Source organism: Halomonas halophila (assembly GCF_030406665.1).
Classification (GTDB): Bacteria; Pseudomonadota; Gammaproteobacteria; order Pseudomonadales; family Halomonadaceae; genus Halomonas; species Halomonas halophila.
On sequence record NZ_CP129121.1, the window covers coordinates 3249066 to 3305278 of the forward strand.

Annotated in this window: 57 protein-coding genes, 6 tRNA genes and 3 rRNA genes (1 of these 66 only partly in view); 8 read left to right on the forward strand and 58 right to left on the reverse strand. The window is 64.1% G+C overall.

Features of this window, described 5'->3' with window-relative positions; translation table 11 throughout:
• The 4 genes in view from QWG60_RS15235 to QWG60_RS15250 are tightly spaced (each overlapping or abutting the next) and all read left to right on the forward strand, a layout consistent with a single transcriptional unit that may run on beyond the window.
• Positions 1-261, forward strand: partial view of an NAD(P)/FAD-dependent oxidoreductase gene (locus QWG60_RS15235; RefSeq protein WP_146910105.1) — the final stretch only. 1074 nt of this gene lie to the left of the window's left edge; 261 of the gene's 1335 nt are visible here — the last part of the coding sequence; its start codon lies off the left edge, out of view; its stop codon occupies positions 259-261.
• Complete coding sequence (locus tag QWG60_RS15240; protein WP_146910102.1) at positions 258-1022, forward strand: DUF1365 domain-containing protein; 765 nt, start codon at positions 258-260, stop codon at positions 1020-1022. The genes QWG60_RS15235 and QWG60_RS15240 overlap by 4 nt, the downstream gene beginning before the upstream one ends.
• Positions 1019-2284: an SAM-dependent methyltransferase gene (locus QWG60_RS15245; RefSeq protein WP_146910100.1), complete on the forward strand. Its 1266-nt coding sequence runs from the start codon at positions 1019-1021 to the stop codon at positions 2282-2284. The genes QWG60_RS15240 and QWG60_RS15245 overlap by 4 nt, the downstream gene beginning before the upstream one ends.
• Positions 2281-2817 carry a DUF2878 domain-containing protein gene (locus QWG60_RS15250; protein ID WP_146910098.1) on the forward strand — a complete coding sequence of 179 codons (537 nt, stop codon included), beginning with the start codon at positions 2281-2283 and terminating at the stop codon, positions 2815-2817. Before QWG60_RS15245 ends, QWG60_RS15250 begins: the two co-directional genes overlap by 4 nt.
• On the opposite strand, the gene QWG60_RS15255 is transcribed toward QWG60_RS15250, so the two are convergent.
• Entirely contained in the window at positions 2770-4635 is a 1866-nt protein-coding gene (locus QWG60_RS15255) for a putative bifunctional diguanylate cyclase/phosphodiesterase (protein ID WP_146910096.1), read from the reverse strand. The genes QWG60_RS15250 and QWG60_RS15255 overlap by 48 nt on opposite strands.
• A 233-nt stretch (positions 4636-4868) precedes the next feature.
• Here QWG60_RS15255 and fabA point away from each other — a divergent pair, with 233 nt between their 5' ends.
• Together fabA and fabB are read left to right on the forward strand one after the other, a co-directional pair.
• Entirely contained in the window at positions 4869-5384 is a 516-nt protein-coding gene (gene fabA, locus QWG60_RS15260) for a 3-hydroxyacyl-[acyl-carrier-protein] dehydratase FabA (protein ID WP_035596409.1), read from the forward strand.
• 13 nt (positions 5385-5397) lie between these two features.
• On the forward strand, positions 5398-6612 hold the full coding sequence (fabB, locus tag QWG60_RS15265; RefSeq protein WP_046077800.1) for a beta-ketoacyl-ACP synthase I: 1215 nt from the start codon (positions 5398-5400) through the stop codon (positions 6610-6612).
• A gap of 131 nt (positions 6613-6743) precedes the next feature.
• Here the strand turns inward: fabB and QWG60_RS15270 are convergent, their stop codons facing one another.
• From QWG60_RS15270 to QWG60_RS15290, 5 genes are all read right to left on the reverse strand, one after another.
• Positions 6744-7511 carry a lysophospholipid acyltransferase family protein gene (locus QWG60_RS15270; protein WP_107182443.1) on the reverse strand — a complete coding sequence of 256 codons (768 nt, stop codon included), beginning with the start codon at positions 7509-7511 and terminating at the stop codon, positions 6744-6746.
• Entirely contained in the window at positions 7508-8401 is an 894-nt protein-coding gene (locus QWG60_RS15275; RefSeq protein ID WP_146909602.1) for a sugar nucleotide-binding protein, read from the reverse strand. The genes QWG60_RS15270 and QWG60_RS15275 overlap by 4 nt, the downstream gene beginning before the upstream one ends.
• Positions 8402-8723: 322 nt before the next feature.
• Positions 8724-10292, reverse strand: coding sequence for a phospholipase D family protein (locus QWG60_RS15280; protein ID WP_202020709.1), 1569 nt, complete (start codon positions 10290-10292; stop codon positions 8724-8726).
• 143 nt (positions 10293-10435) lie between these two features.
• Positions 10436-11065, reverse strand: a complete 630-nt coding sequence (gene ssb / locus QWG60_RS15285; protein WP_146909600.1) for a single-stranded DNA-binding protein — start codon at positions 11063-11065, stop codon at positions 10436-10438.
• 184 nt (positions 11066-11249) lie between these two features.
• The gene (locus QWG60_RS15290; protein ID WP_046077805.1) at positions 11250-12623 is read right to left on the reverse strand and encodes an MFS transporter; all 1374 of its coding nucleotides are present in this window, start codon (positions 12621-12623) and stop codon (positions 11250-11252) included.
• A 161-nt stretch (positions 12624-12784) separates the two neighbouring features.
• Between QWG60_RS15290 and uvrA the strand changes: the two genes are divergently transcribed.
• Both uvrA and QWG60_RS15300 read left to right on the forward strand, forming a co-directional pair.
• The gene (gene uvrA, locus QWG60_RS15295; protein ID WP_146909598.1) at positions 12785-15643 is read left to right on the forward strand and encodes an excinuclease ABC subunit UvrA; all 2859 of its coding nucleotides are present in this window, start codon (positions 12785-12787) and stop codon (positions 15641-15643) included.
• 105 nt (positions 15644-15748) lie between these two features.
• Positions 15749-16525: a hypothetical protein gene (locus QWG60_RS15300; protein ID WP_107182446.1), complete on the forward strand. Its 777-nt coding sequence runs from the start codon at positions 15749-15751 to the stop codon at positions 16523-16525.
• A gap of 100 nt (positions 16526-16625) precedes the next feature.
• Here the strand turns inward: QWG60_RS15300 and rplQ are convergent, their stop codons facing one another.
• From rplQ to QWG60_RS15560, 52 genes are all read right to left on the reverse strand, one after another.
• Positions 16626-17009, reverse strand: a complete 384-nt coding sequence (gene rplQ, locus QWG60_RS15305) for a 50S ribosomal protein L17 (RefSeq protein WP_035596388.1) — start codon at positions 17007-17009, stop codon at positions 16626-16628.
• A gap of 39 nt (positions 17010-17048) precedes the next feature.
• Positions 17049-18047, reverse strand: coding sequence for a DNA-directed RNA polymerase subunit alpha (locus QWG60_RS15310; protein ID WP_035596385.1), 999 nt, complete (start codon positions 18045-18047; stop codon positions 17049-17051).
• Between the two features lie 84 nt (positions 18048-18131).
• Positions 18132-18752: a 30S ribosomal protein S4 gene (gene rpsD / locus QWG60_RS15315; RefSeq protein ID WP_016856398.1), complete on the reverse strand. Its 621-nt coding sequence runs from the start codon at positions 18750-18752 to the stop codon at positions 18132-18134.
• 12 nt (positions 18753-18764) lie between these two features.
• On the reverse strand, positions 18765-19151 hold the full coding sequence (gene rpsK, locus QWG60_RS15320) for a 30S ribosomal protein S11 (protein WP_013331014.1): 387 nt from the start codon (positions 19149-19151) through the stop codon (positions 18765-18767).
• Positions 19152-19189: 38 nt separating this feature from the next.
• A complete protein-coding gene (rpsM, locus tag QWG60_RS15325; protein ID WP_016856399.1) occupies positions 19190-19546 on the reverse strand; it encodes a 30S ribosomal protein S13 in 357 nt (118 codons plus the stop codon).
• Between the two features lie 124 nt (positions 19547-19670).
• On the reverse strand, positions 19671-19784 hold the full coding sequence (gene rpmJ, locus QWG60_RS15330; protein WP_008959154.1) for a 50S ribosomal protein L36: 114 nt from the start codon (positions 19782-19784) through the stop codon (positions 19671-19673).
• Positions 19785-19859: 75 nt separating this feature from the next.
• Positions 19860-21191 carry a preprotein translocase subunit SecY gene (secY, locus tag QWG60_RS15335; RefSeq protein WP_035596383.1) on the reverse strand — a complete coding sequence of 444 codons (1332 nt, stop codon included), beginning with the start codon at positions 21189-21191 and terminating at the stop codon, positions 19860-19862.
• Positions 21192-21626 (reverse strand): 50S ribosomal protein L15, encoded by a 435-nt coding sequence (gene rplO, locus QWG60_RS15340; protein WP_016856402.1) that lies wholly within the window; start codon positions 21624-21626, stop codon positions 21192-21194.
• Positions 21627-21629: 3 nt separating this feature from the next.
• Entirely contained in the window at positions 21630-21812 is a 183-nt protein-coding gene (rpmD, locus tag QWG60_RS15345) for a 50S ribosomal protein L30 (protein WP_016419098.1), read from the reverse strand.
• 5 nt (positions 21813-21817) lie between these two features.
• Complete coding sequence (gene rpsE / locus QWG60_RS15350) at positions 21818-22318, reverse strand: 30S ribosomal protein S5 (protein ID WP_035596380.1); 501 nt, start codon at positions 22316-22318, stop codon at positions 21818-21820.
• Positions 22319-22329: 11 nt separating this feature from the next.
• Positions 22330-22680, reverse strand: a complete 351-nt coding sequence (rplR, locus tag QWG60_RS15355; RefSeq protein WP_016856404.1) for a 50S ribosomal protein L18 — start codon at positions 22678-22680, stop codon at positions 22330-22332.
• Between the two features lie 9 nt (positions 22681-22689).
• A complete protein-coding gene (rplF, locus tag QWG60_RS15360) occupies positions 22690-23220 on the reverse strand; it encodes a 50S ribosomal protein L6 (protein WP_035596377.1) in 531 nt (176 codons plus the stop codon).
• A gap of 9 nt (positions 23221-23229) precedes the next feature.
• The gene (gene rpsH / locus QWG60_RS15365) at positions 23230-23622 is read right to left on the reverse strand and encodes a 30S ribosomal protein S8 (protein WP_035596374.1); all 393 of its coding nucleotides are present in this window, start codon (positions 23620-23622) and stop codon (positions 23230-23232) included.
• A 32-nt stretch (positions 23623-23654) separates the two neighbouring features.
• Positions 23655-23960 (reverse strand): 30S ribosomal protein S14, encoded by a 306-nt coding sequence (gene rpsN / locus QWG60_RS15370; protein WP_046077808.1) that lies wholly within the window; start codon positions 23958-23960, stop codon positions 23655-23657.
• 10 nt (positions 23961-23970) lie between these two features.
• Positions 23971-24510: a 50S ribosomal protein L5 gene (gene rplE / locus QWG60_RS15375; RefSeq protein ID WP_035596369.1), complete on the reverse strand. Its 540-nt coding sequence runs from the start codon at positions 24508-24510 to the stop codon at positions 23971-23973.
• Between the two features lie 18 nt (positions 24511-24528).
• Entirely contained in the window at positions 24529-24846 is a 318-nt protein-coding gene (gene rplX, locus QWG60_RS15380; RefSeq protein ID WP_035596367.1) for a 50S ribosomal protein L24, read from the reverse strand.
• A 14-nt stretch (positions 24847-24860) separates the two neighbouring features.
• Entirely contained in the window at positions 24861-25232 is a 372-nt protein-coding gene (gene rplN / locus QWG60_RS15385; protein WP_016856410.1) for a 50S ribosomal protein L14, read from the reverse strand.
• Positions 25233-25284: 52 nt separating this feature from the next.
• Entirely contained in the window at positions 25285-25545 is a 261-nt protein-coding gene (rpsQ, locus tag QWG60_RS15390) for a 30S ribosomal protein S17 (protein WP_035596363.1), read from the reverse strand.
• 1 nt (position 25546) lies between these two features.
• Complete coding sequence (gene rpmC, locus QWG60_RS15395; RefSeq protein ID WP_035596360.1) at positions 25547-25738, reverse strand: 50S ribosomal protein L29; 192 nt, start codon at positions 25736-25738, stop codon at positions 25547-25549.
• Positions 25738-26151, reverse strand: a complete 414-nt coding sequence (rplP, locus tag QWG60_RS15400; protein ID WP_035596358.1) for a 50S ribosomal protein L16 — start codon at positions 26149-26151, stop codon at positions 25738-25740. The genes rpmC and rplP overlap by 1 nt, the downstream gene beginning before the upstream one ends.
• Positions 26152-26166: 15 nt before the next feature.
• Entirely contained in the window at positions 26167-26865 is a 699-nt protein-coding gene (gene rpsC / locus QWG60_RS15405) for a 30S ribosomal protein S3 (protein WP_016856414.1), read from the reverse strand.
• An 11-nt stretch (positions 26866-26876) separates the two neighbouring features.
• Entirely contained in the window at positions 26877-27209 is a 333-nt protein-coding gene (gene rplV / locus QWG60_RS15410) for a 50S ribosomal protein L22 (protein WP_035596356.1), read from the reverse strand.
• A 17-nt stretch (positions 27210-27226) separates the two neighbouring features.
• Positions 27227-27502, reverse strand: coding sequence for a 30S ribosomal protein S19 (gene rpsS, locus QWG60_RS15415; protein ID WP_026068605.1), 276 nt, complete (start codon positions 27500-27502; stop codon positions 27227-27229).
• Between the two features lie 33 nt (positions 27503-27535).
• Positions 27536-28366 (reverse strand): 50S ribosomal protein L2, encoded by an 831-nt coding sequence (gene rplB / locus QWG60_RS15420; RefSeq protein ID WP_035596353.1) that lies wholly within the window; start codon positions 28364-28366, stop codon positions 27536-27538.
• Positions 28367-28383: 17 nt separating this feature from the next.
• Positions 28384-28680: a 50S ribosomal protein L23 gene (rplW, locus tag QWG60_RS15425; protein ID WP_046077809.1), complete on the reverse strand. Its 297-nt coding sequence runs from the start codon at positions 28678-28680 to the stop codon at positions 28384-28386.
• Complete coding sequence (rplD, locus tag QWG60_RS15430; protein WP_035596347.1) at positions 28677-29285, reverse strand: 50S ribosomal protein L4; 609 nt, start codon at positions 29283-29285, stop codon at positions 28677-28679. Before rplD ends, rplW begins: the two co-directional genes overlap by 4 nt.
• 14 nt (positions 29286-29299) lie before the next feature.
• On the reverse strand, positions 29300-29938 hold the full coding sequence (gene rplC, locus QWG60_RS15435) for a 50S ribosomal protein L3 (RefSeq protein WP_035596344.1): 639 nt from the start codon (positions 29936-29938) through the stop codon (positions 29300-29302).
• 154 nt (positions 29939-30092) lie between these two features.
• Entirely contained in the window at positions 30093-30404 is a 312-nt protein-coding gene (gene rpsJ, locus QWG60_RS15440) for a 30S ribosomal protein S10 (protein ID WP_010626466.1), read from the reverse strand.
• 164 nt (positions 30405-30568) lie between these two features.
• Positions 30569-31762 carry an elongation factor Tu gene (gene tuf / locus QWG60_RS15445; protein ID WP_035596342.1) on the reverse strand — a complete coding sequence of 398 codons (1194 nt, stop codon included), beginning with the start codon at positions 31760-31762 and terminating at the stop codon, positions 30569-30571.
• 29 nt (positions 31763-31791) lie between these two features.
• The gene (fusA, locus tag QWG60_RS15450) at positions 31792-33912 is read right to left on the reverse strand and encodes an elongation factor G (RefSeq protein WP_046077810.1); all 2121 of its coding nucleotides are present in this window, start codon (positions 33910-33912) and stop codon (positions 31792-31794) included.
• A 30-nt stretch (positions 33913-33942) separates the two neighbouring features.
• Positions 33943-34413: a 30S ribosomal protein S7 gene (rpsG, locus tag QWG60_RS15455; protein WP_016856423.1), complete on the reverse strand. Its 471-nt coding sequence runs from the start codon at positions 34411-34413 to the stop codon at positions 33943-33945.
• Positions 34414-34544: 131 nt separating this feature from the next.
• A complete protein-coding gene (rpsL, locus tag QWG60_RS15460) occupies positions 34545-34919 on the reverse strand; it encodes a 30S ribosomal protein S12 (protein ID WP_016856424.1) in 375 nt (124 codons plus the stop codon).
• A gap of 183 nt (positions 34920-35102) precedes the next feature.
• Positions 35103-39320, reverse strand: a complete 4218-nt coding sequence (rpoC, locus tag QWG60_RS15465) for a DNA-directed RNA polymerase subunit beta' (protein WP_035596338.1) — start codon at positions 39318-39320, stop codon at positions 35103-35105.
• 87 nt (positions 39321-39407) lie between these two features.
• Complete coding sequence (rpoB, locus tag QWG60_RS15470) at positions 39408-43487, reverse strand: DNA-directed RNA polymerase subunit beta (protein WP_146909596.1); 4080 nt, start codon at positions 43485-43487, stop codon at positions 39408-39410.
• A gap of 233 nt (positions 43488-43720) precedes the next feature.
• Positions 43721-44092, reverse strand: coding sequence for a 50S ribosomal protein L7/L12 (rplL, locus tag QWG60_RS15475; RefSeq protein ID WP_016856427.1), 372 nt, complete (start codon positions 44090-44092; stop codon positions 43721-43723).
• Between the two features lie 89 nt (positions 44093-44181).
• On the reverse strand, positions 44182-44685 hold the full coding sequence (rplJ, locus tag QWG60_RS15480) for a 50S ribosomal protein L10 (protein ID WP_035596334.1): 504 nt from the start codon (positions 44683-44685) through the stop codon (positions 44182-44184).
• Positions 44686-44955: 270 nt separating this feature from the next.
• Positions 44956-45648: a 50S ribosomal protein L1 gene (gene rplA, locus QWG60_RS15485; RefSeq protein ID WP_035596332.1), complete on the reverse strand. Its 693-nt coding sequence runs from the start codon at positions 45646-45648 to the stop codon at positions 44956-44958.
• A 2-nt stretch (positions 45649-45650) separates the two neighbouring features.
• Positions 45651-46082 (reverse strand): 50S ribosomal protein L11, encoded by a 432-nt coding sequence (gene rplK / locus QWG60_RS15490; protein ID WP_046077812.1) that lies wholly within the window; start codon positions 46080-46082, stop codon positions 45651-45653.
• 95 nt (positions 46083-46177) lie between these two features.
• Entirely contained in the window at positions 46178-46711 is a 534-nt protein-coding gene (gene nusG / locus QWG60_RS15495; RefSeq protein ID WP_035596328.1) for a transcription termination/antitermination protein NusG, read from the reverse strand.
• Positions 46712-46719: 8 nt separating this feature from the next.
• The gene (gene secE / locus QWG60_RS15500; RefSeq protein WP_035596326.1) at positions 46720-47088 is read right to left on the reverse strand and encodes a preprotein translocase subunit SecE; all 369 of its coding nucleotides are present in this window, start codon (positions 47086-47088) and stop codon (positions 46720-46722) included.
• Positions 47089-47161: 73 nt separating this feature from the next.
• Positions 47162-47237 (reverse strand) — tRNA-Trp (locus tag QWG60_RS15505).
• A 148-nt stretch (positions 47238-47385) separates the two neighbouring features.
• A tRNA-Thr gene (locus tag QWG60_RS15510) sits at positions 47386-47460 on the reverse strand.
• Positions 47461-47472: 12 nt separating this feature from the next.
• Positions 47473-47546: transfer RNA gene (locus tag QWG60_RS15515), tRNA-Gly, on the reverse strand.
• A gap of 49 nt (positions 47547-47595) precedes the next feature.
• Positions 47596-47679 (reverse strand) — tRNA-Tyr (locus QWG60_RS15520).
• A gap of 119 nt (positions 47680-47798) precedes the next feature.
• Positions 47799-48638, reverse strand: coding sequence for a type III pantothenate kinase (locus tag QWG60_RS15525; protein WP_035596323.1), 840 nt, complete (start codon positions 48636-48638; stop codon positions 47799-47801).
• The gene (locus QWG60_RS15530; RefSeq protein WP_035596318.1) at positions 48638-49618 is read right to left on the reverse strand and encodes a biotin--[acetyl-CoA-carboxylase] ligase; all 981 of its coding nucleotides are present in this window, start codon (positions 49616-49618) and stop codon (positions 48638-48640) included. Before QWG60_RS15530 ends, QWG60_RS15525 begins: the two co-directional genes overlap by 1 nt.
• Before the next feature lie 149 nt (positions 49619-49767).
• On the reverse strand, positions 49768-50007 hold the full coding sequence (locus QWG60_RS15535; RefSeq protein ID WP_052052490.1) for a hypothetical protein: 240 nt from the start codon (positions 50005-50007) through the stop codon (positions 49768-49770).
• A 583-nt stretch (positions 50008-50590) separates the two neighbouring features.
• Positions 50591-50705: ribosomal RNA gene (gene rrf, locus QWG60_RS15540) — 5S ribosomal RNA — on the reverse strand.
• 89 nt (positions 50706-50794) lie between these two features.
• Positions 50795-53681: ribosomal RNA gene (locus QWG60_RS15545) — 23S ribosomal RNA — on the reverse strand.
• A gap of 226 nt (positions 53682-53907) precedes the next feature.
• A tRNA-Ala gene (locus QWG60_RS15550) sits at positions 53908-53983 on the reverse strand.
• 107 nt (positions 53984-54090) lie between these two features.
• A tRNA-Ile gene (locus QWG60_RS15555) sits at positions 54091-54167 on the reverse strand.
• A gap of 96 nt (positions 54168-54263) precedes the next feature.
• Positions 54264-55801 (reverse strand): 16S ribosomal RNA (locus tag QWG60_RS15560).
• Together the 16S, 23S and 5S rRNA genes with 2 tRNA genes alongside form the textbook arrangement of a ribosomal RNA operon.
• Positions 55802-56213: the final 412 nt, after the last annotated feature.

The following is a 56213-nucleotide window of genomic DNA, read 5'->3' on the forward strand; positions in this document are numbered from 1 at the left end:
GACGGCGACAGCATCGACCCGGCCAAGGTGCTCGGGCGCTACACCTACGCCCATCCGCAGTTCAGCCTCGCCGGCATGAACGCCCAGGCCCGCCACGCCGAGATCTCGGGGCCGGGCCGGCGCACCCACTTCTGCGGCGCCTACTGGCGCAACGGCTTCCACGAGGACGGCGTGTGGAGCGCGCTACGGGTGGCCCGGGCGCTGGGCTGCGATCCCGACGCGCCGGCCGGTGCCCGGGCGGCCACGGAGGTGCCGGCATGATCTCCACCCCGCGCTCGCGCATCTATCGCGGCTGGCTGCGTCATCGTCGCTTCATGCCCCGTGCCCACGCCTTCCGCTACCGGCTGTGGATGGCCTGGCTCGACCTCGACGAGCTGCCGGAGCTGTTCGACGGCGTGCCCGGCTTCAGCGCCCGGCGCCCGGCCCTGGCGCGCTTCCGCCGCGAGGACTACCTGGCGCCCCACGACCGGCCGCTCAAGGACGCCGTGCGCGCCGAGCTGACGCGGCTGCTGGGCGACGCCCCGGACGGCCGCATCTGCCTGCTCACCCAGCTGCGCACCCTCGGCGTGGGCTTCAATCCGGTGTCGCTGTACTACGCCTACGACGCCCGCGGCGAGCTGCGGGCCCTGCTCGGCGAGGTCAGCAACACGCCCTGGGGCGAGCGCACCACCTACGCCTGCCGGGTCGAGCCGCGGCGCCACGGCCATCGCGCCGAGTTCGACAAGGCCATGCACGTCTCGCCGTTCAACCCCATGGACATGCGCTACCGCTGGCGCTTCGACAGCCCCGGCGAACGCCTGAACCTGAACATGGAGACCTGGCGCGGCGACGAGCGCCACTTCGACGCCAGCCTGTGCCTGGAAGCCCGCCCGGCGACCCGTCGCGTGCTGCTGGCCACCCTGGCCCGTCACCCGGCGATGGCGTTGAAGACCGTCGCCGGCATCCACTTCGAGGCCCTGCGCATGTGGCTCAAGCGCGTCCCCGTCCACGACCATCCCCGCCATCAGGAGAGTTCGCCGTGAATACACGCACCGCCAACGCCCGTCCACTGCCGGCCCAGGGCGATCGCCTGACGCGCTGGCTCAAGGCTCGCCTGCTGCCCCAGCTGGATCGGCTGGAAGGCGGCGAGATCACCCTGATCGAGGGCCATCAGCGCCACCGCCTGGGCCGCGGCGGCCCGCTCTCGGTAACCCTGGTGGTGCGCGACTCGCGGGCCTGGCGACGCATGGCGCTGGGCGGCACCGTGGGCGCCGGCGAGGCCTACATGGACGGCGACTGGGACGCCGACGACCCGGTGGCGCTGGTGCGGCTGTTCGCTGCCAACCTGGAACGGGTCAACGGCGAGATGGAGGGCGGCCTGGCCGGCGCCGGTCGCTGGCTGCTCGGCGCCCTCTACCGGCTGCAGCGCAACAGCCTGAGCGGCTCGCGGCGCAACATCGCCGCCCACTACGACATCGGCAATGACCTGTTCGCGACCTTCCTCGACCGCCGCCACTGGATGTACTCCAGCGCCGTCTTCCCCCGCACGGGCGCCAGCCTCGAGGAGGCCTCGACCCACAAGCTCGACCTGATGCTCGAGCGCCTCGACGTGCGCCCGCATCACCACCTGCTGGAGATCGGCACCGGCTGGGGCGGGCTCGCCATCCACGCCGCCCGCACTCGCGGGTGCCGGGTCACCACCACCACCATATCCGACGAGCAGTACGCCCACACCGCCCGGCGGCTGGCAGAGGAAGGGCTGGAGGACCGCGTCACCCTGCTCAAGCGCGACTACCGCGAGCTGGAGGGCCGCTTCGACCGGCTGATCTCGGTGGAAATGATCGAGGCGGTCGGCCACCAGTACCTGGAGACCTACCTGACCACCCTGGACCGGCTGCTGACCGACGACGGCATGGCCATGCTGCAGGCCATCACCATTCGCGATCAGCGCTACGAGGCCGCCAAGCGCGAGATGGACTTCATCAAGCGCTACATCTTCCCCGGCGGCTTCCTGCCCTCCCAGAGCGTCATTCTCGACGGTCTGACCCGTCACACCTCGCTGAACCTGGTGGGCCTGGAGGAGATCGGCCAGCACTATGCGCGCACCCTGCGCGAGTGGCGCCATCGCTTCGAGGCCAACCTGGAGACCGTGCGCCGGCTGGGCTACGACGAGCGCTTCATCCGTATGTGGCGCTACTACCTGTGCTACTGCGAGGGCGGCTTCCTGGAGCGCACCATCGGCACCAGCCAGCTGCTGCTGGCCAAGCCGGGCGCGCGGCCGGCGCCGCTGACGGGGGCGGCATGACACCCGGGCTTTGGCGGGCGCTGGCCAACCTGGCCGGCTTCCAGCTGGGCTGGCTGGCCTGCGTGCTGGGCGGCAGCCTCGTGGGGGGCATCGTGGCGGGCGGGGTGATCGCGGCGCACCTGCGTTGGCAGGCGCGGCCGGGGGAATGGCGCTGGCTGGCAGGCTTCGCGGGGCTGGGGCTCGTCATCGACGGCGGCCTGGCGATGGCCGGCGGCTTTCGCTTCCCGCCGGAGACCTTCCTGATCGGCCCGCTACCGGCCTGGACAGGGCCGTTACCGCTATGGCTATGGCTGCTGTGGCCGCTGTTCGCCACCCTGCTGCACCATTCCCTGGCCTGGCTGTGGCGGCATCCCTGGCTGGCGGCGGCCGGCGGCGCCACCAGCGGGCCGCTGTCCTACTATGCCGGCGCCGAACTCGCCGGTGTCACCCTCGCTCCCTGGCTGCTGGCCGCCGAGGCGCTGTGCTGGGCCATGCTGTGCCTGTGGCTATGCCATCGACTCGGCCGGCCCGGCGGCTTCGCTCGTGCCGGCTGAGGCCTGCGTGCGCCAGCGGGCGTCCAGGGCCTGAACGGTCAGCGGCCGATCGTAGAGGAAGCCCTGGACCAGCTCGCAGCCCACCGAGCGCAGGAAGTCCCGCTGGGCGCGGGTCTCCACGCCTTCGGCCACGACTTCCAGCGAAAGCCCCCGGGCCATGGCCAGCACCGCACCGACGATGGCGGCATCGGCGCGGTCGTCCGGCAGGGCCCGTATGAAGGCCCGGTCGAGCTTGAGCTTGTCCAGCGGCAGATGCTTGAGGTAGCCGAGCGACGAGTAGCCGGTGCCGAAGTCGTCGATGGCCACCGGGTGGCCGCGGTCGCGCAGGGCCTCCAGCCGCGGTGCCACGTCGCCGGCGCGCTCGTCGAGCAGTACCGATTCGGTGAGTTCCAGCCCCAGCAGCCGCGCCGGTACCTTGTGACGCGACAGGCCGGCGGCCAGCGCGGACTCCAGGTCGCCCTGGAACAGCTGCATGGCCGAGATGTTGATCCACACCGGCACCTCGGGCATCCCCTGGCGACGCCAGTGGGCGATCTGTGCCAGGGCGTGGTCGATCACCCAGTTGCCCAGCAGTGCCATCAGGCCATGGCGCTCGGCCAGGGGAATGAACTCGCCCGGCGAGATCATGCCGTCGCGGGGATGGCGCCAGCGCAGCAGCGCCTCGAGCCCGGCCAGGCCGTCGTCGATCAGCCGATACTGGGGCTGATAGTGCAGCTCCAGCTGGCCGCCGGTGGCCAGGGCATTGCGCAGCTCGTTGACCAGCGCCAACTTCGGCCCCTCCTGCACGTCCAGCGAGGGGCGGAAGCGCAGGCAATGATTGCGGCCGTGGCGCTTGGCGGCATAGAGCGCGGACTCCAGGCGCTGGAAGAGCACGCTCGCGTCGCGACCGTCCTCCGGCGCACGGCAGCTGCCCAGCGTCAGCCCCAGGCGCAGGGTGTTGCCATCCAGCTCGAAGGGCTCGCCCAGGTGCGCCTGCAGGCCGGCCACCCACTGCTCGTGGTCGTCGAAGGTGGTGGTGCGGATGACCATGAACTCGTCGCCGCCGAGCCGGCCCACCACGCCGCCGGCCACCTGGCGCGCCAGCCGCTCGCCGACCCGTGCCAGCAGGCGGTCGCCGAGCTCGACGCCGAGGCCGTCGTTGACTTCCTTGAAGGCGTCGATGTCGATCATCGCCATGTCCAGGCTCTCACCGGCCTGGAGATGGCGCAGCCGCGAGGTCAGCAGGTCGTGCAGGCGGCGCCGGTTGGGCAGCCCGGTCAGGGGGTCCTCGAAGCCGATGCGGCGCAGGTCGCGCTCGCGGGCCTTGCGCAGCGAGATGTCCGAGAACAGGCACACGTAGTGGCGCACCCGTCCCCGATCGTCGCTGACGGCGCGGACCTTGAGCCACTCGGGATATTCGTCGCCCTGCTTGCGGCGGTTCCAGATCTCGCCTTCCCAGCGGCCGGTGCTGTGCAGCGTCTGCCAGTAGCGCTCGAAGAAGGCCGCATCGTGCCGCGGCGCCGCCAGGGAGGCGACGTTCAGCCCCTTGACCTCTGCCGGGTCGTAGCCGGTGATCTGGGTGAAGGCGGGATTGACCACCAGGATGCGATAGTCGGCATCGGTGACGATCACGCCTTCCTCGGTCATGGTCAGCGCTTCCTGGCCCAGCCGCGAACGCAGGCGTTCCAGCCGCACCTGGCGCCAGGCATCCCACAGCCCGGTGGCGGCGATCAGCACGGCGGCGACGCGGAGCCCCGCATCGGGCAGCCAGACGCCGGCCGACACCGCGGCCAGGGCGACCCACAGCAGCGGGCGATTGAGGGAAAGTACGGGCCACATGGCTTCGGCCTCGACTCGTCGACATGAATGAGACTCTGCCCTTTCGGGAGAGCGCTAACCTTCCCCTATCGGCCGACGCGAACATAACTGTACCCTGGACGACGACGAAATCCCCCCGGCCCCCTGGCCGGCGTGCATTCGCGGGACACGAACAGTAGACTAGGCGGGGCCGCCAGGGCGGCCCATGCCGTTTCGATACGGCATACCACCATCTCGACACTCGGAACGATTCAGTGACCAAGCAACATTCCTTTGATCGCGAAGCACTGCTGGCATGCAGCCGTGGCGAGCTGTTCGGCCCCGGCAACGCCCAACTGCCGGCACCCAACATGCTGATGCTCGACCGCATCGCGCACATCCATGAAGAGGGTGGCGAACACGGCAAGGGCGAACTGATCGCCGAGCTGGATATCCACCCGGACCTGTGGTTCTTCGACTGCCACTTCCCCGGCGATCCGGTGATGCCGGGCTGCCTGGGCCTCGATGCCATGTGGCAGCTGGTCGGCTTCTATCTGGGCTGGCTGGGTCACCCGGGCCGCGGGCGCGCCCTGGGCTGCGGCGAGGTCAAGTTCAGCGGCCAGATCCTGCCGGATGCCGAGAAGGTGACCTACCGCATCAACATCAAGCGCATCATCACCCGGCGCCTGATTCTGGGCATCGCCGACGGCACCGTGTCCGTCGACGGCCGCGACATCTATCAGGCCAACGACCTGCGGGTCGGCCTGTTCACCTCCACCGCGAATTTCTGATCAGGAGGCTCCCATGCGACGAGTGGTAGTCACCGGCCTGGGCATCGTGTCCTGCCTGGGCAACGACGCAACACAGGTTCTCGACGCCCTGCGCACCGGGCGCTCAGGCATTCGCTTCAAGGATGAATACGCCGAGCTCGGCTTCCGCAGCCAGGTCGCCGGCGTCGTCGATATCGATCTCGACGCCCTGGTCGATCGCAAGCTGCGCCGCTTCATGGGCGACGCCGCGGCCTATGCCTATGTGAGCATGGCCCAGGCGGTCGAGGATTCCGGCCTCTCTCCGGAGCAGGTCTCCAACGAGCGCACCGGCCTGATCGCCGGCTCCGGCGGCGCCTCCAGCGCCAACCAGGTCGAGGCCGCCGACGTCATGCGCCAGAAGGGCCTGCGCCGCGTGGGCCCGTATCGGGTCACCCGCACCATGGGCAGCACCGTGTCGGCCTGCCTGGCGACGCCATTCAAGATCAAGGGCGTGAACTACTCCATCTCCTCCGCCTGCGCCACCTCGGCGCACTGCATCGGCAGCGCCATGGAGCAGATCCAGCTGGGCAAGCAGGACGTGGTCTTCGCCGGCGGCGGCGAGGAGGAACACTGGACGCTGTCCTGCCTGTTCGACGCCATGGGCGCGCTCTCGACCCACTACAACGAGACGCCGGACAAGGCCTCCCGACCCTATGACCAGGCCCGCGATGGCTTCGTCATCGCCGGCGGCGGCGGCATGCTGGTGCTCGAGGAGCTGGAACACGCCAAGGCCCGCGGCGCCAAGATATACGCCGAGCTGGTCGGCTACGGCGCCACCTCCGACGGCCACGACATGGTCGCCCCGTCCGGCGAGGGCGCGGTGCGCTGCATGCGCCAGGCCATGGCCACCGTCGACGGCGACATCGACTACATCAATACTCACGGCACCTCCACGCCGGTCGGCGACGTCGCCGAGCTGAAAGCGGTGCGCGAGGTGTTCGGCGATTCCACGCCGGCGATGAGCTCGACCAAGTCGCTGACCGGCCACTCGCTGGGCGCCACCGGCGTGCAGGAAGCGATCTACTCGCTGCTGATGATGGAGAACGACTTCATCGCCGCCTCCGCCAACGTCGAGGACCTCGACGAGCAGGCCGACGGCTTCGACATCGTCACCGAGCGCCGCGAGGCCAAGGTCGAGCGCGTGCTGTCCAACAGCTTCGGCTTCGGCGGCACCAACGCCTGCCTGGTGCTGGAGAAGTATCGCGGCTGACGGGGCCATCCCTGCCCGCGACGAAGGCACGACTGAAATGAAGAGAGGCGCCCCGCGGGGCGCCTCTCTTTTTTGCCTCATGCCTGTCGACTCGCCGCCTCGCCGGGCGATCGCGCCGGCAACGAACGGGCTCAGCTCGCCGCCGTCTCCCGGGCGCCGGCCTCGGCGCTGTCGTCGCGGGGCCGAGGCACCTCCGAGATCTCCGCCAGCTGCGCCTCGATCCAGGCCTCGGTCTCGGCCAGCACCTCTTCCGGGCTGCGGCCGACGGTCTCGATCGGCTCGCCCACCACCAGCGTCAGTCGCCCCGGGTGCTTGACCCAGTGGCGGCCCGGCCAGCGCTCGCCGGCATTGTGCGCCACCGGCACCACCGGCTTGCCGGCGCGGCAGGCGATCACCGCTCCGCTCTTGTTGTAGCGGCGGCGCTGGCCCGGCTCGACCCGGGTGCCCTCGGGAAAGATCAGCACCGAGAGCCCTTCCTCGAGCCGGGTCTTGCCCTGGGTCAGCACCTGCTTCATGGCCCGGGCCGGCTTGGAGCGGTCCAGGGCGATGGGATGCAGCAGCCGGAGCCCCCAGCCGAAGATCGGGATGTTGAGCAGCTCCTTCTTGAGCACCGTGCACACCGGCGGCTTGAGCAGCTGCAGGTAGACGGTCTCCCATTCGCACTGATGATTGGACAGCAGCACGCAGGGGCCGTCGGGCAGCCGCTCGCGGCCGCGGATCTCGTAGCGAACCCCGCAGGCGATCCGGAACCAGGCGATGATGAAGTGGTTGTAGAGGTTGAGCAGGCGATAGCGCGAGCGCAGCGGCAGCAGCGGCGCCGGCGGCAGGAACAGCACGCCGCAGACCAGCATGGCCATCAGGTAACCGATATAGAAGATGATGCTGCGGATCACGCTCATGTCTCGCGGGTCTCCTCGACGGGTCGGGCATCGTCGCCGCGCGCCAGGCACCAGACATCGAGCATGCGCCCCACCTCGAGCCGCCAGGGCTTCTGGTGGACACCGAAGACATCGAGGACTCGCCGGCAGTTCAGCACCCGGCGCAGCGGCTGATCGTGGTGGTGGCTGAGCGCCTTGACGCCCCCCAGGGCGAGGGTCTCACCGCGCCCCTCGAGGCGCGTGGCCAGCTGGGTACGCACCATCGACACGAAGGTGTAGGCGCTGACCGGCTCGGTGCCGGCCAGATGATAGCTGCCCCAGGCATCGGCGCCGCAGCCCTGCTGCTGGAGCATGCCGATCAGCGCCATGGCCACCGAGTCGGCGGAGGTCGGGCAGAAGATGACGTCGTCCTCGGCGCGCAGCTCGTTGCCGCCGACCAGGGTGTCGAGCAGCTCGCCCAGCCAGGCGTGGGTGCCTTCCAGGGCGAACAGCGGCCCCAGGCGCACGATCAGGTGACGCGGCAGCTCGGCGCGGATGCGCTCGCCGGTGGCGACCAGGCGCCGCAGCCCTTCGTCGCGGGGGGCGGGCACGACATGCTCGTCGATGGGCTCCTCGAGCCCGTCCTCGTAGAGCTGGTCGGACACGCACCAGATCATCGGCACCTCGCGCTCGCGGCAGGCCGTCAGGCAGGCCTCCACCGCTTCGGCGTGGGCGGTCACGGCGGCCGGCGCATCGGTGATCGGCCGCGACAGCGGCGGGATCAGCAGCGCATCGGGGCGCAGCGCGTCGAGCCGCTCCGCCGACAGCGACAGGCCGGGCTCGATGACCAGCTCCACGTCGGTGCGGCGATTGGCCTCGCGTGCCATGGCGAGGCTCAGACAGTGTCCGGCGTCCAGGATCAGCAGCTTCACGATGACTCCTAGGGGCTGGGCGTCGGGATCGCAGCGACCACGACTCACCAGACGGCGACAATCTTGGGAACCACGACGCGAGGGGCATCCTGAAACAGGACGCCCCTCGCGTCGGCCATCGTGCCACTATACCATTACCGCCCGCCGTCATGGCAGCCGCGGCCGTGTCGCCAGCGGAAGATCGTCGCCGAGGCGACAGCCGAGTCGCGTTGCCGGGCATGCCCTTATGCGGCCGGCTCCCCTGGAAGATTCGAATGGCCCCGTCCGAGGACCGCGGCCAGGTTGCGCCGCAAGCGGAAACCGGCCGTCGCGGCGCCGCCCCTCACAGCAGCCAGTCGATCGGCAGCACCGAGATGAACCGCACCCAGGCCCGCCGCAACGCCCCGACGTTGGGCTCGCTGTCGTGACGGATCATGCCCGCGTCGGTGCGTTCCAGCCACACCAGGTCGCCGCCCTCGTCGAGACGCACCTCGTAGGCATTGGCGGGGATGTCGTCGCGGAAGAACGCCGTCATCTCGCGAGCGAGCTCGGGGCTCTCGATGACGAAGCCGAGCTCGGTATTCAGGTCCGCGGAGCGCGGGTCGAAGTTGAAGGAGCCGACGAACAGCCGCTCCTCGTCCACCGCGAAGGTCTTGGCGTGCAGGCTCGCGCCCTTGCTGCCGAAGGGCCCCGCCGCCTGGCTGCGCCCCGGGGCCCCGGGCTGGCGTTTGAGTTCGAACAGCCGTACCCCGGCCTCCAGCAGCTCGCGCCGATGCTTGGCATAGCCGGCGTGCACTGCGCCCACGTCGGTGGCCTCCAGGGCGTTGGTGAGGATGGTGACATCGACGCCGCTCGCCTCCAGGCCGGTGAACAGTCCGGTCCCGCGGTCCTCGGGCACGAAGTAGGGCGAGACCAGGTAGACCTCGTCCTCCGGCGGCCCCAGCAGGCCTCGGATGCGCCCGATCAGCAGCTCGTCGGCCCCGGCCTCGCCCAGCCCCTTGGCCGGATCGTCGCTGACCATCGTCGCCTCGGCCCAGACCAGGGGGAGCCGCCGCTCCCGCAGGCGCAGGATCAGCGGCTCCTCCTCCAGGGCCGCCAGGTAGTCCTGGGCCTCGGGCTCCGCCAGCAGCGCATCGAGCTCGTCCTCCAGCCGCGCAGTGCCCTCGCGCCCCACCGAGTCGATGAGGCGACTGACCGGATAGGCGGAGCGGCTGGCCCAGTAACGGTCGAAGTCCCCCGAGACGTCCTGCACCACCGGGCCGATGGCGAGCACGTCCAGGTCGGAGAAGGCCACGTCCGTCGCCGCGCCGAAGTACTCGTCGCCGATGTTGCGACCGCCGATGATGGTGGCCTGGTTGTCCACGGTGAAGGACTTGTTGTGCATGCGCCGGTTGGCACGGGAGAAGTCGGTGATATAGCCCACGAAACGCGGCGAACGAATCACGAAGGGGTTGAACAGCCGGACCTCGATGTTGGCATGCGCGTCGAGCGCGGCCAGCGTGTCGTCCAGCCCGGCGGTGTTGGTGTCATCCAGCAGCATGCGCACCCGTACGCCGCGATCGGCCGCATCGAGCAGGGCCCGATGCAGCAGCGAGCCGGTGATGTCGTCGTGCCAGATGTAGTACTGCACGTCGAGGGTCTGCTCCGCCGAGCGCGCCAGCAACAGCCGGGCGGCGAAGGCATCACGGGCGTTGCGCAGGGCGTGGAAGCCGTTGGTATCGTCATGCTGCGCCACCAGCGGCGACACCATCTCGCCCAGCGAGGTGTCTCGGGCCTGCGCCACCGGCAGCTGCTGCGTCTCGCTTCGCCCCTCGAGGGGCGGCAGCGGGCTGCAGCCCGCCAGCCACAGCAGCATCGCCATGGCCAGCCAGAGACCGGACCGGCTTCGACGTCCCGGGAAAGATCGTGTCATGGGAAGGACTCCTGTCGTCACCTCTTCCCACCATAGCGGGTATCGACGGAGGCGGAATGCCCTGCGTCAACGCGCAGCTCCAACGCAGAAACGACGACGCCCTGCCGAGGCAGGGCGTCGTGAAGCAGCGTCGAGGCGCGTCCTTAGAACGGGATCTCGTCGTCGAAGTCGTCGAAGCTGCCCGGATCCGGGGCGCCGAAGTTGCCGCCCTGCTGCTGACCGCCGCCCTGGTTGGGCGCCGGCTGAGGAGCGGGACGCTGACCGCCCTGCTGCTGCCCGCCGAAGCCGCCGCCCTGCTGGGGCTGACCGCCCTGAGGCTGACCGTAGTTGCCACCCTGCTGCGGGCCGCCGAAGCCACCGCCCTGCTGCTGACCGCCCTGGGGCTGGCCGTAGTTGCCGCCCTGCTGACGGGGCTGGCCGCCGCCCATCTCGCCGCCACGCGAATCGAGCATCTGCATGTCGTTGGCGACGATCTCGGTGGAGTACTTGTCCTGGCCGTTCTGGTCCTGCCACTTGCGCGTCTGCAGGCGGCCCTCGATGTAGACCTTGCTGCCCTTGCGCAGGTACTGCTGGGCGATCTCGGCGGTCTTGTTGAACATCACCACCCGGTGCCACTCGGTGCGTTCCTGACGCTGGCCGCTCTGGCGATCCATCCAGGTATCGGTGGTGGCGAGGTTGAGGTTGGCCACGGCGGTGCCGGACGGGGTGAAGCGCACCTCGGGATCTTGTCCGAGGTTGCCGATGAGAATGACCTTGTTGACGCCACGGGCCATGGTTGACTCCTTGATTCTGTCGGAAGACGGGGCGCCGGACGACCCCGGGCGAAGGCCCCGGCCTTCCGGAACGCTCGAATGCATGTAGATTGACGCGCGGGCCACACCCGGCACGTGAAAGTCCGATCCCGATACTATACGCGACTTCCCGCCGCGACGCCGCCGGCGGGTCAGCGTGACCCGGTCAACGTGACCCGGTCAGCCGCGACAGGGCCTCGGTGTCCAGCCGCTCGCGGTCGACCTTGAGATAGGCCAGGCGCTCCTCGGGCACCACCAGCACGTCCTCGACCCCGGCGACCGCGGCGAAGCGCGCCATCAGGGCATCGAGGGCATCGTCCTGCTGCTCTTCGGCCAGCGCCACCACCTCGCTGGACAGGTGGCGCGGCGGGGTCATGCCGAGCATGAACACGAACCAGGCCAGGCCGATCACGGCCACGCCGAGGAACACCGCCGTCAGGCCGAAGTGCTGCGACAGGAAGCCGCCCAGCACGCCGCCAAGGAAGGCCCCGAGGAACTGGCTGGTGGAATACAGCCCCATGGCGGTGCCCTTGGCGCCGGCCGGCGCCAGCTTGCTGATCATCGACGGCAGCGTCGCCTCGAGCAGATTGAACGCCGTGAAGAAGGCGAACAGCCAACCCAGCAGCGGCGCCAGGCCGTGCCCCTCGAGGCCCAGCCCCAGCAGGCTGGCGACGATGGCGGCGATCGCCCCGAGGCACATCAGCTTCATCTTGCGCCGCTTCTCGGCGACGATGACCAGCGGCACCATGGCCACGAAGGACAGCCCCATCACGCCGAGATACACCAGGCCGTGCTGCGGCTCGGCGATGCCGGCCTCGATCAACCGGAACGGCACGGCGACGAAGATCGCCATCAGCACCAGGTGCAGGCCGAAGATGGAGGCGTTGAGCCGCCACAGGTCGAGGCGGCCGACGAGGCCCTTCAGCTGGCGGCGGTCCAGGCCCACGTCATGATGGCCGCGGCGCTGCGGCGCCCGGGGCACCAGCTTCCACAGCACGCCGAGCCCCAGCACCGCCAGGGCGGCGGTGAACCAGAACACACCGGACAGGCCGAAGTGTGCCGAGACCAGCGGCCCCAGCACCATGGCCACGCCGAAGGCCACGCCGATCGACAGGCCGATGGTGGCCATGGCCGCGGTGCGCACCTGCTCGCGGGTCTGGTCCGCCAGCAGCGCCATGATGGCGGCGGCCACGGCGCCGCTGCCCTGCAGACAACGCCCGAGTATGACCCCGGCGATGTCGTCGGCCTGGGCCGCCACCACGCTGCCGATCAGGAACAGCAGCAGCCCGCCGGCGATCACCGGCTTGCGGCCGATGCGGTCTGACAGCACGCCGAAAGGGATCTGCAGTACCGCCTGGGTAAGGCCATAGATGCCGAGCGCGAAGCCGACCAGCAGCGGCGTGGCGCCGATCAGTTCCTCGGCCTTCAGGGCCAGGACGGGCAGCACCATGAACAGGCCGAGCATGCGCGTGGCATAGAGCCCGGCCAGGCCGACGATGGCCCGCCGCTCGGCGGCTAACAGCAAGCTGGCCTTGGACATAGCGATTCCAGTACTTCCAGAGGGAGGGCGCGGGGCCCGGATGGACCGCGTATTCTACCGCGTCGCCTCGGTACACGAAACGCCGCCTCCCCCCGGCGACTTTGCCGCGCTCCGGGCCGGGCCCGTATAATCGATCTTTTGCCGCGGCCCGCGAGGTAGGAATGGACAGGATTCTGGTCAGGGGTGCCCGTACCCACAACCTCAAGCAGATCGACGTCGAGCTGCCCCGGGACAAGCTGATCGTGGTCACCGGGTTGTCGGGCTCCGGCAAGTCGTCGCTGGCCTTCGACACCCTCTACGCCGAGGGCCAACGGCGCTACGTGGAATCGCTCTCCACCTACGCCCGGCAGTTCCTGTCGATGATGGAGAAGCCCGATGTCGACCACATCGAGGGCCTGTCGCCGGCGATCTCCATCGAGCAGAAGTCGACCTCCCACAACCCGCGCTCCACCGTGGGCACCATCACCGAGATCTACGACTACCTGCGCCTGCTGTTCGCCCGCGCCGGCACGCCCCGCTGCCCGGAGCACGGCGAGGACCTCGAGGCCCAGACCATCTCGCAGATGGTCGACCAGGTGACGGCACTGCCGGAAGGCAGCAAGCTGATGCTGCTGGCCCCGGTGGTCAGCGGCCGCAAGGGCGAGCACCTGCAGCTGCTGGCCGAACTGCGCGCCCAGGGCTTCGTGCGCGCCATGGTCGACGGCCAGGTGCTCGAACTCGACGACATCGCCCCGCTCGACAAGAACAAGAAACACGACATCAGCGTGGTGGTGGACCGCATCAAGGTCCGCGAGGGCCTGGAACAGCGCCTGGCCGAGTCCTTCGAGACCGCCCTGGGGCTGGCCGACGGCACCGCGCTGATCCACTTCATGGACGGCGAGCGCGACGACATCGCCTTCTCGTCGCGCTTCGCCTGCCCGGTGTGCGGCTACTCGATCTCCGAGCTCGAGCCGCGGATGTTCTCGTTCAACAACCCGGCCGGCGCCTGCTCGAGCTGCGACGGCCTGGGCGTGCAGCAGTACTTCGATCCGGACAAGCTGATCAGCCATCCCGAGCTGTCGCTGGCCGAGGGAGTGATCAAGGGCTGGGACCGGCGCAGCGTCTACTACTTCAACCAGCTGCAGGCGGTGGCGGACCATTACCGCTTCACCCTGGAGACGCCCTGGCAGGACCTCGCCCGCCACGAGCGCGAGGTCATCCTGCACGGCAGCGGCAGCGACGACATCGCCTTCCACTACGTCAACGACCGTGGCCGCAAGGTCACCCGCGAGCACCCCTTCGAAGGCGTGCTGCCCAACATGCAGCGCCGCTATCGCGAGACCGAATCCAGCTCGGTGCGCGAGGAGCTGGCCCGTCACATCGCCGTGCAGCCCTGCCCGAGCTGCCACGGCTCGCGGCTGCGCAAGGAATCGCGCCACGTCTACATCGACGACCGGACCCTGCCCGACGTGGTGCGCCTGCCGATCGGCGAGGGACTGTCCTACTTCCAGGCCCTGACGCTGCCGGGCCGCAAGGGCGAGATCGCCGAGAAGATCCTCAACGAGATCCGCGCGCGCCTCGAGTTCCTGGTCAACGTCGGGCTCGACTACCTCAACCTCGAGCGTAGCGCCGAGACCCTGTCCGGCGGCGAGGCCCAGCGCATCCGCCTGGCCAGCCAGATCGGGGCCGGCCTGGTCGGGGTGATGTATATCCTCGACGAGCCCTCCATCGGCCTGCACCAGCGCGACAACGACCGCCTGCTCCATACCCTCGAGCACCTGCGCGACCTGGGCAACACCGTGATCGTGGTCGAGCACGACGAGGACGCCATCCGCGCCGCCGACCACGTGCTCGACATCGGCCCCGGCGCCGGCGTCCACGGCGGCCGGGTGGTGGCCGAGGGCACGCCGGAGCAGGTCATGGCCACGCCGGACTCGCTGACCGGCCAGTACCTGTCCGGCGAGAGGCGCATCGAGGTGCCGCCCTGGCGCATCCCCGGCAACCCGGAGAAGCAGGTGGTCCTGCACGGCGCCCGGGGCAACAACCTGCAGGACGTGACCCTGAGTCTGCCGCTGGGGCTGTTCGTGTGCGTGACCGGGGTCTCCGGTTCCGGCAAGTCGACGCTGATCAACACGACGCTGATGCCGATCGCCGCCCGCGAGCTGAATCGCGCCACGGCGCTGAGCCCGGCGGCCCACGACCGCATCGAGGGCCTCGAGCACCTGGACAAGGTGATCGATATCGACCAGAGCCCGATCGGGCGTACGCCGCGCTCCAATCCGGCCACCTACACCGGCATCTTCACGCCGATCCGCGAGCTGTTCGCCGGCACCCAGGAGGCACGCTCCCGCGGCTACAAGCCCGGGCGCTTCTCGTTCAACGTCAAGGGCGGGCGCTGCGAGGCCTGCCAGGGCGAGGGCATGATCAAGGTGGAGATGCACTTCCTGCCGGACATCTACGTGCCCTGCGACGTGTGCAAGGGCAAGCGCTACAACCGCGAAACCCTCGAGGTGCAGTACAAGGGCAAGAGCATCGACGAGGTGCTGGAGATGACCGTGGAGGAGGCGCTGGAGTTCTTCAGCCCGGTGCCGGCCATCGCCCGCCGCCTGCAGACGCTGATGGACGTGGGCCTGTCCTACATCCGCCTGGGCCAGAGCGCCACCACGCTGTCCGGTGGCGAGGCCCAGCGCGTCAAGCTGGCCCGGGAGCTGGCCAAGCGTGACACCGGCAAGACGCTCTACATCCTCGACGAGCCCACCACTGGCCTGCACTTCGAGGACATCCGCCAGCTGCTGACGGTGCTCCACCGGCTGCGTGACCACGGCAACACCATCGTGGTCATCGAGCACAACCTCGACGTGATCAAGACCGCCGACTGGCTGATCGACCTCGGCCCCGAGGGCGGCTCCGGCGGCGGGCGCATCATCGCCGAGGGCACCCCGGAACAGGTCGCGCGCCAGGAGATCTCCCACACCGGGCGCTTCCTCCAGCCGCTGCTGGAGCGGGCGGCGGCCACCTCGCGAGACACCACTCCCGCCTGATCCCCACCGTTCGCCGCCGGTCGGAACGATCGGCGGCGAACGAGGCAGAATCTGCTAGCTTTTCCAGAGACGAACCTCGTCCCCTTCCGCCTCTGGAGACCGCCCATGCCTCTCGCCACCTCCCGCATACCCGCCTCGACCACCACATGCCTGCTGGGCGGCACGGTGCTATGCCTGGCGCTGGCGACGCCTCAGGCCCAGGCCGACGAGACCACGGCCTCGCTCTACCTGTGGGGCACCGACGTCGACCAGACGCTGGAGGGCGGCACGCGCCTCGAGACCAGCCGCCAGACGGTGATGGAGAACCTGGAGTTCGGCCTGATGGGCACCCTGGTGCATCGCCGCGGCCCCTGGCTCTACGGCTTCGACGGCCTCTACGCCGATATCGGCAAGGACGGCGACGTCGACGTGCCGGTGGAAAGCGAGGAACCCGACGGACCGGACGCCATCGAAGCGGCGCTGGACTTCACCACCAGGACGACCATGGCTCACGCCTTCGTCGGCCATGAGTGGTACCGCGACGCCAACTGGTCCGTCTACGGCACAGGCGGCATCCGCTACACGCGCTTCGATACCGACCTGACCGTGGAAACCGACGATGGGGCCCGGCGCTTCGATACCGAGGACAACCTGACCGACGCTACTTTCGGCCTGCGCGGGCACTACAGCTTCACGCCCCGCTGGTCCACGCCCTTCATCGTGGACGTCGGTACCGGCAGCACCGAGATCAGCCTGCAGGCCTTCACCGCCGCCGAGTACGCCTGGGGAGCCAGCAGCGTGACCGCAGGCTATCGCTACATGAAGTGGCGGCTCGACGACAGCGACTTCCTCGAGGAAGTCATCTACGAGGGACCGGTGGTGGCCTACAGCTATCGCTTCTGATCCGCCGGCGACACCACGCCACCCCGCACGGGGCGACATAAAAAAACCGGCTCCCTGAGGGAGCCGGTTTCGTGTCGGACCTGGAGGTCGCGCGCGAGGATCACTCCTCGGCGGCGTCCTCGACGACCGGACGGTCGACCAGTTCGACGTAGGCCATGGGGGCGTTGTCGCCAGTGCGGAAACCGCACTTGAGCACACGGACGTAACCGCCCGGGCGATTGGCGTAACGCGGACCCAGCTCGTTGAAGAGCTTGCCGACCGCTTCCTTGGAGCGGGTGCGGCTGAAGGCCAGACGACGGTTGGCGACGCTGTCCTGCTTGGCCAGGGTGATGAGCGGCTCGATGTGACGACGCAGCTCTTTGGCCTTGGGCAGGGTTGTCTTGATCACCTCGTGCTCGACCAGCGACACGCTCATGTTCTTGAACATGGCCTGGCGGTGCGAGCTGGTGCGATTCAGATGACGACCACTCTTACGATGACGCATGGTTGTGATTCCTTACCAAACTGGGACTCGAGTCGACGCTCACGCGGAGGCCTTGTCGTCCTTCAGGCTAGCGGGCGGCCAATTTTCCAGCCGCATACCCAGGGACAGACCACGGGCGGCCAACACGTCCTTGATCTCGTTCAGGGACTTCTTGCCGAGATTCGGGGTCTTCAGCAGCTCCACCTCGGTGCGCTGGATCAGGTCCCCGATGTAGTAGATGTTCTCGGCCTTCAGGCAGTTGGCGCTGCGGACGGTCAACTCGAGATCGTCTACGGGGCGCAGCAGGATCGGATCGATGTGATCCTCTTCCTCTTCCACTTCCTGTTCCTTGTCGGCTTCCAGGTCGACGAACGCGGCCAGCTGCTCTTGCAGGATAGTCGCGCTGCGACGGATCGCCTCTTCAGGATCCAGGGTGCCGTCGGTTTCCAGATTGAGAATCAGCTTGTCGAGGTCGGTGCGCTGTTCGACACGCGCGGCCTCGACGGTGTAGGAAACCCGACGCACGGGGCTGAAGGTCGCATCCAGCTGCAGACGGCCGATGGCACGAGACTCGTCGTCGGCTTCGCCACGGACGTCCGCCGGCTCGTAGCCGCGGCCGCGGGCCACCTTGAGCTGCATCTTCAGCTCGGCGCCCTCGTTGACGTGTGCGATGACGTGCTCGGGGTTGACGATCTCGACGTCGTGGTCGAGAGCGATGTCACCCGCGGTCACGATGGCCGGGCCCTGCTTGTTCAGCGAGAGCACCGCCTCGTCGCGGCTGTGCATCTTGATCGCCACGTCCTTGAGGTTCAGGAGGATTTCGATGACATCTTCCTGGACGCCCTCGATCGCGCTGTACTCGTGATCGACACCGGCGATCTCGGCCTCCACCACGGCACAGCCGGGCATGGACGAGAGCAGGATACGACGCAGAGCGTTGCCCAGAGTGTGGCCGAAGCCACGCTCGAAGGGTTCGAGCACGATCTTTGCGTGGTGCGCGTTGATCTCTTCGACCTTGATGTCGCGAGGACGGAGAAACTCTGTCACTGAACGCTGCATGATGAATACCTTTCAGGCTGCCAAACGGATACTCGGTACTGAAGGCCGCCCACCCCGCGGGGAGGGCGGCGCGGCGATCGCCGCTTACTTCGAGTACAGCTCGACGATCAGTTGCTCATTGATGTCGGCAGACAGGTCACCGCGTTCAGGCAGAGCCTTGAAAGTGCCTTCCATCTTCTTGGCATCGACCTCGACCCAGGCGACATCGCCACGGTTGGCGGCGATGCTCAGGGCGTTCTGGATACGCGCCTGGTTCTTGGCCTTCTCGCGGACGGAGACCACGTCACCGGGCTTGACCTGGTAGGACGCCACGTTGACGGTCTTGCCGTTGACGGCGATCGCCTTGTGGCTCACCAGCTGGCGGGCCTCGGAGCGAGTGGCGCCGTAGCCCATGCGGTAGACGACGTTGTCCAGTCGGGATTCGAGAAGCTGCAGCAACAGCTCACCGGTCGCGCCCTTCAGACGGGCCGCTTCCTTGTAGTAGTTGCGGAACTGCTTCTCGAGCACGCCGTACATGCGGCGTACTTTCTGCTTCTCGCGAAGCTGCAAGCCGTAGTCGGAAATCCGCTGACGACGCTGGCCGTGCACACCCGGGATCTGCTCGGATTTGCACTTCTTCTCGAAGGGAGTGACACCGCTCTTCAGGAAGAGGTCGGTGCCTTCACGACGAGACAGTTTGCACTTCGGTCCAATATAACGAGCCATGAATCTGTCTCCTTAAACGCGGCGTTTCTTCGGCGGACGGCAGCCATTGTGCGGAATGGGCGTCGCGTCGGTGATGCTCTGCACGCGGAAGCCGGCGGCATTCAGTGCACGCACGGCGGATTCACGGCCCGGACCGGGGCCTTTGACCAGCACGTCGACGTTTTTCACACCATACTCGGCTGCAGCGGTCGCTGCACGTTCGCTTGCCACTTGAGCAGCGAACGGGGTGCTCTTGCGAGAACCACGAAAACCCGAACCACCGGCAGTCGCCCAGGAGAGGGCGTTGCCCTGGCGGTCTGTGATCGTAATGATCGTGTTGTTAAAAGAGGCGTGGATATGCGCGACGGCATCCACTACCTGCTTTTTAACCTTTTTACGGTTGCTACGCGGGTTAGCCATGTTGATGTCAATTCCTGTCGTTACGCAGAACGTGCGTGTTATTTGCGAATCGGCTTACGCGGACCCTTGCGGGTGCGCGCATTGGTCTTGGTCCGCTGACCCTTCAGCGGGAGACCACGACGATGACGCAGACCACGATAGCAACCCAGGTCCATGAGACGCTTGATGTTCAGCGTCACATCACGACGAAGATCGCCTTCAACGGTGTACTTACCGACTTCGGAACGCAGGGTGTCGACTTCGTCAGAAGACAGCTCCTGGATCTTGGTGGTCGGCGCAATGCCGGCCGCGACACAGATTTCCTGAGCGCGAGTGCGGCCAATCCCGAAGATATAGGTCAGCGAGATCGCCGCATGCTTGTTGTCCGGGATATTGACGCCTGCAATACGGGCCATCAGCTTACTCCGAAATTTGAGCGGCTTGCTCGATTAGTCATCTACAAAAGGCGCAACAGCATACCCCTTCACCCTGCAAAGGGCAAGGGGCATGCCGGCACCCGGTTTAGTGCAGTATCAGGGATCAGCCCTGACGCTGCTTGTGCCGCGGCTCGCTGCAGATGACGCGCACGGCGCCATTGCGACGAATGATCTTGCAGTTACGGCACATTTTCTTCACGGAAGCTCGAACTTTCATCGTTCCTCTCCATTGTTGGCCCGCGTCGCGAGCCAACAATTCAGCTCGCGGCGCGCCAATTCACCAGCGGCGCACTCAGCGCGTGATGCCGCCGCTGCCGTAGCCTTTCAGGTTGGACTTCTTCATCACCGAATCGTACTGATGCGACATGAGATGCGACTGCACCTGGGCCATGAAGTCCATGATGACCACCACCACGATCAGCAACGAAGTACCGCCGAAGAAGAACGGTACGTTCCAGGCCACGATCAGGAACTGGGGCATCAGGGAAACAGCAGTGATGTAGAGGGCACCGAACAGGGTCAGACGGGTCATGACCTTGTCGACGTAGCGAGCGGTCTGCTCGCCGGGGCGGATGCCCGGAAGGAAGGCCCCCGACTTCTTGAGGTTGTCGGCGACGTCCTTGGGATTGAAGACCAGCGCTGTGTAAAAGAAGCAGAAGAATACCACCGCTGCCGCGAAAAGCAAGATGTACAGCGGCTGACCCGGGCCAAGAGCCTGGGATGCACGCTGCAGCCACTCCATGCCGTCCCCGGCACCGACCCACTGACCCAGCGAAGCCGGGAACAGCAGGATGCTCGAGGCGAAGATCGCCGGAATCACGCCCGCCATGTTGACCTTGAGCGGCAGGTAGCTGCTCTGGCCGGCGTACATCTTGTTGCCGACCTGGCGACGCGGATAGTTCACCGTGATGCGGCGTTGGCCGCGCTCGATGAACACCACGAAGGCCACGGTGGCGATGCCCAGAAGGGACAAGGCCAGCAGCGGCAGCACGTTCCATGCGCCTTCATTACGGGCCAGTTCGAAGGCCTGGCCCACGGCCCCCGGCAGACCGGCGACGATCCCCGCGAAGATCAGCAGCGAGATGCCGTTGCCGATGCCCTTCTCGGTGATCTGCTCGCCCAGCCACATCATGAACACCGCACCGCACACAAAGGTGACGACGGCGGTGAAATAGAAGCTGAAGTCGGCCGTGTAGGCGATACCCTGGCTCGCCAGGCCCACGGACATGCCGATGGCCTGGACCAGAGCCAGCAGTACGGTGCCGTAGCGGGTGTACTGGCTGATCTTGCGACGACCGGCCTCGCCTTCCTTCTTCAGCTGCTCCAGCTGAGGCGAGACGGCGGTCAGCAGCTGCATGATGATCGACGCGGAGATGTACGGCATGATGCCGAGCGCGAAGATGCTCATGCGTTCCAGGGCACCGCCCGAGAACATGTTGAACATGCCCAGGATGGTGCCCTGCTGCTCCCTGAACAAGGCAGCAAGCTGGTCAGGATTGATACCGGGAACGGGAATGTGGGCACCGATACGGTAGACCACGATGGCGAGGAGCACGAAGCGCAGACGCGCCCAGAGTTCACTCAGACCGCTGCCCATCGCCGGCATGTTTCCTGACTTGGCCATTTAGTCCTCTACCTTACCGCCGGCGGCTTCGATCGCGGCACGGGCACCCTTGGTGACCTTGAGGCCGCGGACGGTAACCGCCTTGTTCAGTTCGCCGGAAAGGATCACCTTGGCATACTGGGTGGCATCCTTCAGCACGTTGGCCTGCTTCAGGGTGTCCAGAGTGACTTCGTCACCCTCGACCCGGCCGAGTTCGGCCAGGCGGACTTCCTGGGAGACCAGCGACTTCGCGGAAGTGAAACCGAACTTCGGCAGACGACGCTGCAGCGGCATCTGACCGCCTTCGAAGCCGGGCTTCACGCTGCCGCCGCTGCGCGACTTCAGGCCCTTGTGGCCACGACCGCCGGTCTTGCCCAGACCGGAGCCGATGCCACGACCGACGCGCTTTTCGGCGTGCTTGGAGCCCGGTGCCGGGCTCAGGCTATTGAGTTTCATGGATTACTCTCCCTCAACACGCACAAGGTAGTTGACCTTGTGGATCATGCCGCGAACGGCAGGGGTGTCTTCCAGTTCGACCGTGTGACCGATGCGACGCAGGCCGAGGCCCTTCATGGTGGCCTTGTGCTTGGCCAGCACGCCGATGGTGCTGCGGGTCTGGGTAACCTTGATCGTAGCTGCCATGGTACTCACCCCGTGATCGCTTCGACAGACAGACCGCGCTTGGCGGCCACGTCTTCCGGAGAGCGCTGGGCGGTCAGACCGTTGACGGTCGCACGCACCACGTTCACCGGATTGGTGGAGCCGTAGCACTTGGCCAGGACGTCATGGACGCCGGCCAGCTCGAGCACGGAGCGCATGGCGCCGCCGGCGATGATACCGGTACCTTCGGAAGCCGGCTGCATGTACACCTTGGAGGCACCGTGACGGGCCTTGACGGCGTACTGCAGAGTGCCACCTTTCAGGTTGACCTTGACCATGTTGCGACGCGCCTGGTCCATGGCCTTCTGGATCGCGACCGGCACTTCACGCGCCTTGCCACGACCGAAGCCAACACGACCGTTACCGTCGCCGACGACGGTCAGGGCGGTGAAGCCGAAGATCCGGCCACCCTTGACCACCTTGGCGACACGGTTGACCTGCACGAGCTTTTCCTGCAGATCGCCGCTTTGCTGTTCGTTCTTCGCCATCGTAAAACCCTTTAGAATTCCAGGCCGCCTTCACGAGCGGCGTCGGCCAGGGCCTTGACACGACCGTGGTACTTGAAACCGGCACGGTCGAAGGCCACCTGGGTGATGCCTGCCTGTTTGGCCCGTTCGGCAATCAGCGCGCCGACCTTGGTGGCGGCGTCGACGTTACCGGTCGCACCCTCGCGCAGGGCCTTGTCCAGCGTGGAAGCGCTGGCCAGGACCTTGCCACCATCCGGCGAGATGATCTGCGCGTAGATGTGGCGCGGGGTACGGTTGACGCACAGGCGATACACGCCCAGCTCGCGGATCTTGGCGCGAGCGCGGCGGGCACGACGGAGACGAGATTCTTTCTTCGCGTTCATAACCCTGCCTTACTTCTTCTTGGCTTCTTTGCGGCGGACTTGTTCGTCGCCGTACCGGATACCCTTGCCCTTATAGGGCTCGGGCGGACGGTAAGCGCGAATTTCCGCGGCAACCTGGCCGAGCTTCTGCTTGTCCGCGCTCTTCAGCACGATAGTGGTGTTCTTCGGCGTTTCCGCCACGACACCTTCAGGCAGTTCGTAGTCGACCGGGTGTGAGAAGCCCAGTGTCAGGTTCAGCGTCTGGCCCTTGGCCTGGGCACGATAACCGACGCCATTAATTTCGAGGGTCTTGGTGAAGCCCTCGGAAACACCGGTGACCAGGTTCTGAACCAGGGCACGGGTGGTGCCGACCATCGCCCAGCTCTTGGCGGACTCGCTCGGCTGGAAGGTCACCTGACCTTCCTCATGAGCGATCGCCACGTCGGGGTGAACGGTCATGGACAGCGCGCCCTGGCTGCCCTTGACGGACAGCTGGTCGCCGTCGAGCTTGAGCTCGACGCCGGCGGGCACTTTAACCGGATATTTGGCTACGCGTGACATTCCAAACTCCTAGAATACGGTGCAGATGACTTCACCACCGACACCGGCCTGACGGGCCGCGCGGTCGGTCATCACACCATTGGAGGTGGTGACGATCGCGATACCCAGGCCATCGGCAACCTTGGGCAGGGAGTCCTTGCCCTTGTAGCTGCGCAGAGACGGCTTGGAAGCCCGTTGCAGATGTTCGATGACCGGCTTGCCTTCGAAGTACTTGAGGGTCACGGTCAGCGACGGCTTGGCCTCGTCGCTGACGGCGTAGTCCGTGACATAACCCTCTTCCTTCAGCACGCGGGCCACCTCGACCTTGAGCTTGGAGGACGGCATGGAAACCGTCTCCTTGGTGGCCATCTGCGCATTGCGGATACGGGTGAACATATCCGCCAGAGTGTCTTGCATGCTCATTTACGTTGCGCTCCTGATGATTCTACGTGACGTTACCAGCTGGACTTCTTGAGTCCGGGCACATCGCCACGCATGGCGGCTTCACGCAGCTTGTTGCGGCCGAGGCCGAACTTGTTGTAGTAGCCGTGCGGACGGCCAGTGACGCGGCAGCGGTTGCGCTGGCGCACCGGGCTGGAGTCACGCGGCAGCTGCTGCAGCTTGAGCTGCGCTTCGAAGCGCTCTTCGTCAGAAGCGTTCACGTCCTGGATGATCGCCTTGAGCTCGGCGCGCTTGGCGGCATACTTCTCCACCAGCTCGGCGCGCTTCGCCTCACGCTCTACCATGCTTTTCTTTGCCATGATCCCACCCTTATTTCTTGAACGGGAAGTTCAATGCGCTCAGCAGCGCACGACCTTCTTCATCGGTGTTGGCGGTGGTGGTGATGGTGACATCCAGACCACGGATCCGGTCGATCTTATCATACTCGATCTCCGGGAAGATGATCTGCTCACGCACCCCCATGGAATAGTTGCCACGACCGTCGAAGGACTTCGGGTTGAGACCACGGAAGTCACGAACGCGGGGGATCGCGATATTCACCAGGCGATCGAGGAAGTCCCACATGCGCTCGGAGCGCAGGGTCACCTTGATCCCGATCGGCCAGCCTTCACGCACCTTGAAGCCCGCGATGGACTTGCGCGCCTTGGTCACCAGCGGCTTTTGACCGGAGAGCTTCTCCAGGTCACCGATGGCGTTGTCGATCAGCTTCTTGTCGCTGGTCGCTTCGCCGATGCCCATGTTCAGGGTCACCTTGGTGATCCGGGGCACCTGCATCACGTTGGCGTAGCTGAACTGCTCTTGCAGCTTAGCCATCACCTCGTTCTGATAACGTTCTTTCAAGTTCGCCATTTTGCTACCCGACTCGCGTTAGGCGTCGATCTGCGCTTGCGTCGACTTGTAGATACGTACCTTGGTACCGTCTTCCTGAACCTGGACGCCGACGCGATCTGCCTTACCGGTCTCCTGGTTGAAGATGGCCACGTTGGACGCGTGAATCGGAGCCTCGCGCTCGACGATACCGCCCTGATTACCCGCCATGGGATTGGGCTTGGTGTGACGCTTGATCATGTTCACACCGGACACGATGTAGCGGTCGTCCTTGAGGACGCGCTTCACGGTGCCACGCTTGCCCTTGTCCTTCCCGGCGATGACGACGACTTCGTCGTCACGTTTGATCTTTTGCATATCCGCCTCGCTCCTTACAGCACTTCAGGCGCCAAGGAAATGATCTTCATGAACTTCTCTGTGCGAAGCTCACGGGTCACCGGACCGAAGATCCGGGTACCAATCGGCTGTTCGTTGGTGTTGTTCAACAGAACCGCCGCATTTCCATCGAAGCGGATCAGCGAACCGTCGTTACGACGGACGCCGCTACGGGTGCGAACGACCACCGCTTTGAGGACCTGGCCTTTCTTGACCTTGCCACGCGGGATGGCTTCTTTCACCGTGACTTTGATGACGTCGCCGACGCGGGCGTAACGGCGGTGTGAACCGCCGAGCACCTTGATGCACTGCACCCGGCGCGCCCCGCTGTTGTCGGCGACATCCAGCATTGTCTGAGTCTGAATCATCGGTTTTCTCCAAACCTAAACTGACTGCACTGGTTCGACTGGCGTTTGCCGATCAACCCTTGGCCTGTTCGAGAACTTCGACCAGGGTCCAGGCCTTCTTCTTGGACAGCGGACGACTCTCCTCGATGGAGACCGTATCACCGGCCTTGGCCTGGTTCGCCTCGTCATGGGCGTGCAGCTTGGTGGAGCGCTTGACGTACTTGCCGTAGATCGGGTGGCGCTCACGACGCTCGATCATCACAACGATGGACTTGTCCATCTTGTCGCTCACCACCTTGCCGGTGAGCGTACGGGCTTTTTTCTCTTCGGCCATCTCAGACACCTGCCTTCTCGTTGAGCACAGTCTTCACGCGGGCGATATCCCGACGAACCTGCTTGAGCAGATGGGTCTGGCTGAGCTGGCCGGTGGCCTTCTGCATGCGCAGGTTGAACTGCTCGCGGAGGAGTTCGAGGAGCTGCTCCTGGAGCTGCTCTGCGGACTTTTCACGAATTTCCTGGGCTTTCATCACATCACCGTCCGTTTCACAAAGGTGGTGGAGACCGGGAACTTCTGGGCGGCCAGGGCGAATGCCTCGCGTGCCAGCTCCTCGGAAACGCCTTCGATCTCGTACAGGACACGGCCGGGCTGGATCTGCGCGACCCAGTATTCGACAGAGCCCTTACCCTTACCCATCCGGACTTCCAGCGGCTTCTTGGAAATCGGCTTGTCGGGGAAGACACGGATCCAGATCTTGCCGCCACGCTTGACGTGACGGGTGATGGCACGACGGCCGGCTTCGATCTGACGGGCGGTGACGCGACCGCGACCAGTGGCCTTCAGGCCGTACTCGCCGAAGCTCACCTTGCTACCGCGATGCGCCAGGCCACGGTTGCGGCCCTTCTGCACCTTGCGGAATTTCAAACGCTTGGGTTGTAACATCGACTCGCTCTCCCCTTACTTGGAACCTTTCTTCTTGGAGGGCGCGCTCTGCGGCTGCTTGGCCTTGGCGCGGACCTCCTCGATGCCCCCGAGGATTTCACCCTTGAAGACCCAGACCTTGACACCGATGATGCCGTAGGTGGTCTTGGCCTCGTAGGTGGCGTAGTCGATGTCCGCACGCAGGGTGTGCAGCGGCACGCGACCTTCGCGATACCATTCGGTGCGGGCGATCTCGGCGCCGCCGAGACGGCCTGAGAGCTGCACCTTGATACCGCCGGCGCCCAGGCGCATGGCGTTCTGGACGGAGCGCTTCATGGCGCGACGGAACATGACGCGACGCTCGAGCTGGCCGGCGATGTTCTGCGCGACGAGCTGGGCGTCCAGCTCCGGCTTGCGAACTTCCTCGATGTTGACGTGAACCGGCACGCCCATCATCTGAGTGACTTCGCGACGCAGCTTGTCGACGTCCTCGCCCTTCTTGCCAATCACGATGCCCGGACGGGCAGTGTGAATGGTGACGCGGGCGTTGTTGGCCGGACGCTCGATGGTGATCTTGCTCACGGAGGCGTTCTTGAGACGCTCTTCCAGGAAGCTACGCACCTCGAGGTCGTTGTTCAGCTTATCGGCATAGGCGCCGCGCTCGGCATACCAGACCGAGGTATGGTCCTTGACGATACCCAGGCGAATGCCTGTCGGATTGACTTTCTGACCCATCTGGTCGACTCCTACTTCTCGGCTACCTTGACGGTGATGTGGCAGGTGCGCTTCAGAATGCGATCCGCACGGCCCTTGGCGCGCGGACGGATGCGCTTGAGCGTCATGCCCTCATCGACGCAGATGGTCGAGACACGCAGCTCGTCGATATCCATGCCGTTGTTTTCTTCCGCGTTCGCGATGGCGGACTGCAGCACCTTCTTGACCAGCTTGGAGGCCTTCTTCGGGGAGAAGGTCAGCAGATCGAGTGCTTCGGCGACCGGCTTACCGCGCACCTGGTCAGCCACCAAACGGGCCTTCTGGGCGGATAAGCTAGCGCCACGCAGCTTTGCTGTGACTTCCATCTCTTAATCCTCTTGGCTTACCGTTTGGCTTTCTTGTCCGCCGCATGACCGCGATAGGTGCGGGTGGCAGCGAATTCGCCCAGCTTGTGGCCAACCATTTCCTCGGAGACGTGCACCGGGACGTGTTGGCGACCGTTATGGACCGCAATGGTGAGCCCGACCATGTTGGGCAGGATCATGGAGCGGCGCGACCAGGTCTTGATCGGTTTGCGCTCGCCCTTCTCCACTGCAGTCTCAACCTTCTTCAGCAGATGAAGGTCAATAAAAGGACCTTTCTTCAGTGAACGTGGCACAGCCGTTACCTCTTAATGTCTTGGCGTGGGATCTTATTTCCGGGCCTTGCGGCGACGGACGATCAGCTTGTCGGTGCGCTTGTTCTTGCGGGTCTTGTGGCCCTTGGTGGGCATACCCCACGGAGACACCGGATGACGACCACCGCTGGTGCGGCCTTCACCACCACCGTGCGGGTGATCCACCGGGTTCATGGCCACGCCGCGAACGGTCGGACGCACGCCTTTCCAGCGCTTCGCACCGGCCTTGCCAAGCTGACGCAGGCTGTGCTCGGAGTTGCTCACCTCACCCAGGGTCGCGCGGCACTCGGCCAGCACCTTGCGCATCTCGCCGGAGCGCAGACGCAGGGTGGCGTAGTTGCCTTCGCGGGCCACCAGCTGGGCGCTGGTACCGGCACTGCGTGCGATCTGAGCGCCTTTGCCGGGCTTGAGCTCGATGCAGTGCACGGTGGAACCCAGCGGGATGTTGCGCAGCGGCAGGGCGTTGCCCTTCTTGATCGCTGCGTTCACGCCGGACTCGAGACGGTCGCCGGCCTTCACACCGCGCGGAGCGATGATGTAGCGACGTTCGCCGTCCATGTACTTCAGCAGCGCAATGTGGGCGCTACGGTTCGGATCGTGCTCCAGGCGCTCGACGACGGCGGGAACGCCATCCTTGGTGCGCTTGAAGTCGATGATCCGGTAGTGCTGACGGTGACCACCGCCCACGTGGCGGGTGGTGATGCGACCGTAGTTGTTACGGCCACCGGACTTGGACTGCTTTTCGAGCAGCGGCGCGTACGCGCGGCCCTTGTGCAGCTCCTCGCCGACGATCTTGACGACGTGGCGACGACCGGCGGAAGTAGGTTTAGTCTTGACGATTGCCATGATCCGTGCTCCTGCCTTTACTCGGCGCCAGAGAAGTCTTCGAGCGTCTCGCCGGCGGCCAGGGTGACGTACGCCTTGCGATAGCCTTTACGGAGACCGGTGCCATGCGCGGTGCGCTTGGTCTTGCCCTTGACGTTCAGGACCTGAACGCGATCGACCTTCTTGCCGAACAGCTCCTGCACGGCGGTCTTGATCTCGGGCTTGGTCGCGTCGCCTGCCACTTTGAACACGTACTGGTTGCGCTCGGCGGCCATGGCGGCCTTCTCGGTCACGTGCGGACCCAGCAGCACCTTGAATACACGTTCCTGGTTCATGCCAGCTTCTCCTCGAATTTACGCAGAGCGGAGACGGTGGCCAGGACCTTGTCGAAGGCAACCAGGCTCACCGGATCGGCGGCAGCGACGTCCACGACATCCACGTTCGGGATGTTGCGGGCGGCGAGGTACAGATTCTCGTCGACCTCTTCGGTGACGATCAGCACCTTATCCTCGAGGCCCAGCTCGCTCAGCTTGGCGACCAGCTGCTTGGTCTTGGGGGTCTCGACGGCGAAGGCGTCGACGGCCACCAGACGCTCCTGGCGCACGAGCTCGGAGAGGATCGAGCGCATGGCCGCACGGTACATCTTGCGGTTGACCTTCTGGGTGTAGTCCTGCGGACGAGCCGCGAAGGTCACGCCGCCGGCACGCCAGATCGGCGAGCGGATGGTACCGGCGCGGGCACGGCCGGTGCCCTTCTGGCGCCACGGCTTCTTGCCGCCGCCACGAACGTCGGAACGGTTCTTCTGGGCACGGGTACCCTGACGACCACCGGCCAGATAGGCGGTGACGACCTGGTGCACGAGTGCTTCGTTGAACTCTTTGCCAAAGGTGGCTTCGGCGACTTCGACGGTGCCGCCAGCACCTGCAAGATTCAGATTCATCGGTAAATTCCCCTTCAGCCTGCTTTGACGGCGCTGCGCACGATGACATCACTGCCGGTGGCGCCGGGCACGGCACCCTTGACCAGCAGCAGGTTACGCTCGGCGTCGACACGGACGACTTCCAGGCTCTGGACGGTGCAACGCTCGTTGCCGAGCTGACCGGCCATCTTCTTGCCCTTGAACACGCGACCCGGGGTCTGGCACATGCCGATGGAACCCGGTGCACGGTGGGCCAGGGAGTTACCGTGGCTGTTGTCCTGGGTACGGAAGTTCCAGCGCTTCACGGCGCCCTGGAAACCCTTACCCTTGGAGGAGCCGGTCACGTCGATCTTCTGACCAGCCTCGAAGAGGGATACGGTGAGTTCGCCGCCCACTTCCGGAGCCTCGACGCCTTCTTCCAGGCGGAACTCCATCAGCGAACGACCGGCCTCGACGCCGGCTTTCGCGAACTGACCGGCTTGGGCCTTGGAGAGATGCTTGGCCTTGCGGGAACCGGTTGTCACCTGCACCGCGGCATAGCCGTCGGATTCGACGGACTTGACGCGAGTCACGCGGTTCGGTTCAACCTCGATCACGGTCACGGGCACTGAGGCGCCGTCTTCGGTAAAGACACGGGTCATCCCGGCCTTCGTACCGACCAAACCGATAGTCATTACTACGTCTCCTTTAGTGTACGGGGCTATCACCCGCTATGGCTGCCCTTTCCAGAGCATTCCACTAGCACGTTGTGTGGCGCCATCCCGGCGCGGCGGCTGCTGCCTGTACCATGTTCCGACAGGCGCTGGGCCGCGAGTGTCTAGTGTGGTATCAGTCGAGCTTGATCTGCACGTCCACGCCGGCGGCGAGGTCGAGCTTCATCAGGGCGTCAACGGTCTTCTCGGTCGGCTCGACGATGTCGAGCACGCGCTTGTGCGTACGAATCTCGTACTGGTCACGAGCGTCCTTGTTCACGTGCGGAGAGATCAGCACGGTGTAGCGCTCGCGATTGGTCGGCAGAGGAATCGGACCCCGCACCTGGGCGCCGGTACGCTTGGCGGTATCAACGATCTCCGCGGCGGACTGGTCGATCAGGCGGTGGTCGAAGGCCTTCAACCGAATGCGAATCTTCTGGTTCTGCATTTGCCCTAAACTCCAATGGATCTTGACGGCGCGAGCCGTCAACCCACGCATTCAAAGGATGCGCATTATAGGCGCGCCGCCGACGAGAGTCAAACCCCTCGTGACGGTGCGCAGAAAGGGGGCTCCGCAAGGAGCCCCCTTCGATCGCTCGATCAGCGTGATGCTTACTCGACGATCTTGGCCACGACGCCGGCGCCGACGGTACGACCGCCTTCACGAACGGCGAAACGCAGACCTTCGTCCATGGCGACCGGAGCGATCAGGCTGACGACCATCTTGACGTTGTCGCCCGGCATGACCATCTCGACGCCTTCCGGCAGTTCACAGGTACCGGTGATGTCGGTGGTACGGAAGTAGAACTGCGGACGGTAGCCCTTGAAGAACGGAGTGTGACGACCACCCTCGTCCTTGGACAGCACGTACACCTCGGCCTCGAACTTGGTGTGCGGGGTGATGGTGCCCGGCTTGGCCAGGACCTGACCACGCTCGACGTCGTCACGCTTGGTGCCGCGCAGCAGGGCGCCGATGTTCTCGCCGGCACGACCTTCGTCGAGCAGCTTGCGGAACATCTCGACACCGGTAACGGTGGTCTTAGTGGTGTCCTTGATGCCGACGATCTCGACTTCTTCGCCAGACTTGACGATGCCGCGCTCGACACGACCGGTCACAACGGTACCGCGACCAGAGATGGAGAACACGTCCTCGATCGGCATCAGGAACGGCTGATCGATGGCACGCTCCGGCTCCGGGATGTAAGCGTCCAGGGCCTTGATCAGGTTGGCAACGGCGGTGGTACCCATGCCGTTGTCGTCCTTGCCTTCCAGGGCCATCAGCGCGGAACCGGTGATGATCGGGCAGTCGTCGCCCGGGAAGTCGTACTCGCTCAGGAGCTCACGGACTTCCATCTCGACCAGCTCGAGCAGCTCTTCGTCGTCGACCATGTCGGCCTTGTTCAGGAACACGACGATGTACGGCACGCCGACCTGGCGAGACAGCAGGATGTGCTCGCGAGTCTGCGGCATGGGGCCGTCGGCGGCAGAGCAGACCAGGATAGCGCCGTCCATCTGGGCAGCACCGGTGATCATGTTCTTGACGTAGTCGGCGTGACCCGGGCAGTCGACGTGCGCGTAGTGGCGCTCTTCGGACTGATACTCGACGTGAGCGGTCGCGATGGTGATGCCGCGCTCACGCTCTTCCGGGGCGTTGTCGATGGAGTCGAACGCACGAGCGTCGCCACCGAAGACTTCCGCGGACACGCGAGTCAGGGCCGCAGTCAGCGTGGTCTTACCGTGGTCGACGTGACCGATGGTACCGACGTTGACGTGCGTTTTGGAACGTTCGAATTTTTCCTTAGCCACTGCTATGACCTCTTTACGTTAGCTAACGGTTAACCGTTCTGGTTGATGACGGCTTCAACGACGCTGTTCGGCGCCTCTTCGTAATCCGCGAACTCCATGGTGTAGCTCGCGCGGCCCTGGGTCTGAGAGCGCAGGTCGGTTGCGTAACCGAACATCTCAGCCAGCGGAACGGTGGCGCGGATGACCTTGCCCGCGGGCGAGTCGTCCATGCCCTGGACCAGACCACGGCGACGGTTCAGGTCGCCCATGACATCCCCCATGAATTCCTCGGGAGTCACGACCTCGACCTTCATCACCGGCTCGAGGAGCACGGCCTTGGCCTTGGGCGCGCCTTCCTTGATCGCCATGGAAGAGGCGACCTTGAACGCGGTCTCGTTAGAGTCCACGTCGTGGTAGGAACCGTCGAACAGCGTGACCTTGACGTCAATCATCGGGTAGCCCGCGATGACACCGTTCTGGAGCTGCTCATAGGCCCCTTTCTCGACGGCCGGCACGTATTCCTTCGGAACCACACCGCCGACGATTTCAGAAGCGAATTTGAAGTTCATCTCTTCATCTTCGCCCTTGTCCTCGGCCGTCAACGGCTCGATACGCAGGATAACGTGACCGTACTGGCCGCGACCACCGGACTGGCGAACGAACTTGCCTTCCTGCTCGACGCTGTTGCGGATGGTTTCGCGGTAGGCGACCTGCGGCTTGCCGATGTTGGCTTCCACCTTGAACTCGCGACGCATGCGGTCAACGATGATGTCCAGGTGCAGCTCGCCCATGCCGGAGATGATGGTCTGGCCGGTTTCCTCGTCGGTCTTGACCTGGAAGGACGGATCCTCCTGGGCCAGCTTGCCGAGGGCGACGCCCATCTTCTCCTGGTCGGCCTTGGACTTCGGCTCCACGGCCACGGAGATCACCGGATCCGGGAACTCCATGCGCTCGAGAATGATCTTGTCATTCAGGTCGCACAGGGTGTCACCGGTGGTGACGTCCTTCAGGCCGATGCAGGCAGCGATGTCGCCGGCCAGCACTTCCTTGATCTCCTCGCGGGAGTTGGAGTGCATCTGCACGATACGGCCGACGCGCTCCTTCTTCTGCTTGACGGAGTTGTAGACGCTGTCACCGGATTTCAGCACGCCGGAGTAGACGCGGATGAAGGTCAGGGTACCGACGAACGGGTCGGTGGCGATCTTGAACGCCAGGGCGGCGAAAGGCGCACTGTCGTCCGCCTCACGGGTCGCAATGGTGCCGTCCTTGTCGTCCAGCTCACCCTCGATGGCCTTGACCTCGGTCGGCGACGGCATGTACTCGATCACGCCGTCCAGAACCGCCTGCACGCCCTTGTTCTTGAACGCGGAGCCACAGGTGACCAGCACGATCTCGTTGTCGAGCGTACGACGACGCAGACCGGCCTTGATCTCCTCCTCGGAGAGGTCGCCTTCCTCGAGGTACTTCTCCATCAGTTCTTCGGAGGCCTCGGCGGCGGACTCGACCATGTGCTCGCGGTATTCCGCGGCCTTGTCCTGCAGATCGGCAGGAATGTCGACCAGCTCGTAGTTCATCCCGAAGTTGGCTTCATCCCACTGGATGGCCTTCATCTGGATGAGGTCGATCACGCCCTTGAAGTCGTCCTCGGCGCCCCAGTTGATCTGGATCGGCACGACGTTGGCGCCCAGCTTGTCTTTCAGCTGGTTGACGACCATGAAGAAGTCGGCACCGGCACGGTCCATCTTGTTGACGAACACCATGCGCGGAACTTCGTACTTGTTGGCCTGGCGCCAGACGGTCTCGGTCTGCGGCTGCACACCGGAGGAACCGCACAGCACGACGACCGCACCGTCGAGCACACGCAGGGAACGCTCGACTTCGATGGTGAAGTCAACGTGCCCGGGGGTGTCGATGATGTTGATGCGGTGCTCATCGAACTGCTTGTTCATGCCCTGCCAGAAGCAGGTGGTCGCCGCGGAGGTGATCGTGATGCCACGCTCCTGCTCCTGCTGCATCCAGTCCATGGTGGCGGCGCCCTCATGGACCTCGCCGACCTTGTGAGACAGACCGGTGTAGAACAGGACACGCTCGGTAGTGGTAGTCTTACCGGCGTCGACGTGGGCCACGATACCGATATTGCGGTAACGCTTGAGCGGAGTCTTGCGAGCCACGATGTAACTCCCGTTGGTTGGCGGTGCGGTTTAGAAGCGGTAGTGAGAGAAGGCCTTGTTGGCCTCTGCCATGCGATGCACGTCTTCACGCTTCTTGACGGCCGAACCCTTGCCTTCGGCGGCATCCAGCATTTCGCCAGCCAGACGCTGCACCATGGTCTTCTCACCGCGACGACGTGCGGCGTCCACCAGCCAACGCATGGCCAGCGCCTGACGGCGAGACGGACGCACTTCGACCGGTACCTGATAGGTCGCACCGCCGACGCGGCGAGACTTCACCTCGACCATGGGCTGGATGGTTTCCAGCGCCTTGTCGAAGATCTCCAGCGGCTCTTCGTTGGAACGATCGGCAACCCTGTCCAGCGCACCATAGACGATGCGCTCAGCTACGGACTTCTTGCCGCTGATCATCAGGTGGTTCATGAACTTCGCCAGGCGCTCGGATCCGAACTTGGGATCCGGGAGGATCTCGCGCTTGGCCGCAACTCTTCTTCTAGGCATGATAAGCCCTCTTCCGAAGGGTCCTTCAGGTAAACCCGAGACGACCGGATGGGCGCTCGACCTTACTCTTATCAGACCGTGTCAATATCGATGTTCTGGTGTGGCCGTAGCCGGTAACGCTGCGCGGAGGCTTAGGCCTTCGGACGCTTGGTACCGTACTTGGAACGACCCTGCTTACGGTTCTGGACGCCGGAGGTATCCAGGGCACCGCGAACGGTGTGGTAACGGACACCCGGAAGGTCCTTCACTCGACCGCCACGGATCAGGACCACGGAGTGCTCCTGGAGGTTGTGGCCTTCACCGCCGATGTAGGAAGACACCTCGAAGCCGTTGGTCAGGCGCACACGGCAGACCTTACGCAGGGCCGAGTTCGGCTTCTTCGGGGTGGTGGTGTAAACGCGGGTGCAGACGCCGCGCTTCTGCGGGCAGGCCTGCAGCGCAGGCACGTCGCTCTTGGCGGCCTGACGCTTGCGCGGCTTGCGCACGAGCTGATTGATGGTAGCCATTTATCGCTCCAAATGGGTTGCCTTGGCGGAAGCGAGTAGCCGTTCGCTTCCTGTCTTGCGTTCCTCTTTCCCAATGGCGCGGGCGCACCCGCCCCACTGTTAAAGGCTGCGCATTCTAATGGCTGACGCCATCGACCGTCAAGCGCGACGCCCCGAGGGGCGCCGCGCGAGCGGTCATCGACGTCAGATTTCGTCGTCGTCCGAGTCGAGCGCGGTGAGCTGAGCGCCCAGTTCCTGCTCGACATCCTGGGCCGACGGCTGGAGCACGCGTTCGGCGTCTTCACGCTTGCGGCGGCGCTCCGCATGGTGGGTCAGGCCGGTACCGGCCGGGATCAGACGTCCCACCACCACGTTTTCCTTCAGGCCGCGCAGGTAGTCGCGCTTGCCGGTAACCGCCGCTTCGGTCAGCACCCGCGTGGTCTCCTGGAAGGAGGCCGCGGAGATGAACGACTCGGTGGCCAGGCTGGCCTTGGTGATACCCAGCAGCAGGCGCTGGTACTTGGCCGGGAACTTGTCGGTGGCCTCGAGCGCCGCGTTCTGCTCCAGCACCCGCACCAGCTCGACCTGGTCGCCCGGGATGAAGTCGGAATCGCCGGCATCGGTGATCTCGACCTTGCGCAGCATCTGACGCACGATCACTTCGATGTGCTTGTCGTTGATGCCCACGCCCTGCAGGCGATAGACGTCCTGCACCTCGGCGACGATGTACTTGGCCAGTTCGGCGATGCCGAGCAGGCGCAGGATATCGTGCGGATTGCTCGGGCCGTCGGAGATGACCTCGCCCTTCTCGACGGTCTCACCCTCGAACACCGCGATCTGGCGCCATTTCGGGATCAGCATCTCGAACGGATCGCCGGATTCCGGGGTGATCGCCAGACGACGCTTGCCCTTGGTTTCCTTGCCGAAGCTGATGGTACCGCTGATCTCGGCGAGGATCGCCGGCTCTTTCGGCTTGCGCGCCTCGAACAGGTCGGCCACGCGCGGCAGACCACCGGTGATGTCCTTGTTACCGGTGGCTTCCACCGGAATACGGGCCACCACCTCGCCGACGCCGATCTTGGAACCGTCGTCGACGGTCACGATCGCCTTGCCGGGCAGCAGGTACTGCACCGGGGTGTCGGAGTTGGCCACGGTCACCGGCTTGCCGGCCTCGTCGGACAGCAGGATCATCGGGCGCTTGTCGCGGCCGGCCATGGGACGCGCCGCAGACTCGATCACCTCGATGGAGGACAGGCCGGTCATCTCGTCCACGCTGCGGTGGATGGTGACGCCCTCGTCCATGTCCGCGTACTGCACCTTGCCCTCGGCCTCGGCCACGATCGGGTGAGTGTGCGGATCCCACTTGGCCACGGTCTGACCGGCGTCGACGACATCGCCGTCCTTGACGGAGAGCTCGGCGCCGTAGGGCAGCTTGTAGTACTCGCGCTCGCGACCGTGCTCGTCGGCGACGGCCAGGGCGCTGGAGCGGGAGACCACGACCAGCTTGCCGTCGCCGCGTTCCACGTGCTTGATGTTGTGCAGGCGCACCTTGCCGCCGTGCTTGACCTGGACGCTGTCCACTGCGGAGGCACGAGAGGCCGCACCGCCGATGTGGAAGGTCCGCATGGTCAGCTGGGTACCCGGCTCACCGATCGACTGGGCGGCGATGACGCCCACGGACTCGCCGACGTTGACCTGATGGCCACGGGCCAGGTCGCGACCGTAGCACGAGGAGCAGACGCCATGGCTGGTGTCACAGCTGATCGCGGAGCGCACCACGATCTCGTCGACGCCCATGGTGTCGAGCTCGGCGCACCAGGCCTCGTCGAGCAGCGTGCCGCGCGGAATCAGCACTTCCTCGCTCTCGGGATCGATGACGTCCTGGGCGACCACGCGGCCAAGCACGCGCTGGGCCAGCGAGACGATGATGTCGCCGCCCTCGATGACCGGGTGCAGGGTCAGGCCGTTCTCGGTGCCGCAATCGGCCTCGGTGATGACCATGTCCTGTGCCACGTCGACCAGACGACGGGTCAGGTAACCGGAGTTGGCGGTCTTGAGTGCCGTATCCGCCAGGCCCTTACGCGCACCGTGGGTCGAGATGAAGTACTGGAGGACGTTCAGGCCTTCACGGAAGTTGGCGACGATCGGGGTCTCGATGATCGAGCCGTCCGGCTTGGCCATGAGGCCACGCATGCCCGCCAGCTGGCGGATCTGGGCGGCACTACCCCGGGCACCGGAGTCGGCCATGATGAAGACGCTGTTGAAGGAGTCCTGCTCGACCTCGTTGCCCTCACGGTCGATGACGCTCTCCTTGGAGATGCCGGTCATCATCGCCTTGGCGACCTGGTCGTTGGCACGGGCCCAGATATCGATGACCTTGTTGTACTTCTCGCCCGCGGTCACCAGACCGGAGGAGAACTGGTCCTCGATTTCCTTGACCTCTTCCTCGGCGCCTTCGACGATCTCGGCCTTGGCATCCGGGATGACGAAGTCGTTGACGCCGATGGAGGCGCCGGACCAGGTGGCCATGCGGAAGCCGGTGTACATCAGCTGGTCGGCGAAGATCACCGCGGGCTTCAGGCCGGCGCAGCGATACACCTCGTTGATCAGCTGGGAGATCGCCTTCTTCTTCATCGGCTGGTCGATCAGCTCGAAGGACACGCCTTCGGGCAGGATGCGGAACAGCAGCGCGCGACCCACGGTGGTGTCGTAGATCTTGCGAGTCTGGCTCTGCTCGCCGGTCTCCTCGTCCACGGTCACCTCGTCGAGGCGCACCTTGACGCGGGCGTGCAGGTCGACGCTCTGGGTGCCGAAGGCGCGCTCGACCTCGTTGAGGTCGGAGAACACCATGCCCTCACCCTTGGCATTGATCTTCTCGCGGGTCATGTAATACAGACCCAACACCACGTCCTGGGACGGCACGATGATCGGCTCGCCGTTGGCCGGTGACAGCACGTTGTTGGTGGCCATCATCAGCGCGCGGGCTTCGAGCTGCGCTTCCAGGGTCAGCGGCACGTGGACGGCCATCTGGTCGCCGTCGAAGTCGGCGTTGTAGGCGGCACACACCAGCGGGTGCAGCTGGATCGCCTTGCCCTCGATCAGCAGCGGCTCGAAGGCCTGGATGCCGAGACGGTGCAGGGTCGGGGCGCGGTTGAGCAGCACCGGATGCTCGCGGATGACATCGGCGAGGATGTCCCACACCTCCGGCAGCTCGCGCTCGACCATCTTCTTGGCGGCCTTGATGGTGGACGCCTGGCCGCTGGCCTGCAGCTTGGAGTAGATGAACGGCTTGAACAGCTCGAGCGCCATCTTCTTCGGCAGACCGCACTGGTGCAGACGCAGGGTCGGACCCACGGTGATGACCGAGCGGCCGGAGTAGTCGACGCGCTTGCCCAGCAGGTTCTGACGGAAACGCCCCTGCTTGCCCTTGATCATGTCGGCCAGCGACTTCAGCGGGCGCTTGTTCGAGCCGGTGATGGCCCGGCCGCGGCGGCCGTTGTCGAGCAGGGCGTCGACCGCTTCCTGCAGCATGCGCTTCTCGTTGCGCACGATGATGTCCGGCGCGTTGAGATCCAGCAGCCGCTTGAGGCGGTTGTTGCGGTTGATCACGCGACGGTAGAGGTCGTTCAGGTCGGAGGTCGCGAAGCGACCGCCGTCCAGCGGCACCAGCGGACGCAGGTCCGGCGGCAGCACCGGCAGCACTTCCATCACCATCCACGCCGGGTCGTTGCCGGAGCCCTGGAAGGCCTCCAGCAGCTTCAGGCGCTTGGACAGCTTCTTGATCTTGGTCTCGGAGTTGGTCTGCGGGATTTCCTCGCGCAGACGCTCGATCTCTTCCTCGAGATCGATGTCCTTGAGCATGGCCTGGACGGCCTCGGCACCCATGCGGGCGTCGAAGTCGTCACCGAACTCCTCGAGGGCCTCGAAGTACTGCTCGTCGTTGAGCAGCTGGCCGCGCTCGAGGGTGGTCATGCCCGGATCGACGACCATGAAGCTCTCGAAGTAGAGCACCCGCTCGATGTCGCGCAGGGTCATGTCCAGGAACATGCCGATGCGGGACGGCAGCGACTTCAGGAACCAGATGTGCGCGACCGGGCTGGCCAGCTCGATGTGGCCCATGCGCTCGCGGCGCACGGCGGCCTTGGTGACCTCCACGCCGCACTTCTCGCAGATGATGCCGCGATGCTTCATCCGCTTGTACTTGCCGCACAGGCACTCGTAATCCTTCACCGGGCCGAAGATCTTGGCGCAGAACAGGCCGTCGCGCTCCGGCTTGAAGGTACGATAGTTGATGGTCTCGGGCTTCTTGACCTCGCCGAAGGACCAGCTGCGAATCATGTCCGGCGACGCCAGCGTGATCTTGATCGCGTCGAACTCGTCGGACTGAGACTGCGATTTGAGGACTTTCACCAAATCTTTCATGGGTCGGCTCCGTTGCGGAGTTGTCATGGGCGGGGGCGCGCACGCCCCCGCGGACCGTCATTACTGCGAAGCGCCGTAGCGGCCGCCTCAGCTCTCCAGTTCGATATCGATGCCCAGCGAGCGGATTTCCTTCACCAGCACGTTGAAGGATTCCGGCATGCCCGCCTGCATGGTGTGGTCGCCATCCACGATGCTCTTGTACATCTTGGTGCGGCCTTCCACGTCGTCGGACTTGACGGTGAGCATTTCCTGAAGGGTGTAGGCGGCGCCATAGGCTTCCAGGGCCCAGACCTCCATTTCCCCGAAGCGCTGACCACCGAACTGCGCCTTGCCGCCCAGCGGCTGCTGGGTCACCAGGGAGTAGGAACCGGTGGAACGCGCGTGCATCTTGTCATCCACCAGGTGGTTGAGCTTCAGCATGTACATGTAACCCACGGTGACCGGGCGATCGAAGGCATCGCCGGTACGACCGTCGTAGAGGGTCGTCTGGCCGGAGTCCGGCAGGTCGGCCAGCGTCAGCAGGTGCTTGATCTCATGCTCGCGAGCACCGTCGAAGACCGGCGTGGCCATGGGCACGCCCGCCTTGAGGTTCTTCGCCAGCGCGATCACCTCGTCGTCGGAGAGCGAATCGATGTCCTCGACCCGGGTGCTCGACTCGGTATTGTAGACCTTGCCCAGGAACTCGCGGATCTGCGAGACCTGCTGGTCGCGGGCGTCGCGCAGCATGTGCTCGATCTTCACGCCGAGGCCGCGGGCGGCCATGCCCAGGTGGGTCTCGAGGATCTGACCGACGTTCATGCGCGACGGCACGCCCAGCGGGTTCAGCACCACGTCGATCGGCTCGCCGTTGTCGTCGAACGGCATGTCCTCGACCGGCATGATGGCCGAGATGACACCCTTGTTACCGTGACGGCCGGCCATCTTGTCGCCCGGCTGCAGGCGACGCTTGATGGCGAGGTAGACCTTGACGATCTTCAGCACGCCCGGCGCAAGGTCGTCGCCCTGGGTGAGCTTGCGCTTCTTGTCCTCGAAGCGCTCGTCCATCTCCTTGCGACGGGTCTCCAGCTGCTCGTCGGCCTGGGCCAGCAGCTCGTTGAGGTTCTCGTCCTGCATGCGCAGCTTGAACCACTGCTGACGCGGCAGCTCCTCGAGGTACTCGTCGCTGAGCACGTCGCCCTTCTTGAGCTTCGGCCCCCCGTTGACCGGCTGGCCGACCAGGGTGCGCTGCAGACGCTCGAAGGTCGCGTCCTCGGCGATGCGATAGGTCTCCTGGAGATCCTTGCGCACCTCGTCGAGCTGTTGCTGCTCGATGGAGAGCGCACGGGAGTCCTTCTCCACGCCGTCGCGGGTGAACACCTGCACGTCGATGACGGTGCCCTTCATGCCGGTCGGGGCACGCAGGGAGGTGTCCTTCACGTCGGACGCCTTCTCACCGAAGATCGCACGCAGCAGCTTCTCCTCCGGGGTCAGCTGGGTCTCGCCCTTGGGCGTGACCTTGCCGACCAGGATGTCGCCCGCGCCGACCTCGGCACCGATGTAGACGACGCCAGCCTCATCCAGCTTGCCGAGCGCGGACTCGCCGACGTTCGGAATGTCGGAGGTGATCTCCTCCGCGCCCAGCTTGGTGTCGCGGGAGACGCAGGTCAGCTCCTGGATGTGGATGGTGGTGAAACGGTCTTCCTGGACGGCCCGCTCGGAGAGCAGGATGGAGTCCTCGAAGTTGTAGCCGTTCCACGGCATGAAGGCGATGCGCATGTTCTGGCCCAGGGCCAGGTCACCCATGTCGACGGACGGGCCGTCGGCCAGGATGTCGCCGCTGGCCACGCTGTCGCCGGGGCGCACGATCGGACGCTGGTTCTGGCAGGTGTTCTGGTTGGAACGCAGGTACTTGGTCAGGTTGTAGATATCGACGCCGGCTTCGCCGCCGATGATCTCGTCCTCGTTGACCCGCACCACGATGCGCTTGGCGTCGACGGAGTCGATGGTGCCGCCACGACGGGCCACGGCGCAGACGCCGGAGTCGCGGGCCACGAAACGCTCCATGCCGGTACCGACCAGCGGCTTGTCGGCGCGCAGGGTCGGCACGGCCTGACGCTGCATGTTCGCCCCCATCAGGGCGCGGTTGGCGTCATCGTGCTCGAGGAACGGGATCAAGGCCGCGGCCACGGACACCACCTGACGCGGCGAGACGTCCATCAGGGTGACCTGCTCGGGGCGCATGAAGGTGGTCTCGCCGCGATGGCGGACCTGCACCAGGTCGTCGACCAGCTTGCCGCCCTCGTCCACGGTAGCCGAGGCCTGGGCGATGACGAAGTTGCCCTCCTCGATCGCGGAGAGGTGCACCACGTCGTCGGTCACCTGACCGTCCACGACCTTGCGGTACGGCGTCTCGAGGAAGCCGTAGCTGTTGGTGTGGCTGTAGGTGGCCAGCGAGTTGATCAGACCGATGTTCGGACCCTCAGGGGTCTCGATCGGGCAAAGGCGGCCGTAGTGGGTGGCGTGAACGTCACGCACCTCGAAGCCGGCACGCTCGCGGGTCAGACCACCCGGGCCGAGGGCGGAGACGCGACGCTTGTGCGTCACCTCGGACAGCGGGTTGTTCTGGTCCATGAACTGCGACAGCTGGGAGGAGCCGAAGAACTCCTTCACCGCCGCGGCCACCGGCTTGGCGTTGATCAGGTCCTGCGGCATCAGGCCTTCGCTCTCCGCCATGGAGAGGCGTTCCTTGACCGCACGCTCGACGCGCACCAGGCCGACGCGGAACTGGTTCTCGGCCATCTCGCCGACGCAGCGGATGCGACGGTTGCCCAGGTGGTCGATGTCATCGACGTCGCCGAAGCCGTTACGGATGTTGATCAGCTCGCCGAGCACGTCGAGGATATCGCGCTGATCGAGAACGCCGGCGCCCTCGTCCTGCTCGCGGCGCAGACGACGGTTGAACTTCATGCGACCGACGCCGGACAGGTCGTAGCGGTCCTCGGTGAAGAACAGGTTGTTGAACAGCGTCTCGGCGGCCTCCTTGGTGGGCGGCTCGCCGGGGCGCATCATGCGGTAGATCTCGACCAGCGCCTCGAGCTGGGAACCGGTGGTGTCCAGCTTGAGGGTGTCGGAGACGAACGGACCGCAATCCAGATCGTTGGTGTACAGGGTCTCCAGGCGGGTCAGACCGGCCTGGCCCAGGGTTTCCAGCACTTCCGGAGTGATCGCGGTGTTGCAGGCGCAGATCAGCTCGCCGGTGTTGGGATCGATCTGGTCCTTGGCCAGCACCTTGCCGAACAGGTAGTCCATCGGCACCTCGAGACGCTCGAGGCCGGCCTTCTCCAGCTGGCGGATGTGCTTCTGGGTGACGCGACGACCTTCCTCGACGATGACGTTGCCGTCACCATCCTTGATGTCGAAGGTCGCGGTCTCGCCGCGCAGGCGAGACGGCACCAGTTCCACGGAGAAGCCGCGCTTCTCGATGTGGAAGGTGCTGGTGTCGAAGAACTCGTCGAGGATCTCCTCGGCGCTCATGCCCAGCGCGCGCAGCAGCACCGTGGCCGGCAGCTTGCGGCGACGGTCGATGCGCACGAAGACGTTGTCCTTGGGATCGAACTCGAAGTCCAGCCAGGAACCGCGGTAGGGAATCACCCGAGCGGAATACAGCAACTTGCCGGAGGAGTGGCTCTTGCCCTTGTCGTGATCGAAGAACACGCCCGGGGAGCGGTGCAGCTGGGAAACGATGACGCGCTCGGTACCGTTCACCACGAAGGTACCGTTCTCGGTCATCAGGGGGATTTCCCCCATGTAGACTTCCTGCTCCTTGATGTCCTTGATCGCCTTGTTCGACGAATCCTTGTCGTAGATGATCAGACGGACCTTGACGCGCAGGGGAGCCGAATAGGTGACGCCACGCAGCTGGCACTCCTTGACGTCGAAGGCCGGAGTGCCGAAACGGTAGCTGACGTATTCCAGCGCAGCATTGCCGGAGAAGCTCTCGATCGGAAAGACCGACCGGAAGGCGGCATGCAGGCCGAGGTCGAGGCGTTCTTCGGGTGAGCGATCCTGCTGGAGAAAGTCGTAATAGGAATCAAGCTGGATGGCCAGCAGGTAAGGCACATCCATCACTTGGGGCAGTTTGCCGAAATCCTTGCGGATGCGTTTTTTCTCAGTGTATGAGTAAGCCATCTGTATTCCCCAGCTTGTTCACCATGGGTGACCGATGCGTGTCGGCGCCACCCGACGGACGCGGCTCCGTCAGGCGCTGACGGCAAGCCCCCGGAGGGAGGCTCGCCGTCGGAATTCGGCTGGCGGAGGCCCGAAGGGCGAACCGCCTAGCGACAACAGAAAAAGGCCGGCAGCGGGTGTCCCGCCACCAGCCGTGGAAGCTTACGCAGCGCGTGAAGCCGTGGGCACAAGGATTACTTGAGCTCCACGCTCGCGCCGGCTTCTTCCAGCTTGGTCTTGGCTTCTTCGGCATCTTCCTTGGACATGCCTTCCTTCAGGGTCGCCGGGACGCCGTCGACGGCACCCTTGGCTTCCTTCAGGCCCAGACCGGTGATCTCGCGGACGGCCTTGATGACGTTGACCTTCTTGTCGCCAGCGGCGGTCAGCACCAGGTCGAACTCGGTCTGCTCTTCGGCAGCAGCGGCTTCACCGCCACCCGGGCCGGCGACGACGGCAGCAGCGGCGGTCACGCCGAACTTCTCTTCCATCGCTTCGATCAGCTCGGCGACTTCCATCACGGACATGTCGGCGACGGCGTTGATGATGTCTTCTTTGGTCAGTGCCATTTTCACGTTCCTAACTTTGCGGGAGTCTCGGCGGGCCGACGACTCGGTGATTCAATATTCGATTCGCGAGAGGAGGTCGAGTTCGCCGTTCAGGCGGCCTCGCCTTCCTTCTGGTCACGCAGCGCGGCGAGGGTACGAACCAGCTTGCCGGCAGAAGCCTCCTTCATGACGGACATCAGCTTCGCGATGGCCTCGTCATAGGTCGGCAGGCTTGCCAGGCGGTCGAGATCGCTCGCCGGGATGAACTCGCCTTCGTATGCCAGCGCCTTGACTTCGAAGTCTTCCTCGGACTTGCCGAACTCCTTGAACAGACGGGCGGCAGCGCCCGGATGATCGGTGGAGAAGGCCAGCAGAGTCGGACCCACGAAAGACTCGTTCAGGCACTCCCACTGAGTGCCTTCGAGGGCGCGGCGTGCCAGGGTGTTGCGGACAACACGGATCTGCACGCCATTCTCGCGGGCCTGCTTGCGCAGTTCGGTCATCTTGCTGACCGGGACGCCACGAGAGTCGGCAACGACGACGGAGAGAGCATCCTTGGCCGCTTCACTGACCTCGGCAACAATGGCCTTCTTGCCTTCGAGTGCTAGTGGCACGGTGATCACTCCTTCGTGCCGGAATCTCCGCAGAGGATTCCGGTGGTTACCATCTCCCCCGGCGGGCCGTGAGGCCACTCGCCGGGGGTCCTGGGTGATGGTGCTCACCAGAGATCTGGCGGCCACACCATCTGCGCAGGCTGCCCCGAGGGACAATTAAGCCGCCTCGGCAGCGAGGCGGCACCTGCGGTCTTTGACGATGCCCCGCCGACTCGCATCGATGTCGTGCACGGGGACCGCAAAGTTCTTGCTCGATTGTCGAACGCGGCGTTAGACGAACGCGGCGTGATCGACGGTCAGACCCGGGCCCATGGTGGTGGACAGGGAGACCTTCTTGAAATACACGCCCTTGGAAGTGCTCGGCTTGAGCTTCTTCAGGTCGGCGATCAGCGCTTCGAGGTTGCCGCGGATCGCGTCAGCGTCGAAGTCGACCTTGCCGAGAGTGGCGTGGATGATGCCGTTCTTGTCGGTACGGAAGCGCACCTGACCGGCCTTGGCGTTCTTGACGGCGGTAGCCACGTCCGGGGTCACGGTGCCGACCTTCGGGTTCGGCATCAGGCCACGCGGACCGAGGATCTGACCCAGCTGACCGACGACGCGCATGGCGTCCGGCGAGGCGATGACCACGTCGAAGTCGAGCTGGCCTTTCTTGACCTGCTCGGCCAGGTCGTCCATGCCGACGATATCGGCACCGGCTTCCTTGGCGGCTTCTTCGTTGGCACCCTGGGTGAAGACGGCAACGCGCACGTCCTTGCCGGTACCGTTCGGCATGACGGTGGCGCCACGCACGACCTGGTCGGATTTACGCGGATCGACGCCCAGGTTGACGGCGACGTCCACGGACTCCTTGAACTTGACGGTGGACAGCTCGGAGAGCAGGGCCACGGCCTCCTCGAGGGAGTACGCCTTGTTCGGGTCGACTTTCTCGCGAATCTGCTGAGCGCGCTTGCTGAGCTTAGCCATGATCAGAGGCCCTCCACGTTGAGGCCCATGCTGCGGGCACTACCGGCAATGGTACGCACCGCGGCGTCGAGATCGGCAGCGGTCAGATCCGGCTCCTTGGCCTGGGCGATCTCTTCGAGCTGTGCGCGGGTCACGGTACCGACCTTGTTCTTGTTCGGCTCACCGGAGCCGGACTTGATACCAGCAGCCTTCTTCAGCAGGACGGCGGCGGGCGGCGTCTTGGTGACGAAGGTGAAGCTGCGGTCGGAGTACACGGTGATGACGACGGGAGTCGGCAGACCCGGCTCGAGGTTCTGGGTCTCGGCGTTGAACGCCTTGCAGAACTCCATGATGTTCACGCCGTGCTGACCCAGCGCGGGACCCACGGGGGGGCTCGGGTTGGCCTTACCGGCTGCAACCTGCAGCTTGATGTAAGCCTGTACTTTCTTGGCCATGATTTACTCCAGATGGGTGATAGCGCCTTGCGGCTCCCCGGTGAAGACGACCGCTCTCGGCGGCCGTCACGAAAACCTGCTTGGCGAGAGGGCGATTATTCCTTCTCGACCTGGGAGAACTCCAGCTCGACCGGCGTAGCACGACCAAAGATCAGCACGCTGACCTGAAGACGACTCTTGTCGTAGTTGACTTCCTCGACAACGCCGTTGAAGTCGGCAAACGGACCGTCGATGACGCGCACGGACTGTCCCGGCTCGAACATCGTCTTGGGGCGCGGCTTCTCGGTGCCATCCTTGACCCGGCTGAGGATGGCATCGGCCTCCCGCTGGGTGATCGGCGCCGGCTTCTCCTTGGTGCCTCCGATGAACCCCATGACGCGCGGGGTCTCGTTGACCAGGTGCCAAGTCTCGTCATCCATTTCCATCTCGACCAGCACATAGCCGGGATAGAACTTGCGCTCGCTCTTGCGGCGCTTGCCGTCACGCATCTCGACGACTTCTTCGGTCGGCACCAGGATCTCGCCGAAGCGATCCTCCATGCCGTACATCTTCACGCGCTCGATGAGCGAGCGCATGACATGCTTCTCGAAGCCGGAGTAGGCGTGAACGACGTACCAACGCTTGGACATGAAGACTCCTAACCAATGACGCCGGACATGGCCCAGCCAAGCAGCGTGTCGATGAGCCACAGGGCCAGGCCCACGACCAGGACGGCCACCAGCACGATGGCGGTGGTTTGCACGGTCTCGGGACGGCTCGGCCAGACGACGCGCTGAATTTCCTTCTTGGCACTGCGAGCCAGCTCGACCAGCTCACGCCCCTTGGTGGTGGTCAGCGCCACCAGCGCCGCCACCACACTCAGGGCGACGACGCCAAGCACGCGATAAAGCAGCGCCTGGTCGGCAAAATAGGTATTGCCGACCACGGCAAGAACCAGCAGGGTAACGACAACCGCCCACTTGAGCCCGTCGTGGCGCGACTCCTGCACCTCGGCGTTATGTTTCATGAAAACGAGACTCCTCAAGGTGCGGCAATCGAAACATGAAAGATACAAGAAATCTCACCAGCCTGGGGAAGGCTGGCAGGCCAGGAGGGAATCGAACCCCCAACCTGCGGTTTTGGAGACCGCTGCTCTGCCAATTGAGCTACTGGCCTGTTGCTTCCGCGACCGCCCTTTGCGGGAGGCCTCAGCGACAGCGGGCGCCATCATAGCGAATGCCGCCCGAACTGACAACCCCTGATCCGACCTACTCACACCGGCCAGGGAAAGAGAAAAGGCGAGCTATCGCTCGCCTTTTCAATGTGGAGCTCATGGACGGATTTGAACCGTCGACCTCACCCTTACCAAGGGTGTGCTCTACCCCTGAGCTACATGAGCAAAACCTTAGCTTGGAGCGGGCAGCGGGGATCGAACCCGCATCATCAGCTTGGAAGGCTGAGGTTCTACCATTGAACTATGCCCGCCTGCCCGCTCTTTTTGCCACCACCCGCCTCGACGAGTGCGGCCAAAACCTGGTGGAGGGGGAAGGATTCGAACCTTCGAAGCTTTCGCGGCAGATTTACAGTCTGCTCCCTTTGGCCACTCGGGAACCCCTCCAACTGGCGGAGCATTTTACCGCTCCTGTTCTTGGTGTCAAGTGATTGTTTTACCAATCTTCTTGAAGCATGGCACGGCGGCCTCGGCTCGCCTGCTCCCCTAGAACGCGACGCATTGTGTCAAAGCAGCATGGAGAACGCAAGCCCCGCGCGTATCTTTTCCAGCGGCACCCGGCGCGGCACCGTTGGCGCGCCCGACATGCGACCCGCCCGCTCCGCCGCCGTGAGCGGGAAACAGGCCTCCAGCCCGCCATACACCATGTCAGGCCAGACGGCATGGGGCACCTGAACCCCGCGCGAGACCACCCGGGCATCCCCCCCGGTCAACAGCAGCGGCAGCGACACCCCCTCACGGTCGCACACCTCGCTGTAGATCCGGTTCACCGCGCTCACCGCCGCCATGTAGATACCATGATTGACGGCCTCGACCGTTCGCGCCCCCGGCACCAGCAGCTCGTCGGCCTCGCTGTCCGGGTCGATCGCCACGTTGCGCGTGCCGAGCTTGAGGCTCTCCTTCATCAGGCGCAGCCCCGGCAGGATGTAGCCGCCCAGGTGCTGGCCGCCGGGCAGCACGAAGTCCACCGTGATGGCGCTACCGCAATCCACCGTGCAGCAGCCGCCCGCCAGCTGATAGCCGGCCAGCACACCCAGCCAGCGATCCACGCCCAGCTTGCCGGGCTCCCGGTATCCATTGCTGACCCCCAGTGCCTCGGGTTCCGAGCGCGCCACATGCACGCTGCGCACCCGGCGCTGCAGCAGGGCCACGGTCTGGGCCAGCACCGCCTTGCGCGCCACGCTGGATATCCTCACCGCCTCGACCACATCGAGATCCGGGATATCGGCCCCGGGCCGCCACTCCTCGCGTGTCCACACGGCCCCGCGCGATCGGATCTCGCTGCTCTCGGCATCCTTCAGCCGCCATTTGGACAAGGTGTTGCCGATATCCAGATCCAGGATCATTACCGCCCCCGCACGCTGATCTCGCCACCAGCGAGACGCTCGCGCCCGCCCTCCCCTTTCACCCAGAGGTTCCCGGCGGCATCGACGCCCTCGGCGACCGCGGGCTCGCGCCGCTCGCCACGCAGGATATCCACCTCGCGCCCGGCGAAGGCATGCCGGGCATTCCAGGCCTCCTGCCAGCCCTCGAAGCCTCGATGCTCGAAATCGGCCAGCATCGGCATCAGCCCGTCGAGCAGCTCCACGGCCAACTGATTGCGTGACAGCCCCGGGGCCTGGTCATGGACCGCCCCCACCGGCTGCTCGATCCCCTCGCGAAAGGACAGCGGCAGATCGACGTTGATACCCATGCCCACCACCAGCTCGCAGGGCCCCGTCGCGTCCCCCGTCAGCTCGACCAGGATACCCGCCAGCTTGCCCAGCTCCCCCGAATCCATCTCCAGCAGCACGTCGTTGGGCCACTTGAGCCGCGGGCGCACGCCATGGCGCTCCAGCACCTGGGCCAGCACCACGCCGACAGCCAGGCTGAGACCCTCGAGGGCCGCCACGCCCGACTCCACTCGCCAGCCGATCGAGAACATCAGGGTACGCCCCCAGGGCGTCACCCAGGTGCGCCCTCGACGCCCTCGACCGGCACTCTGCTGCTCCACCAGGCAGATCTCGCCATGCCCGGCGCCCTGAGCGAAGCGCTCGCGCAGAAACAGGTTGCTCGAAGGCAGCGTCTCCTCGACGAACAGGCGACTGACGTGCTGACGCACCTCTCGCGACAAACCGGCCACGATAGTGGCCCCGTCGAGCAACTCCAGCGGTTCGGCCAGTCGATAACCCTGCCCTTTCACCGCCTCCATGGGAATCCCCAGCGCCTCGAGCTTGCGCAGCTGCTTCCAGACGGCGGCGCGAGACACGCCCAGCCGCTCGCCCAGCTGTTCGCCGGAATGGAATTCGCCATCGCTCAACAGGCGGATCAGGTCACCAATGGTCATGCACGCGCCCCTGCCGGGAAAAACGCTCATTCTAGCGGAACTGCCGCGGCGCCGGAAATTCCCGACCACATGGCGCTCACAACGAAAAAGGCCGGGCATTCGCCCGGCCTCTGCTGCTGCATGCATCGCGCCCGAAGCGCCACGCCGACTTAGTAGCCCGAATCGGCCTCGTCGGCAGCTTCCTCGACGCTGTCACCCATCTCCTCGACGGACTCACCCGCCTGATCCACGGCATCATCCATGCTCTCGCCGGCCTCTTCCATGGTCTCGTCGATATTCTCACCGGCCTGCTCTGCCGGGCCTTCCTCTTCGCAGGCCGCCAGGCCGAAGGCGGTCATGCCGATGAAGCTCGCCAGGGCGATCTTGCGCAGCATCGATTGGGTCATCATGAAACTCTCCTCCTGAGACGTCTCGTGTTCCGATTGAGTGCCCCGTCAGCCTAGCTGCCACGAAGCCGCTCGACCAGCATGGAAATCGCCAGCGCTAGGCAGCGCTGTTGCCCTGTCGCGACATTTTTCCAGCTTGAGGAGCCTCCATCTCCCCGGCCACATCGAACCCGCCTGATTGCCAGCAACTCACCCCTCGATGCATGAACGCCCCGCCCTCTCGAAAAGGACGGGGCGTTTTCTGGCCATTTTACGAGGGTTCATGCCAGCCCTCGAACCGAGGCCCGGACATGAAAAAACCCCGACTCGATGAGCCGGGGTTTTCTCGATATAAGTGCCTGACGATGTCCCGGTCGGCGTTCCGATACTCTCCATGGGAACTCCCCGATCATATACGCTACCTATCGGCCAGACATGAAAAAACCCCGAGCCTTTTGGGCTCGGGGTTTTCTCGGTATAAGTGCCTGACGATGTCCCGGTCGGCGTTCCGATACTCTCCATGGGAACTCCCCGATCATATACGCTACCTATCGGCCAGACATGAAAAAACCCCGACTCGATGAGCCGGGGTTTTCTCGATATAAGTGCCTGACGATGACCTACTCTCGCATGGGAACTCCCACACTACCATCGGCGCTGAGCGGTTTCACTGCTGAGTTCGGCATGGGATCAGGTGGTTCCCGCACGCTATGGTCGTCAGGCGAAAAAGGCAATGCGAATCATGCTGACGAGATCGTCTCTCGTGTATCCGCTGTCGTCTGTTGTCAGTCACAGACCACTTGGGTGTTATATGGTCAAGCCTCACGGGCCATTAGTATCGGTTAGCTCAACGCCTTGCAGCGCTTCCACACCCGACCTATCAACCAGCTCGTCTCGCTGGGCCCTTCAGGAGGCTCGAGGCCTCGGGGAGATCTCATCTTGAAGGAGGCTTCCCGCTTAGATGCTTTCAGCGGTTATCCCGTCCGACCATAGCTACCCGGCGATGCCACTGGCGTGACAACCGGAACACCAGAGGGTCGTCCACTCCGGTCCTCTCGTACTAGGAGCAGCACTTCTCAAATCTCCAACGCCCACGGCAGATAGGGACCGAACTGTCTCACGACGTTCTAAACCCAGCTCGCGTACCACTTTAAATGGCGAACAGCCATACCCTTGGGACCGACTTCAGCCCCAGGATGTGATGAGCCGACATCGAGGTGCCAAACACCGCCGTCGATGTGAACTCTTGGGCGGTATCAGCCTGTTATCCCCGGAGTACCTTTTATCCGTTGAGCGATGGCCCTTCCATACAGAACCACCGGATCACTAGAACCTACTTTCGTACCTGCTCGACGTGTCTGTCTCGCAGTTAAGCACCCTTATGCTCTTGCACTCATTGCACGATTTCCAACCGTGCTGAGGGTACCTTCGTGCTCCTCCGTTACGCTTTGGGAGGAGACCGCCCCAGTCAAACTACCCACCACACACGGTCCTCGATCCGGATAACGGACCGGAGTTAGAACGCCAATGATGCCAGGCTGGTATTTCAAGGTTGGCTCCACTCGATCTGGCGACCGGGTTTCCAAGCCTCCCAGCTATCCTACACAAGCAACATCAGCGTCCAGTGTGAAGCTGTAGTAAAGGTTCACGGGGTCTTTCCGTCTAGCCGCGGGTACACAGCATCTTCACTGCGATTTCAATTTCACTGAGTCTCGGGTGGAGACAGCGTGGCCATCATTACGCCATTCGTGCAGGTCGGAACTTACCCGACAAGGAATTTCGCTACCTTAGGACCGTTATAGTTACGGCCGCCGTTTACCGGGGCTTCGATCAGGAGCTTCGCTTACGCTAACACCATCAATTAACCTTCCGGCACCGGGCAGGCGTCATACCCTATACGTCCGCTTACGCGTTTGCAGAGTACTGTGTTTTTAATAAACAGTTGCAGCCACCTGGTATCTTCGACCGGCGTCAGCTCCACCCGCAAGGGGCTTCACCTAATACCGGCGTGCCTTCTCCCGAAGTTACGGCACCATTTTGCCTAGTTCCTTCACCCGAGTTCTCTCAAGCGCCTTGGTATTCTCTACCTGACCACCTGTGTCGGTTTGGGGTACGGTTCCACTGTATCTGAAGCTTAGAGGCTTTTCCTGGGAGCGTGGCATCGATGACTTCCAGACCGTAGTCTGTTCGTCTCGTCTCTCGGCCTTGGGGAACCGGATTTGCCTAATCCCCCAGCCTACTGACTTTCACCAGGACAACCAACGCCTGGCTCACCTAGCCTTCTCCGTCCCCCCATCGCAATACAGTGAAGTACGGGAATATTGACCCGTTTCCCATCGACTACGCCTTTCGGCCTCGCCTTAGGGGCCGACTCACTCTGCTCCGATTAGCGTCGAACAGAAACCCTTGGTCTTCCGGCGGGGAGGTTTTTCACCCCCCTTATCGTTACTCATGTCAGCATTCGCACTCGTGATACCTCCAGCAAGCCTCTCGACTCACCTTCGTCGGCGTACACGACGCTCCTCTACCGCGCATCATTCGATGCACCCGTAGCTTCGGTACCTGGTTTGAGCCCCGTTACATCTTCCGCGCAGGCCGACTCGACTAGTGAGCTATTACGCTTTCTTTAAAGGATGGCTGCTTCTAAGCCAACCTCCTAGCTGTCTGAGCCTTCCCACATCGTTTCCCACTTAACCAGGATTTGGGGACCTTAGCTGACGGTCTGGGTTGTTTCCCTTTTCACAACGGACGTTAGCACCCGCTGTGTGTCTCCCACGCTGCACTCACCGGTATTCGGAGTTTGCCTCGGGTTGGTAAGTCGGGATGACCCCCTAGCCGAAACAGTGCTCTACCCCCGGCGGTGATACGTGAGGCGCTACCTAAATAGCTTTCGAGGAGAACCAGCTATCTCCGGGCTTGATTAGCCTTTCACTCCGATCCACAAGTCATCCAAATCTTTTTCAACAGATCCTGGTTCGGTCCTCCAGTTGATGTTACTCAACCTTCAACCTGCTCATGGATAGATCGCCCGGTTTCGGGTCTATATCCAGCGACTGGTCGCCCAGTTAAGACTCGGTTTCCCTACGCCTCCCCTATACGGTTAAGCTCGCCACTGAATATAAGTCGCTGACCCATTATACAAAAGGTACGCGGTCACGGGACGAGCCCGCTCCCACTGCTTGTACGCACACGGTTTCAGGGTCTATTTCACTCCCCTCTCCGGGGTTCTTTTCGCCTTTCCCTCACGGTACTGGTTCACTATCGGTCAGTCAGGAGTATTTAGCCTTGGAGGATGGTCCCCCCGTCTTCAATCAGGGTTTCACGTGCCCCGACCTACTCGATTTCACGGGATCAGGCTTTCGACTACGGGGCTATCACCCTGTATCGCTGAGTTTCCCAACTCATTCGCCTAACCTTTCACCCGCTTAAGGGCTGGTCCCCGTTCGCTCGCCGCTACTGGGGGAATCTCGGTTGATTTCTTTTCCTCGGGGTACTTAGATGTTTCAGTTCCCCCGGTTCGCCTCGTGCACCTATGTATTCAGTGCACGATACCTATCTGACGATAGGTGGGTTTCCCCATTCAGAGATGTCCGGGTCGCAGGTTGTTTGCCACCTCGCCGAACCTTATCGCAGGCTTCCACGTCTTTCATCGCCTCTGACTGCCAAGGCATCCACCGTGTGCGCTTCATCGCTTGACCATATAACCCCAAGGGGTCTGATCCGCGATGACAACCACGACAATTGCCGGATACGCTTGAGACGTATCTCATGCCCTCTCCCGGGTAGGAGAGGGACTTTGTCAGCATGATTCACATTGTTAAAGAGCGACTGTCAATCGACAGTCACAAACGTGTCATTGCCTTTTGCAATGATCGTTTGTGACTGCGGATTCACATAAAACCGACTGCAGGACCCTGTGGAGCGTGGTGGAGCCTAGCGGGATCGAACCGCTGACCTCCTGCGTGCAAGGCAGGCGCTCTCCCAGCTGAGCTAAGGCCCCTCTGAATACCCATACGTGACATGGGAATTTTATTCAGGACAAGGCGTTTTGTGGCGACGCATAGCCTGCTATGCGAGTCACAAAACAACGCGGTACTGGATAAAATTTGGTGGGTCTGGGCAGATTTGAACTGCCGACCTCACCCTTATCAGGGGTGCGCTCTAACCAACTGAGCTACAGACCCATTGGTCACGCTGGGTCTATACCCAAACAGTCTTTTGCTCTGGCCGATCAGATAATTCATTGTGGACACTTGCCGGGTGGCGGTGACGTCGTCGATTAAGGAGGTGATCCAGCCGCAGGTTCCCCTACGGCTACCTTGTTACGACTTCACCCCAGTCATGAACCACACCGTGGTGATCGCCCTCCGAAGTTAGGCTAACCACTTCTGGTGCAGTCCACTCCCATGGTGTGACGGGCGGTGTGTACAAGGCCCGGGAACGTATTCACCGTGCCATTCTGATGCACGATTACTAGCGATTCCGACTTCACGGAGTCGAGTTGCAGACTCCGATCCGGACTGAGACCGGCTTTATGAGATTAGCTCCCCCTCGCGGGATGGCAGCCCATTGTACCGGCCATTGTAGCACGTGTGTAGCCCTACTCGTAAGGGCCATGATGACCTGACGTCGTCCCCACCTTCCTCCGGTTTGTCACCGGCAGTCTCCCTAGAGTTCCCGACCGAATCGCTGGCAAATAGGGACAAGGGTTGCGCTCGTTACGGGACTTAACCCAACATTTCACAACACGAGCTGACGACGGCCATGCAGCACCTGTCTGAGCGTTCCCGAAGGCACCCATCCATCTCTGGATGGTTCGCTCGATGTCAAGAGTAGGTAAGGTTCTTCGCGTTGCATCGAATTAAACCACATGCTCCACCGCTTGTGCGGGCCCCCGTCAATTCATTTGAGTTTTAACCTTGCGGCCGTACTCCCCAGGCGGTCGACTTATCGCGTTAACTGCGCCACAAAGGTCTCGAGGACCCCAACGGCTAGTCGACATCGTTTACGGCGTGGACTACCAGGGTATCTAATCCTGTTTGCTACCCACGCTTTCGCACCTCAGCGTCAGTGTCAGTCCAGAAGGCCGCCTTCGCCACTGGTATTCCTCCCGATCTCTACGCATTTCACCGCTACACCGGGAATTCTACCTTCCTCTCCTGCACTCTAGCCTGACAGTTCCGGATGCCGTTCCCAGGTTGAGCCCGGGGCTTTCACAACCGGCTTATCAAGCCGCCTACGCGCGCTTTACGCCCAGTAATTCCGATTAACGCTTGCACCCTCCGTATTACCGCGGCTGCTGGCACGGAGTTAGCCGGTGCTTCTTCTGCGAGTGATGTCCTTCTTGCAGGGTATTAACCCACAAGCGTTCTTCCTCGCTGAAAGTGCTTTACAACCCGAAGGCCTTCTTCACACACGCGGCATGGCTGGATCAGGCTTTCGCCCATTGTCCAATATTCCCCACTGCTGCCTCCCGTAGGAGTTCGGGCCGTGTCTCAGTCCCGATGTGGCTGATCATCCTCTCAGACCAGCTACGGATCGCGGCCTTGGTGAGCCATTACCTCACCAACTAGCTAATCCGACATAGGCTCATCCGATAGCGCAAGGTCCGAAGATCCCCTGCTTTCCCCCTTGGGGCGTATGCGGTATTAGCTTGAGTTTCCTCAAGTTATCCCCCACTACCGGGCAGATTCCTATGCATTACTCACCCGTCCGCCGCTCGACGCCTCCTAGCAAGCTAGGATCGTTTCCGCTCGACTTGCATGTGTTAGGCCTGCCGCCAGCGTTCAATCTGAGCCATGATCAAACTCTTCAGTTAAAAGCTTGATAGTTCCTAAGGTGGAACCAAACCTGGTTCAAGATTCAAACGTCTCTTTGACGAGTCGCTTGTCTTGATATCTAGTGACTGGTCACCGACATCCCGACAAGCGCCCACATGAATTATCTGATCGATTGTTAAAGAGCAGCTCGACTCAATAAGGAGAAGAGCATCTTGCGTTCCCGGCCGCTTGACCAGTTCCTCGCAAGGAAGGCGTATTCTACGTGATCGGCGCGTCGTGTCAACCGGGGATCTTCAAGCTCTCGAGAGAGCGAAGCGGATGACCGAGCGCTCGTCTTCAGCGAGTGAAGCGAGGTCCGATCGAGTCCTCAGCGGGCCACCGTAGCGAGTGGCGAGCATTCTACCGGCTCCGCTGATCCTGTCAATCGAGCGATTTCGACATCCGCCGAAA

Coding starts and splice junctions, on each gene's coding strand:
- QWG60_RS15240 (WP_146910102.1), top strand. CDS start 258: ATGATCTCCACCCCGCGCTCGCGCATCTATCGCGGCTGGCTGCGTCAT.
- QWG60_RS15250 (WP_146910098.1), top strand. CDS start 2,281: ATGACACCCGGGCTTTGGCGGGCGCTGGCCAACCTGGCCGGCTTCCAG.
- QWG60_RS15255 (WP_146910096.1), bottom strand. CDS start 4,635: ATGTGGCCCGTACTTTCCCTCAATCGCCCGCTGCTGTGGGTCGCCCTG.
- fabB (WP_046077800.1), top strand. CDS start 5,398: ATGCGACGAGTGGTAGTCACCGGCCTGGGCATCGTGTCCTGCCTGGGC.
- QWG60_RS15270 (WP_107182443.1), bottom strand. CDS start 7,511: ATGAGCGTGATCCGCAGCATCATCTTCTATATCGGTTACCTGATGGCC.
- QWG60_RS15280 (WP_202020709.1), bottom strand. CDS start 10,292: ATGACACGATCTTTCCCGGGACGTCGAAGCCGGTCCGGTCTCTGGCTG.
- ssb (WP_146909600.1), bottom strand. CDS start 11,065: ATGGCCCGTGGCGTCAACAAGGTCATTCTCATCGGCAACCTCGGACAA.
- QWG60_RS15290 (WP_046077805.1), bottom strand. CDS start 12,623: ATGTCCAAGGCCAGCTTGCTGTTAGCCGCCGAGCGGCGGGCCATCGTC.
- uvrA (WP_146909598.1), top strand. CDS start 12,785: ATGGACAGGATTCTGGTCAGGGGTGCCCGTACCCACAACCTCAAGCAG.
- QWG60_RS15300 (WP_107182446.1), top strand. CDS start 15,749: ATGCCTCTCGCCACCTCCCGCATACCCGCCTCGACCACCACATGCCTG.
- rplQ (WP_035596388.1), bottom strand. CDS start 17,009: ATGCGTCATCGTAAGAGTGGTCGTCATCTGAATCGCACCAGCTCGCAC.
- QWG60_RS15310 (WP_035596385.1), bottom strand. CDS start 18,047: ATGCAGCGTTCAGTGACAGAGTTTCTCCGTCCTCGCGACATCAAGGTC.
- rpsD (WP_016856398.1), bottom strand. CDS start 18,752: ATGGCTCGTTATATTGGACCGAAGTGCAAACTGTCTCGTCGTGAAGGC.
- rpsK (WP_013331014.1), bottom strand. CDS start 19,151: ATGGCTAACCCGCGTAGCAACCGTAAAAAGGTTAAAAAGCAGGTAGTG.
- rpsM (WP_016856399.1), bottom strand. CDS start 19,546: ATGGCCCGTATTGCAGGCGTCAATATCCCGGACAACAAGCATGCGGCG.
- rpmJ (WP_008959154.1), bottom strand. CDS start 19,784: ATGAAAGTTCGAGCTTCCGTGAAGAAAATGTGCCGTAACTGCAAGATC.
- secY (WP_035596383.1), bottom strand. CDS start 21,191: ATGGCCAAGTCAGGAAACATGCCGGCGATGGGCAGCGGTCTGAGTGAA.
- rplO (WP_016856402.1), bottom strand. CDS start 21,626: ATGAAACTCAATAGCCTGAGCCCGGCACCGGGCTCCAAGCACGCCGAA.
- rpmD (WP_016419098.1), bottom strand. CDS start 21,812: ATGGCAGCTACGATCAAGGTTACCCAGACCCGCAGCACCATCGGCGTG.
- rpsE (WP_035596380.1), bottom strand. CDS start 22,318: ATGGCGAAGAACGAACAGCAAAGCGGCGATCTGCAGGAAAAGCTCGTG.
- rplR (WP_016856404.1), bottom strand. CDS start 22,680: ATGAACGCGAAGAAAGAATCTCGTCTCCGTCGTGCCCGCCGCGCTCGC.
- rplF (WP_035596377.1), bottom strand. CDS start 23,220: ATGTCACGCGTAGCCAAATATCCGGTTAAAGTGCCCGCCGGCGTCGAG.
- rpsH (WP_035596374.1), bottom strand. CDS start 23,622: ATGAGCATGCAAGACACTCTGGCGGATATGTTCACCCGTATCCGCAAT.
- rpsN (WP_046077808.1), bottom strand. CDS start 23,960: ATGGCAAAGAAAAGCATGGTAGAGCGTGAGGCGAAGCGCGCCGAGCTG.
- rplE (WP_035596369.1), bottom strand. CDS start 24,510: ATGGCGAACTTGAAAGAACGTTATCAGAACGAGGTGATGGCTAAGCTG.
- rplX (WP_035596367.1), bottom strand. CDS start 24,846: ATGCAAAAGATCAAACGTGACGACGAAGTCGTCGTCATCGCCGGGAAG.
- rplN (WP_016856410.1), bottom strand. CDS start 25,232: ATGATTCAGACTCAGACAATGCTGGATGTCGCCGACAACAGCGGGGCG.
- rpsQ (WP_035596363.1), bottom strand. CDS start 25,545: ATGGCCGAAGAGAAAAAAGCCCGTACGCTCACCGGCAAGGTGGTGAGC.
- rpmC (WP_035596360.1), bottom strand. CDS start 25,738: ATGAAAGCCCAGGAAATTCGTGAAAAGTCCGCAGAGCAGCTCCAGGAG.
- rplP (WP_035596358.1), bottom strand. CDS start 26,151: ATGTTACAACCCAAGCGTTTGAAATTCCGCAAGGTGCAGAAGGGCCGC.
- rpsC (WP_016856414.1), bottom strand. CDS start 26,865: ATGGGTCAGAAAGTCAATCCGACAGGCATTCGCCTGGGTATCGTCAAG.
- rplV (WP_035596356.1), bottom strand. CDS start 27,209: ATGGAAGTCACAGCAAAGCTGCGTGGCGCTAGCTTATCCGCCCAGAAG.
- rplB (WP_035596353.1), bottom strand. CDS start 28,366: ATGGCAATCGTCAAGACTAAACCTACTTCCGCCGGTCGTCGCCACGTC.
- rplW (WP_046077809.1), bottom strand. CDS start 28,680: ATGAACCAGGAACGTGTATTCAAGGTGCTGCTGGGTCCGCACGTGACC.
- rplD (WP_035596347.1), bottom strand. CDS start 29,285: ATGAATCTGAATCTTGCAGGTGCTGGCGGCACCGTCGAAGTCGCCGAA.
- rplC (WP_035596344.1), bottom strand. CDS start 29,938: ATGACTATCGGTTTGGTCGGTACGAAGGCCGGGATGACCCGTGTCTTT.
- rpsJ (WP_010626466.1), bottom strand. CDS start 30,404: ATGCAGAACCAGAAGATTCGCATTCGGTTGAAGGCCTTCGACCACCGC.
- rpsG (WP_016856423.1), bottom strand. CDS start 34,413: ATGCCTAGAAGAAGAGTTGCGGCCAAGCGCGAGATCCTCCCGGATCCC.
- rpsL (WP_016856424.1), bottom strand. CDS start 34,919: ATGGCTACCATCAATCAGCTCGTGCGCAAGCCGCGCAAGCGTCAGGCC.
- rpoC (WP_035596338.1), bottom strand. CDS start 39,320: ATGAAAGATTTGGTGAAAGTCCTCAAATCGCAGTCTCAGTCCGACGAG.
- rpoB (WP_146909596.1), bottom strand. CDS start 43,487: ATGGCTTACTCATACACTGAGAAAAAACGCATCCGCAAGGATTTCGGC.
- rplL (WP_016856427.1), bottom strand. CDS start 44,092: ATGGCACTGACCAAAGAAGACATCATCAACGCCGTCGCCGACATGTCC.
- rplA (WP_035596332.1), bottom strand. CDS start 45,648: ATGGCTAAGCTCAGCAAGCGCGCTCAGCAGATTCGCGAGAAAGTCGAC.
- rplK (WP_046077812.1), bottom strand. CDS start 46,082: ATGGCCAAGAAAGTACAGGCTTACATCAAGCTGCAGGTTGCAGCCGGT.
- nusG (WP_035596328.1), bottom strand. CDS start 46,711: ATGTCCAAGCGTTGGTACGTCGTTCACGCCTACTCCGGCTTCGAGAAG.
- secE (WP_035596326.1), bottom strand. CDS start 47,088: ATGAAACATAACGCCGAGGTGCAGGAGTCGCGCCACGACGGGCTCAAG.
- QWG60_RS15525 (WP_035596323.1), bottom strand. CDS start 48,638: ATGATCCTGGATCTGGATATCGGCAACACCTTGTCCAAATGGCGGCTG.
- QWG60_RS15530 (WP_035596318.1), bottom strand. CDS start 49,618: ATGACCATTGGTGACCTGATCCGCCTGTTGAGCGATGGCGAATTCCAT.
- QWG60_RS15535 (WP_052052490.1), bottom strand. CDS start 50,007: ATGATGACCCAATCGATGCTGCGCAAGATCGCCCTGGCGAGCTTCATC.